The following is a 57,671-nucleotide window of genomic DNA, read 5'->3' as shown; positions in this document are numbered from 1 at the left end:
CCCGTCCCTCGACATGTCGAGCGCATCGCAGCCTCCGCGACTTGTGGCGATCTCCTGCGCTCGGGGCGCCGGTGGTGCGCCTGGAGCAGGCCGGGTCGCGGGCCCCGACGCACTCGCGACAGCGCGGTGGGAATCGAGCATGATCGGAGATGAAGGCGATCCTCGTAAATCGTTGCGAGCCAGCGAGGCAGTTCGCGAGGGAGTGCGCCTCGGCATCCGCGACGCCCTTGCCCGCGACGTCGATCGGACCAGCGGCCGCACCATCCGACGGCTGGCCGTCGCGGGCGCCCTGGGTCTCATCTCCGCCTCGATGGCCGTTGCGTTGTTCGCGCGCGGTTCGGACGATCGGGCGCAACCGCTCCAGCTGGCCCTCTGCGCCGCTGCGTGGTCCGGCGTTCTCGTGGTGGCGTATGCCTTCATCCTGTTGCGAGTGGGTTCACGCCGGTGGCCGGTCGCGCAGGCGTCCGCTGTAGCGCTCCTGGGACTCGCCGTGGCATCCGCGGTCGGGATCGCCTGCCCCCATCCCCAGATGCTGGATTGGTGGATCGGAAGCCCGGTCGGTTCGTTTGCCGAAGGGCGCTTGGGGTTCGAGGCCAGCACCCTCTGCCTGGGCCTGTGCTTCGCGATCATCGCGGGTGCAGGGGCGTCGCTCGTCGCCTCGCTAGCGAGCTGGGCTGTCCCGGGCGTGCTGCTCTCCTCCGCGCTGCTCTTCGTGCTGGTGTGGCCGGCCGTGGCCGTCCAGTCGCTGGGCTCCTCGTGGACCACGCTGATCTCTTGGACCACGGGTTTTGCGGTGGGCTGCTGGGTCGGGGTGGGGGCCGCCCGAGGCGTCCGGCGCGGACTCCAGATCCTTCATCGGGCGTGGTGAACGTCGTTCTGCCGGCCCCTGTCACCACGAGAGGACCGTGTGCGTATTCCGGTACAGGAAGCCGCGTGCCGGTCGGAAACCGCCGGAGGGCGCGGTCAAGGAGGTGTCGATGCGCTTCATTCGGCGACTCTCATTGGCCCTGATCGCATCCGCGGTGTTGTGGCCGCCGCTCGTCGCGTCGGCCGCATGGAGATTCGAGGAGAACGGCCCCTACCGGGTCGACAAGGACAGGGAGGTCGCGATCACGCCGAAGGACACCCGATCATTGGCGCCGAAGGCAGGGGTGGCGATGCCGTGGCCCGTGGCGCCCCGGGTCGCCGAGCCGCCCGTCGGAACTCGATCGTTGGCGCCCAAGGCGTGGGTGGCGATGCCGTGGCAGGTGCCCGCCCCTGGTGCGGTCGAGCCGTCGCGCGAGAGGCAGATCACTTCGGACTGAGGCCTCTGCGCGTCTCTCCTCGCAGGTCCTCACCTTGGTGAAGGCCGAGCAAGCACTCCGCTCGTCCTGACCGACAGCGTGGGCTTCCCGCCCCACGCGACCACGTCGAGCACGCAGTCGCGGTGGCTTGTCACCGTGATCGACCCGCGCCGTATTCCCATGAAGCGATGCTGCGTGGTGCAGCGTTGTGCATGCTCGTCCAAAGGAGATCACCGTGAAGAACTTCTCGATCGTGTCCTGGATCGTGGCCGGGACACTGCTGCTCGCGATGCCGCTGCTCGCGGCTGCTCAGGGAATGCACCACGGCACGGGAGGCCTCGAGGAGGTCCTTGCTGCTTCGGCGGACACCCCGGCCGAGCACCAGGCGCTCGCCGACCACTACAAGGCCAAGGCCGAGGAGGCGCGCAACGCTGCGAAGGTCCACCGATCGATGGCCGAACACTACTCCGGGACGCTCAAGCCCACCGTCGCCGACGTGCAGAAGAAGCACTGCAGCGACCTGGCGGCGACGAACGACCAGCAGGCGAAGATCTACGACGAGATGGCGAAAGCCCACGCGGACGCGGCAGCCCAGCAGTGAGAGTGCGGCGAGGCCGCTCGCAGGCGGCCTCGCCCCTCGTACGCCCCCGCGAGATCGTGTGCCGTCGGTTCCTGCCGAGACGAAAGGAGCGCGGGTGGTCAGCAACGAGTTCGTGATGGAATGCTACGCCCGGTCCACTCGGATCGCGCTACTCCTATCGGGCGCCATCCTGGTAGCGCTCCCGCTCGCGGTGTCGGCGCAGACCCGGTACGAGGACGAGGCAGCTCTCGAACGGGCGCTCGTCGAATCGGCCGACGAGCCCGCCGAGCACGAGGCTCTCGCCGAGCACTTCCGGGCGAAGGCGTCGGCGGCCAGACAGAAGGCCGATGGACACCGATGGATGTCGGAGCACTACTCGGGGTCGCTCGAGCCCGCGATCGCGGCGCAGCAGAAGAGGCACTGCACGCAGCTCGCGCGTCTCTACGACACGCAGGCGAAGCTCTTCGAAGAGCTCGCCCAGGCGCATCAATCCGCGGCTGCCACGCCGTAGCAGCGCGCATTCTCGGCAGTCATCTCACCCCCATACGCCGGTCGCGCTGGGAGGGCGAGCCTCGCGCGCACGAACCGTCCTCGGCAGGAGGTCTCGTCGATGAGCCGCCATCACCACCACGACCGCGCGGGGTCGAGCCGCCATGGCAGTGGGCACGGGGGCCACGACCGGCACGAGGGCCACAGTCCGGCGATGTTCCGCGACAAGTTCTGGCTCTCGCTCCTCCTGACCCTTCCGGTCGTCTTCTGGTCCCGGCACATCGAAGAGCTCTTGGGCTACCGGGCGCCGTCCTTTCCTGGCTCGGCATCGATTCCGCCCGTTCTCGGCACGGCCGTCTTCTTCTACGGCGGATGGGTCTTCCTCCAGGGGGCGTGGCGGGAGCTCCGCGACCGCCTGCCGGGGATGATGACCCTCATCTCGCTGGCGATCTCGGTCGCCTTCGTCTTCTCGTGGGTGGTGGAGGCGGGCCTGATCGAGGCCAACGCGCTCTGGTGGGAGCTAGCGACCCTGGTGACGATCATGCTCCTCGGCCACTGGATCGAGATGCGCTCGATCTCGCAGGCCCAGGGTGCGCTCCAGGAGCTCGCGCGACTGCTCCCGGACACGGCGACCCGCATCACCGAGGGAGGGGAGGAGACGGTGGCCGTGGACGCGTTGCGCATGGGCGACGTGGTGCTCGTGCGTCCGGGAGAGAGCGTGCCCGTGGACGGACTGGTCCGGAGCGGAACGAGCGAGGTCAGCGAAGCCATCATCACCGGCGAGTCCCGCCCGGTCGAGAAGAGCGAAGGAGACGAGGTCATCGCCGGGACGATCAACGGCGCAGGCTCCTTGCGCGTGGAGGTGACGTGCACCGGGGACGAGACCAAGCTGTCGGGGATCATGCGCCTCGTGGCCGATGCGCAGCAGTCCAAGTCGAGAGCTCAGCATCTCGCAGATCGCGCGGCGCAGCTCCTGACGGTCGCAGCCATCGTATCGGGGCTCGCCACCCTGGGTGGATGGCAGCTTCTCGGTGCAGCGATCGACTTCTCGATCGTGCGCACGGTGACAGTGCTCGTGATCGCCTGTCCCCATGCACTGGGCCTGGCCGTGCCCCTGGTCGTGGCCATCTCGACGACCCTCGGCGCCCGAGGTGGTCTGCTGGTGCGGGACCGGCGGGGTCTCGAGGAGGCCCGGCACCTCGACACCGTGATCTTCGACAAGACGGGGACGCTCACCCTGGGCGAGTTCCGAGTGGTCGACATGGCGGTAGCGGACGGGGTCTCCGAAGAGGAGGCGCTGCGCATCGCCGCGGGCGTGGAGTCAGAGTCCGAACATCCCATCGCTCGCGGCATCGTGACGACGGCCGAGGAGCGTGGAATCGAGACCCCGGCCGCCAGCGGGTTCCGTGCCCTCACCGGGAAGGGCGTCGCAGCGACGGTGGCGGGCGTCGAGTACCACATGGGTGGTCCCGCGCTCCTTCGCGAGGAAGAGGCCAAGCTCTCTGCCAGGCTCCAGGAGGCGGCACAAGCAGCAGCGCGGCGCGGACAGGCTGCCATCCACCTGCTCCGAGATGGCGAAGCTCTCGCCGTGTTCGCCGTTGCCGATGCCATACGGGAGGAGAGCCGCGCCGCCATCCAGGCGCTCCACGACCGCGGGATCGAGGTCGCCATGCTCACCGGCGACGCCCGGGCCGTGGCGGACGCGGTCGCGGAGGAGCTCGGCATCGACACGGTCTTCGCCGAGGTGCTGCCCGAGAACAAGGCGTCGAAGGTGCGAGAGCTCCAGGGTCGCGGGAAGCGCGTGGCCATGGTGGGCGACGGCGTGAACGACGCCCCCGCGCTCGCCACCGCCGACATCGGGATCGCGATCGGCGCAGGGACCGACGTCGCCGTCGAGGCGGGGCACATCGTGCTCGTCCGCTCGGATCCTCGTGACATTCCGAGGATCATCAGCCTCTCCAGAGCCACGTACCGGAAGATGGTGCAGAACCTGTGGTGGGCAGCCGGATACAACGTCTTCGCCATCCCGCTGGCGGCAGGAGTGCTGTCCCCTTGGGGCATTCTTCTCAGTCCGGCCGTGGGCGCCGTCCTCATGTCTGCCAGCACCGTGATCGTCGCGATCAACGCGCAGCTCCTGAAGCGGGCGGACATATGAGCTTCTGCCGCGTCGCGAGTCACGCATTCCAATCTGAGCCGTAGGACTCAGGAAGGAAGCGCGAGCTGCGTCTCGACTGACCAGACGGAAGCGTCGGCAGGATCGCCGCCGGCGAGCACGGCTGGCCGACTTTCGCTCACGGGACGTAGGGCCCGCCTGCATGCGATCTCGTGGAGGGTCTTCGACGATCTCGTGGAGCGCTTCGGGAAGCTTCGCGGCGGGCCCTTCCTTCCTTGGACCTCGAGGCGGTCTAAAGCCCGAGACTGGAGGCGGCGTTCTTCATGGCGGAACGAGAGCCGGAGTCGGGCGTTGGCTGTCGCGTCGACGCCGAAGCGCTGGAGAGCATCGGCGGGGCGCCCGACCCGCTGGGAGAGAAGGAGCGCCTCTCGCGCATCCTTCGCGAGCTCGAGGCCGGCTTCGACGCGCTTCGAGACGTCGAGCCCGCAGTGGCCTTCTTCGGCTCTGCGCGCTCGACACCGAAGTCGCCCGAGTACGAGCTGGCTCGTGCCGTCTCGCGCGCGGTGGCCCGCGAGGGCTTCAACGTCATCACGGGCGGCGGGCCAGGCGTGATGGAGGCGGCCAACCGAGGCTGCCGCGAGGGCGGCGGGCTCTCGGTGGGCCTCAACATCGCGCTGCCGCGCGAGCAGAGTGTGAACCGTTACGTCGAGAGGGCCTGCGCATTCCGGTACTTCTTCGTCCGCAAGCTCATGTTCGTGCGCTACTCGTGCGCTTTCCTCGTCTTTCCCGGCGGCTTCGGCACGCTCGACGAGACCTTCGAGGCGCTGACGCTCGTCCAGACCCACAAGATCCCCCACTTCCCGGTCCTGCTCTTCGGTGGCGACTTCTGGAAGGGCGTCATCGCGCAGCTAGACGAAATGGTGCGGAGCGCCCTCGTCACTCCAGAGGAGCGCCAGCACGTGCGGCTCGTATCGAAGGTGGACGAGGCCGTCGCGATCCTGAGACGCTGCCACGAAGGACTCTGCGCCGACCTGCACAAGCCTCCTCTGCAGCGCCGAGCTGGCTGATGAGCGCGAAGGAGACAGGCGTGCGAAGGCGTTCCGTCTCGAGAGTCCTTCGATTCTGGTCGCGGGCCCGTGCTGCAATCGAACAGCGCTCCCGGTCTCCGGACGAGGTGGACAAGCACCCCGGCGGCGACTGGCTTCGGGAAGCCGAGGCGCTCGTCGGCCTGGGCCGCCTCGACTGGGGCTACGCAGATCTGTATCTACGGAACGCCGAGCGGGCGCTCCGCCACGTGTTGACCGAGGAGGATTTCCGCGCCCTCGAGTCGCGACACAACGCGGTTCCACGGATGGTCGAGGACGCGCGACGGGCCGTGCAGCGGGGCGCCTGGCAGGAGGCTGAGCAGCTGGCCGAGGATGCGCTTCGGTCGCAGCGAGCGTTGCAGGGCGAGGGACGCCTTCTCGCTGCGGGAGCGGCCGTCTACGGAGCGCGGTCGCTCTCCCCCGAGCCCGCGGCGCTCGCGGTTGCCGGAGCCGTTTCCTTCTCGGTCTCGGGCCTTCGCTCCTGCGTCCGCGAGCTTACGAGCTTGCTTCGCGGGCTCGCGCAGAGTGACGGTGGATCGCGATCGTTCTACGAGAGGAGGGCGCAGCACTTCGAGCGGCTGGAGTTCGATGCGGAGGAAGTGGCGACGGCAGGGTCGGATCCCGCCGAGCTCCGCGAGGCCGCCCTGACCGCGGCCGACGCGGGCAACCTCCAGGAGATGATCCGCCTCGCCCGGCGAGCCGGCATGACGGGCCGGGACTCCTCCGGTCGGGCCCGCGCGCCTCGCCCGAGCTCGGGCTGGGTCGAGTTCCTCGGCTACGCCTTCCCGCCGGATGCCGTGGGCCGAGCCGCGAAGCTCGGCCTCGAGTCCGTCGCTGTGCCCGTGCGCCCCGAGCTGAACGCCTACCTGAGCTGCGCGTGCGCCGACCGCCCGACGCTGCCGGCCGCGCCGCTCGACGCCGGCCACCGCGAGCCCGAGCAATGCACCTGCGGGCATGCCTGCCCGCCGGGCGTATCCAGCAGCCTGAAGAGCAGTCTCGACGCCCTGATGGTGCACCCGTTCGTGACGTCCGGTGGGACACGTTACCTGCCGTGGTTCGGCGCGGAGACCGTGCTCGTGGAGACCTTCCGCGAGGAAGACAGCGAGCCGGTGACGGGGCTCCTCGAGAAGCTCGGGATCCCGCGGCGGAGGGGGCTTCCCCGACTTCGGATCGAGGACGCGCTGCTGCGGCACGGGAGGGCGCTGTGCGAGGAGCTCGGCGTCGACCCAGCCGATTACCGCCTGGTGTGCATACCCTTCGACGTGTATATGAGGATCGCCGGGGACTTCGGCTGGGGGCGAAGGGAGCAGTGGACGCACTTCGACGGCTATCAGGTGACCCGCGAGCTCCACCTCCAGGCGCTGGTCGGAGGCGACGTACGCTTCGGGGGCGCGGACGACCTGTGCGGCGTGGCACGCCACTACGACTCGGATCGGATCACCGCTCGCTTCGCCCTGGTGCGGCGGAAGCGCTTCGAGGCGCGCGAGCAGCAGCCGTGAAGAGAGGGGAAGTGGGAGCTGGCGCCGTCCCCGCTCGGACCGCCGTGCTGGAGCCAGACATGATGAGACGCCGGCGCCCGAGGCGGCGGAGAGCACGGCGAGCACGGGCTCGCCCGCGGCGCGCAGGTCGTGGGACGCGGATCGCGCTGATGCTCGGAGGAGTCGCGACTGCCTTGACCGCGCTCTACGCCCTGAACGTGGGTGGGCCTGGGCCGGCTACGGACGAGTTGGATCCGCGCGAGCGCGAGGCCGCGGAACGCGGCTCTGCGCTGTACCTCACTCACTGCGCCGAGTGCCACGGCAGTCGTCTGGAAGGGCAGCCCCACTGGAAGCACCGCAGACCCGACGGCACCTACCCGGCGCCGCCGCACGATGAAACGGGACACACCTGGCACCATCCGGACTGGCAGCTCCGGTCGATCATCAGGGAGGGAGGGCAGGCGCGAGCCACCGCGGGCTTCCGCAGCGGCATGCCCGCGTTCGGTGACAAGCTGAACGACGAGGAGATCGATGCGGTGCTGGCCTTCATCAAGAGCTACTGGCCCCCGGAGATCCGTCGGCGCCAGGAGGAGGCGAACCGAGGCCGGCACCCCTGAACTCATCGTCTTCTCCGGGATCGTTCGGGATCGGAGGCGGTCCGCGGTCACTTCCGCGCGCGCGGCCCGTATGAAGCGAGGGAGGCGCTTGCCGAGGCCCGGGTGCCTCCAGGGCCGCCGTTCGGGGAGGCGACATGAGAGAACTGCGAACCTTCTTCGCCGCGCCGATCACGAGCGCTGCTGCTCTTGCAATCATGCTCGCGTGGCCTTCCCCGTCCTCCCCACAGGACGAATCGCAGTGGGACCAGGCGAAGATGACCAGCCTGGCGGCCGATCTGCACGCGACGGTGAAGGATCTGCGCCAGGAGGTCGGGAGCGTGAGGCCGCACATCGCCTCGCTCGCAGCTTGGAGCCAATATCGCCTGCGCGACGATCTGCGCCTCATTGCCAGCGAGGCCGCCTACCTCCACCAGACTCTCGCCTCCGGCGCGACCCGGGACGAGACCCGGCCGGCCTTCGCGCGGCTCGCGGGTCTGCGGCGCGACTGTGCCGAAGAAATGCGCAAGCTCTATCTCGGCGAGCCGGTCCTGGAGAAGGTCGAGCGTGCGGGAACCATCGTGCGCGAGATGGCACCCGTCTACGGCTTCGATCCGGATCAGGACGAGCACCGGTGGATCCTGGAGCGGCAATGAGCTCGCTGGCGGCCGTGCCGACCGGAGCTCGCCTCGATCGTGACCAGCTGCAATCGCTTCCGCCGACGGGTCCGCGGAGACCCCTTCTTTCACGCAGGGCGACGCCTACGCTGGTCTGCGCACTCGGAATCCTGCACGTCGCCGCCGCGCCAGTGGGAGCCCAGCCGCGGTCGAGCCAGCCGGGTGCCGTGACGGAAGCCGATCTCCTCGCGCGTCCGTCGCTCGAGGTCGTCGTGCAGTATGCGATCGAGCACAACCCGCGCATTCGTGCGGTTCGCTTCGAATGGGAGGGAGCGAAGGAGCGGATCACGTCGCAGAGCTGGTACGAGAACCCCATGGTCATGTACATGCCGGACACGGGGGCCATGGCCGAGACCCGCGCCGGCCCGCAGATGCAGGGCGTCGAGGTGTCACAGGCCATCCCGTTCCCGGGGAAGCTCACGTTGCGCGGGCGGGTCGAGCAGGCACGAGCCGAGGCGACGTACCAGGTCCACGGGGCGACGATCCAGGAGATCTCGCGTCAGGTCCGCGCGCGCTATGCGGACTACTACCTCGCGGGACGAGCGCTCGTCATCAACGACGAGACCACCGCCCTGACGCGCCAGTTCGCCGACGTTGCGCAGGCGAAGTACCGGGTGGGGACCGCGGCCCAGCAGGACGTAATCCTCGCGCAGGAGCAGCTGAGCCGCCTCACGGCGGAGCGGGTGGTGGCCGAGGGAGACTTCGAGACCGCTATCGGAGCCCTGAACGCGCTGCTCGACCGCCCGCCGCGAGCTCCGCTGGGGCCTCCGGCGGATCTGGAGGCAGAGCCTCTCGCCGTTTCGCTCGAACGCCTGGTCGAGGTCGCAGGCCAGGAACGGCCGGAGCTGCGGGCCCAGGATCGCATCGTCGACGCGAGCCAGCACTCCCGACGGCTGGCGCGGATGGGCTACCTGCCCGACCTGACGATCGGGGCCCAGTGGATCGAGGTGCGGGGCGGAACGAACCCGACCTTCCCGGACGACGGCGACGACATCTGGGCCGTCAAGCTCGGGTTCTCGATCCCGCTGTGGCTGAACCGGATCGGCGCCGAGGTCGACGAGGCGGAGTTTCGCGTGCGGCGCGAGGAATCGCGCCGGCGAGACCTCACGAACCAAGTCGTCGACCAGGTGCAGCGGCACTACGAGCGCGTGCGGGTCGCCGCTCGCAGCGAGGAGATCTACCGGGCGACACTGATCCCGCAGACCACGGAGCGCATCGCGGCGGCGCGCGCCGGCTACCAGACGGGGGAGGTGGACTTCCTCACCCTGATCGACAGCCTCCGGTCCCTCGAGGACGTGCGTCTCCTGCGGGATCGTGCCGTGCGCGACTACCAGCGAGCCGTGGCGGACCTCGAGCGCGCTGTCGGACGACCCCTCTCGAGTCTCACGCCCTAGGTCTGGGTGTCACTGCCATGGGCAAGATCACCACTCTCCTCGCCTCCGCTCTGCTGCTGTCCCTGCTGCTGGCCTGCTCCGAAGACACGCGCGCCCCGGACTCCGGGACCGTGGAGGGCCGGCCCGCCGCCGAGCAGGGCGAGCAGCGCAAGGTCCTCTACTGGAAGTCGCCCATGGACCCGACCTTCATCTCCAAGAGCCCGGGGAAGGACTCCATGGGCATGGACCTCGTGCCCGTCTACGAGGGCGAGGAGCCCGAGGGACCGCCGGGGACGGTGCGCATCGATCCGGCCACGATCCAGAACATCGGCGTTACCACAGCCGTGGTCGAGCGCAAGCATCTGAGCCGCGAGATCCGCACCGTCGGCCGCATCGGCTACGACGAGACCAAGGTCCGCCGCATCGCGCCCCGGGTCGGCGGCTGGATCGAGGAGCAGCACGTGAACTTCCCGGGGCAGGTCGTGCGCCGCGGGGAGCCGCTCCTCGCGATCTACAGCCCGGAGCTCGTGGCGACCCAGGAGGAGTATCTGGTGGCGCTCCGCTACCAGAATCGACTCCACGAGAGCACGCTGCACGACGCCGTGGCGGGAGCCGGCGACCTCGTTCGCGCGGCGGAGGCCCGGCTCCGGTACTGGGACATCACCGACCACCAGATCGAGGCGCTGCGCCAGCGCGGCGAGATCACGCGCACCATGGTCCTGCACGCGCCGTTCCGCGGCATCGTCGTGGAGCGCATGATCCCGGAGGGCGGGTTCCTCCAGCCGGGGCAGACCGTGTACGCCCTCGCGGACATCTCGACCGTCTGGGTCTACGCGAACGTCTACGAGTACGAGGCGCCATGGCTGCGCGTCGGTCAGCAGGCCACGATGACCCTGGCCTACCAGCCGGGCGTCGAGCACCGCGGCAAGGTCACCTACGTGTACCCCTACCTCGACGAGAAGACCCGGACGATCGAGGTCCGCATGGAGTTCCCGAACACCCCGGAGTTCGATCTCAAGCCCGACATGTGGGCGAACGTCATGCTTCACAGCGAGGTGGTGCGCGGGGGTCTCGCCATTCCCCTCCAGGCGGTCATTCGCACCGGGCGGCGCGACCTGGCTCTCGTTGCGCTCGAAGGAGGCCGCTTCGAGCCGCGGGAGGTGAAGCTCGGCGCGGAGGCCGGTGACGAATTCGAGGTGCTCGACGGCCTGGCCGAGGGCGAGCGCGTCGTCACCTCCGCGCAGTTCCTGATCAACTCCGAGAGCAACCTCCAGTCGGCAGTCCGCAAGATGATGACCGCGACGGAGGCCGCAGCGAAGCCGATGGAGGGCGATGGAGCGATGGAGGGCGAGGAGGCTCCTCGCCCGCACGCCGATCAGGCTCCAGGCCCGGCCCACTCCGGACACGCCCCCGAGTAGCCGCCGTGCTCGAGAAGATCATCGACGCGTCCGTCCGCAATCAGCTCCTCGTGGTCCTGTTCACGACCGCGATCATCGGGGCCGGGATCTACGCACTCCGGAACATCCCCCTGGACGCGCTGCCCGACGTGAGCGACGTCCAGGTCATCGTCTTCACCGAGTGGCCGGGTCAGCCGCCTCAAATCGTCGAAGACCAGGTCACCTATCCGATCACGACCACGATGCTCGCCGTCGCGAACGCGAAGGTCGTGCGCGGCTACTCCTTCTTCGGCCTCTCCTTCGTCTACGTGATCTTCGACGATGGCACCGACATCTACTGGGCCCGCAGCCGCGTGCTCGAGTACCTGAGCTTCGTACAGAACCAGCTCCCGCAAGGCGTCACGCCCGTTCTCGGGCCGGACGCGACGCCGGTTGGCTGGGTCTTCCAGTACGCGTTGATCGACCGATCCGGCCGCCACGACCTCTCGCAGCTCCGCAGCATCCAGGACTGGTACGTGCGCTACCAGCTCCAGACCGTTCCGGGTGTCGCCAACGTCGCGTCGGCCGGCGGCTTCGTGAAGCAGTACCAGGTGACGATCGATCCGAACCGGCTGCTGGCCTACGACCTCCCCCTCGGCACCGTCGTACAGGCGATCCGGCGTAGCAACAACGACACCGGGGGGCGCGTCGTCGAGTACGCCGAAGCCGAATACATGGTGGAGGGCAAGGGCTACATCCAGAACGTCCGCGACGTCGAGCAGATCCCGGTCGGGGTGGACGGTCACGGCACGCCGATCCTGCTCCGCGACATCGGAGACGTGAGGCTCGGTCCCGACATCCGGCGGGGAGCGATGCAGCTCGATGCAGATGGGGAGGTGGTCACCGGTACGATCGAGATGCGCTACTGGAACAACGCCCTCGCGGTGATCGATCGGGTCAAGGCGAAGATCGAGTCCTTGAAGCCCGGCCTGCCGGAAGGCGTGGAGATCGTCCCCATCTACGACCGCTCGGCGCTGATCGGCCGCGCCCAGGCGATGCTCCGCAAGAAGCTCCTCGAGGAGAGCCTGATCGTCGCCGCCGTCTGCATGATCTTCCTGCTGCACCTGCGCTCGGCCTTCGTGGCGATCTTCACGCTGCCGGTGGGGATCCTGGTCGCCATGGCGATCATGTACTGGCAGGGACTGGTGGCCAACATCATGTCGCTCGGCGGGATCGCGATCGCAATCGGTGCGATGGTGGACGGCGCCATCGTGATGATCGAGAACGCGCACAAACACCTGGAGCGGGACCGAGGGAAGAAGCCGCACTGGGACATCATCGTCGACGCGACCAAGGAGGTGGGTCCCGCGCTCTTCTACTCGCTCGCCATCATCGCCGTCTCGTTCCTCCCGGTCTTCGCCCTGACGGGCCAGTCGGGGCGCATGTTCTCGCCGCTTGCCTTCACCAAGACCTACGCCATGGCGGCCGCCGCAGCCCTCTCGATCACCGTGGTGCCGGTGCTGATGGGATACCTGGTACGCGGGCGCATCCCTCCGGAGGCGCGGAACCCGATCAATCGCGCCCTGATCTGGGCCTATCGCCCCTTGCTGCGCGGGGCCCTGCGCTGGCGCTGGGCCGTCCTGGCCGCGGCGGTGGCGCTCCTCGCGCTGACCTGGCTTCCCTATTCCCGGCTGGGATCCGAGTTCATTCCGCCGCTCAACGAGGGAGACCTGCTCTACATGCCGTCGCTGCTGCCCGGCGTCTCGATCACGGAGGCGCAGGCGGTGGCGCAGCAGGCGAACAAGCTGATCATGACCGTGCCCGAGGTGAAGCACGCCCTCGCCAAGATCGGGCGGGCACGAACGCCTCTCGATCCGGCGCCGCTCGAGATGATGGAGACCACCGTCATCCTGAAGCCGGAGGACGAGTGGCGGCCGGGAATGACGATCGAGAAGCTCACGACGGAGCTCAACGACCTCATCCGGTTCCCCGGGGTCACGAATGCCTGGACGCTTCCCATCAAGACCCGCATCGACATGCTCTCGACGGGGATCAAGACACCGGTCGGAATCAAGCTGACGGGTCCCGATCTCACGGTTCTCGAGGAGCTGGGGAAGCAGGTCGAGCCTCTGGTCCGGGGGCTTGCCGGGACGCGGAGCGTGTACGCCGAACGCGTCGCCGGAGGCTATTACATGTCGTTCGTGGTCAATCGGATGGAGGCGGCCCGCTACGGGCTCACGGTCGAGGACGTCCTTGACGTGATCCAGTCGGCGATCGGCGGCACGAACGTGACGACCACGATCGAGGGGCTCGAGCGCTATCCGCTGAACGTGCGCTACGCGCGCGAGCTGCGCCAGAGCCCGGAGGCGTTGCGCCGCGTGTTGCTGGCGACACCGACCGGAGCGCAGGTGCCGCTCGGTCAGGTGGCGGACATCTTCCCGCGTATGGGGCCGCCGTCCATCAAGACGGAGGGAGCCCAGCCCCAAGCCTGGATCTACGTGGACATCGACCCGGACCAGGACGTGGGGAGCTACGTGGAGCGCGCGAAGCAGGTGGTGGCTTCGAACGTGAAGCTCCCCGCTGGATACACGGTGCAGTGGAGCGGCCAGTACCAGTACATCCAGGAAGCGAACGAGCGGCTCAAGGTGGTCATCCCGATCACTCTGCTGATCATCCTCCTGCTCCTCTACCTGAACTTCCGGAACATGACGGAGGTTCTGATCGTGATGCTGGCGCTGCCGTTCGCGGTCGTCGGCGGAATCTGGTTCATGTGGATCCTCGGGTACAACATGAGCGTGGCGGTAGTGGTCGGCTTCATCGCGCTGGCGGGCGTGGCGGCCGAGACCGGAGTGGTGATGATCATCTACCTCGACCACGCCTTCGAGGCCAGACGCGGACGGAGCCCCCGGATGACCGGACAGGAGCTCTACGACGCCATCATGGAGGGCGCGGTCGAGCGCGTTCGCCCGAAGATGATGACCGTGAGCGCGATCATCGCCGGCCTGCTCCCGATCATGTGGAGCAACGAAACCGGCGCACGCGTCATGAAGCGGATCGCAACGCCGATGGTCGGCGGGATGGTCACGTCGACCGTGCTCACGTTGATCATCATCCCGATCGTCTACGAGATCTGGCGCGCCTGGCAGCTCCGTCGGGAGTCGGCAGCGGACGATGCATCCTCCGCATCCTAGAGGCTGGGAAAGGCGCCGGGGGCGGGGGAGCGCGGTCATCGGATCGGACGAGCCGAGGACGTGCAGTGGGGCAGTTTGCCTCATTGAAGTCCACCTTTGCCCCAGGACCCAGCCGCGCCTCCTCGACAGACCCATACACGGCGCGTCTGGAGCGGCACGCCCCGTGCAGCCCGTTCATGCTATCTGAACCTCGAGGGAGGTACGCGCATGGCGGGAGGGGAAGGCAAGCCGAGGGCGAGAGAGCTTCCGGATGAGACCCTCATGGAGCGCTACGCGGCTGGCGACGAGGCGGCCTTCGAGGAGCTCTTCCGGCGCTACGAGGGCCGGGCCTACGCCTTCTTCGTCCGGAGGACCTCGTCCGCCGAGCGCGCGAAGGATCTCTATCAGGAGCTCTTCCTTCGCATCCACCGAGGCCGTGACGCCTACGATCCGACCCGGCCGTTCACGCCGTGGTTCTTCCAGATCGCCCATCGCATCCTCATCGACGAGTTCCGCCGCGCCCACCGCTCCCATGAGGTCGCGCTCGACGGGAGCGAGCCGCGAGCCGAGCAGCCGAGGAGCGACGATCGGCTGGCGGATCGTGAACAGCTCACGGAGGCGCTCGACGTGCTCTCGCCGGTGGAGCGCTACGTCCTCGTTTCCTCGAAGGTCGAGGGCATCGGCTATCCGCAGCTCGCGGTCGAGCTCGGGAAGTCGATCGATGCCGTCAAGAAGATGGCCTCGCGCGCGATGCAGCGGGTCCGCGCTACGCCGCGTCCTGGAATGGTCCCGATCGCACTCCGCTCCCGCTAGCCTGTCGGGAATCTCATGGATTCGGTAGGGGCCCAGATGCAGAACGGAGATACGCCGGGGGAGCTACGGGAGGGCGTACGCTCCGGGATCCTCGCGACCCTCAGACAGGACGTCGAGCTGCGGGGGGGGCGGACCGCGCGGCTCCTCCTGGCCGCTGGAGTGATCGGCGTCCTCGGCGCGCTGGGCATCACCCTGATGCTGTCGGGCCACCCATTTGGCCACCACCCGTCCTGGCACGTGGTCGTGTTCACCGCGGCATGGGCGGGCCTCCTCGTGGTCAGCCTCGCGCTCGTGTTCCTGCAAGTGCGGACGGCTTCACTTCCGCTCGCCCGTTCGGCCTGCGTGGGGATCCTGGGGCTCGGCATCGCCGGCATCTGCGGGGCCGTCTGTCCCGATCAACACTTCCTCGTGTGGTGGTCGGGGACCGGGCCCGGAAGCTCGCTCTCGCAGGTCGGTGGACTCGCGCTGAGCGCGCTCTGCTTCGGGCTCGCAACGACGCTCTTCGTGGGCATGGTTGCGTCGGTTCTCGTCCTCGGAGGCCGGTCCGCTGGCAGACCGCTGCTGCCGGCGGCGATGCTGGTCGTGCTTCTGTTGCCCGGCGTGGCGCTCCAATCCTTCGACACCTCGTGGGGCGTCTTCTCGAGCTGGCTCCTCGGCACCGCGGTGGGTGCCTACGCGGGTGTCGCGAGCGGGAGTTGGCTCCGCTCGTTCCTGGCACGCTGAGCGGAGCGCAGAGCAACGGCGTCCGCCGGAGCGAGGAGCCGAGAGCATCCGCCCACAGCGGAGGCGGCGGCCGGATCAGGCACAGCCCCGTGAGCTCGACTGCGGCGGCGACCACTTCCCCTGGCAAGTGGTTCTCGGACCGGTCCTACGAGCGCGGGGCGGCTCTGGATAGGATCTCGGCACAATGGGCCCGACCGGGAAAGCGGAGGCACGGCGATTGCATGGGGGAGAGAGAAATCGACGAGCTGGAGGAAGGACATGGGAATGCCGAGTCGAGGGATGGGCATGTCCTGGGGGCGGTTTACGTCGATGATCGCGGCGTCGACCTTCCTCATGTTCTTCTTGATGTACCAGCTGATCTACAGCCTCGATCATGCCAGCTTCAGCATGAACCGGCTCGTCGCCTCATTGGTCATGGGCTGTGTCATGACGATCATCATGCTCGGCTTCATGTGGTCGATGTATAGCGGCCTCGGCACGAAGCTCGCTGTTCTTGCTGTAGCGCTGGTGCTTGGCGTCTCCCTCCTGTGGATCAACCGCAGCCAGACCCTGATTGGCGACATCGCCTTCATGAGGTCCATGATCCCGCACCATTCGATCGCCATCAACAATGCGCGGAAGGCCGCGCTCAGCGATCCACGCGTGCGCAAGCTCGCCGATGAGATCATCGCGAGCCAGGTGCGCGAGATCGCAGAGATGAAACTGTTGATCGACGAGATTCAGCGGAACGGCGAGCGTGGTGACGCCGTCCTTCCCGCGCGTTCGGCCGAACTCAGCGCGGACACGATGCGCAACATCCAGGACGCCGTGAAGTAACCACGTCGAATCCGACGGGTGCATGCTTCTCGCTGGTCTCCATCTCTAGTCCGGACAGGCCCAGGATCGGGACGCGCCGCTCAGAAGGCGTACTGGAACCCCACCGTGCTCCGGATGGCCGGGGACTCGTCGCCGAAGCCAGCGCCCACCCCGCCCGTGATCACGAGCAGCGGCGTGAGCTGGTGCCGCAGGCCCGCCTCGACCAGGTTCTCCTCGTGGTCGCGCTTCAACGTGACCTCCCGCACCACGTCGAGCAGGCCGATCGTCTGGGGTCCGAGGCGCACGGAGTAGCCGGCGACCGCCCGCCACGCCTGCGTCCGCTCGTCGCTCCTGGTCTCGTGGTTGAAGCGCCCCTCGAAGTTCAGATGCACCTGTTGGAAGAGCTCGGTGAAGGGAATGGTCTTGGTGAGGATTGCCTTGACGGCGGGGTCGAAGCCGTGGGCGTCGTTGCCGACAGGGAAGTCGAGGGCGGCCGCGAACGCGAACGAGGGCAGGAGCGTCGTCTCCTGGTTCACGTTGTAGAGGAACTCGGCACGCACCGGCTGGAAGCCGTCGGGCTCCACCTCTCCGAAGAGATACGCACCCGAGATCGAGATCTGCCCATTGCGCGGGAAGCCGAGCTCGAGACGCAGCTCGGTGAGGAAGCTGTCCTCGTCCTCGTCCGTGTGCTCGTACCGGAACAGGCTCTGGATCTCGCGCCCGAGGTAGCCGATCGGCTTTGCATCCGTGACCGCGATCGGCAGGTCCTCCTCGAGATTCGTGTGATCCCCGGCGCGCCCTGCGGCGGGCGCGAGGAGCGCGAACATCACGGCGGCCGCCGCGAGTCGGTTCATTGCAGGCCCTCCGTCACGGTGGCGTGCTGGGACCCGACCGGCGGGAGCGCCGGGTCCTCCTCCATGGGCAGGGGCGCCACGTCCGGCTGCGATTCGTGTCGTCGCCGCCAGCCGTCCAGCATGGTCGCGACCATCTTGGGCGCGACCTCTCCCGGCTTCATGGACGCCGGGTCGTGGTGCATCCCGGGCGCCACTTCGCCGAGCGCCTGCATGAGCGAGCCGGCGTGCTCCCCCGGCTGCATGCCCGGCGTCATCTTCTTGCGGAACTGGTCCATCACCTTGGTCGGCGGGACGGAGGAGCCGTCCGGGCTCATCCCGGGCCACATCTCCTCGAGCATCTCCTCCATGATCCGGCTCATCGCGCCCTTCGCCGGCTTCATCCAATCCGCGTACACGCGCGGGTCCATTTCCGGGTACGGGAGCGCGAACTTGCGCGCCAGCGCCTCGTCGCCCGGCTGGTACGACATCGCCTCGATCACCCGCTCCAGCTCGCGGCGCTTCTCCTCCATCGACCAGCCTTCGTAGGCCAGGATGTCGTAGGCGATGCCATGCAGCATGTGCAGGTTGTCGAAGATGTTGGCCGACTCGGGCGAGAAGCGCGCGTAGCGCGGCATCACCTCGCGCGCGAGCAGCATGCGCTGGGGCCGGTCGCGGAGGACCTCCTCGGTGAGCGCGTGTGTCTCGCGGACGGCCTGTTCCTGCTCCTCGTCGTTGCCCGCGATCATCACGGCCTCGTAGATGACGGGATGCCACCAGTGCGCAACGAAGAAGTAGTTGTTCGAGAGCGGGTAGCGGTTGCGGAACAGGGTGAAATAGGGCTTCCCCATCACGGCGGCTCGTCGCATGGTGACGTCCAGCGGTGCCGGGCTGCGCGGCAGTGAAGCGCGGCGCGCGAGATAGCGATCGACGGAGCGGCGCGTCCAGCGCTCCTTCTCGCTCCACGGCACGTCTTGCGACATGAGACTGTCATAGGTCTGATCGTGATGCTGGTGGGTCCAGTCGATCGCCAGATAGAGCTTCCAGATCGCCTGTCCCACATGGGGGCCGTACGGCATCATGTGCGGCCCGATGCGCGGAGGATTGCGCGTGACGTCCAGGTACTCGGCGTCGGTCCTCTCATCGACTGCCGCGTGCCGATCGAGAGGCGTCAGCTCGAGGCGATCGTGCTGGACAGCGTGCGCGATGTGGACGGCGGCCTGGAACCGGTAGGGTTCGGGATGCCGCCAGAAGAACGCTGTGTTGTATGGCCCCCGCACGAACGACGCTTCGTTGCGTTGTTGCAGCAAGGGCCCCTCCGTACCGCAGGCGATCGCGCTCGCGCTGAGCGCGAGGATGGCGGAGACGGCGGAGACGACGGAGCCGCGCAATCCGGTGAGCACTGGCCGTGGCGGTGCAAGATGCTTGCCGGCACGTCAAGCTCTCGATCCCGGCGCGCGCAAAGCGCCTGGGCCCTCACGACATTTCCGCGTGTGCAAGCGGTGCTCTTCGACTGCAGGCACTCCATGCCCTTTTTGTAGAAGGCGCCCTGGGAAGGATCTGCTCTCGCTGTTCCGTGTCGTCTCTGAGACAGCGACATCGCGGCGATCGACGTGGCTCTTGACCCGGAGGAGCTCAAGGGTCTCACGGATCGCATCGCGGTCCTGGACTAGGCAGGGTGGTTCGAGTGGAACCGCTGGCCGACCGTCGCCATGCGCCGGCCACACCGCAGAGGGGCTCGACGCAGCGGCGATCGGAGAGGTCGCGGGCGCCGAGGCTCGGACGGGTCCAGATGCGTCGTCCGATCGCGTGGCCGCGCACCGACGAGCGGGTGGTCGTCGACGGTGCGCCGCTGGATCCCGCCGCCGGACCCGGTTCCTGGGCTGCATTCTGGCCGGCGGACGGCGCGGCCGTGGTGGTGGGCGACACGGTGGCCTTCGAGGACGAGATCACGCCTGCCCTAGACGCCGCTCTCGCGTCCGGTTTGGAAATGAGGGCGCTCCACGACTACTTCGTCTTCGATCGAACGCCCGTCTATTTCCTGCACATGGGTGGCTATGGAGACGCGAACGGGCTCGCAGCCGGCGTGAACTCGGTCTGGGATGCGATCCGCGCGGTGCGCAAGGCGCGCCCGCAGCCAGGCGACCGAACCCGGGGCGAGCCCCCTGCGTGCGGAACCCCAGAGGCGGGCGCAAGCACAGGAGCCGGGCGAGCGCTGAACCGCTCGCTCTCGAGCGGCCGTATGGTGCCGTCGGCCGTCGTCGGGGCACCTCGATGCCGGTCCTCGCATGCGCTCGCAAGGAGGGAGCAAGCCCGACATAGGGGACCGGGACGGAGCGTGCGGGAGGCGGCGAGACACGAGCACGCGCACACTGCTGTCCTGGTGGTGATTGGCTTCGACGACGCAGCCAACGGGGAGAGGAAAAAGGCGACCGGGCGATCGAGTGAAGCCTGAACGCTTCGGTGACCAACTCGCTGGAACTTGCACGATTCCACCAAGTTGAGAGGGACGGCAGCCGAGACCATCGCAGCCTTGAGTATGCGGCACGCCCCTTGCTCAGCGCCTTCCTCGCGATGAGCCCCTCCGCGATCGACCTCCGCGATCAGCGAGACCGCCGCCTGCGCGACAAGCTTCGTCGCGAACTTGGCGGTGACGTCCTATCTGCGCTCTCCGACGCATCCGTCGTCGAAGTGATGCTGAACGCCGATGGTGAGCTGTGGGTCGAGCGGCTCGGCTCGGGGGTAGCTCCGCTCGGCGGGACGATGAGCCGGTCCCAGGCCGAGAACCTCCTGGGCACGGTGGCGGCGCTCGCGGAGACCGAGATCAATGAGGGTCGGCCGCTGCTCGAGGTGGAGCTGCCGTTCGATGGCAGCCGCTTCCACGGAGTCGTCTCTCCAGTTTCGAGCGCACCCGTGTTCGCGATCCGCAAGAGAGCGGTGCGGGTCCACACGCTCGACGACTACGTCGATGGCGGAATCCTCGCTCCTGGCGGACGCGATGCCCTTCGGGCCGCGCTTGGCCGCCGCGAGAACATCGTCATCTGTGGAGGCACCGGCTCCGGGAAGACGACGCTCGCCAACGCGCTGCTGCGAGAGGCTGTGGAGCTGGCGGGTCCGTGCGAGCGCTTCGTGATCCTCGAGGACACGGTCGAGCTGCAGTGCACGGCGGCGAATCACATCCAGCTGCGCACCACCGACGAGATCGATCTCACGCGACTGGTTCGGGCGACGATGCGGTTGCGCCCGGATCGGATCGTGATCGGTGAGATACGGGGGAGGGAGGCTCTTGCGCTCTTGAAGGCGTGGAACACCGGCCATCCAGGGGGGGTGACGACCGTCCATGCCAACAGCGCCGGGGCAGCCCTCTCCCGTATCGACCAGTTGATCCAGGAAGCCGGCGTTCCGTCGCAGCCGCAGCTGATCGCCGAGTCCGTGGATCTGATCGTGTCCATCGCCCGCTGCAATGGCGGGCGGCGGGTGGAGGAACTCCTCCAGGTGGAGGGGTACGAGCAGGGTCGGGGATACCAGCTGTCCCGCATCGAGGTGGGATGCTGAGGAGAGAGGCGTGAACGCAGGAATCGCGCTCGGGTCGGGGTCGAGCAAGCGTTGGAATAGCGTTCTCATCAAGTCAGTCGTGCTGGGAGCCATGCTCGCGCTCACGATACCCGACACGGCATTCGCGACGACCTCCGGGCCGTCGATGCCCTGGGACGCCCCCCTGCAGACGCTTCTCGACAACCTCCAGGGCACCGTCGCGCGGATTCTGGTGACGGTCGCGGTCGTGATTACCGGGTTGTTGTTCGCATTCGGCGAGTCGGGAGGCGCCTTCCGGCGCGTCTTCGGAATCGCCTTCGGCGCCGCGATCGCGCTCGGCGCTCTCACGGTGCTCACGAGCCTCGGGTTCGTGGGAGCGACCTTCTGATGGAAGGGCGCACCCAGCACAGCGCCGCCCTCGAGCGCCCGAGAACTGTTCCCGTCCACCGCGCCCTCACTCGCCCGCTGCTGCTGGCTGGCGCCGATCGCGAGCTCGCTCTGGCGAACGGGGTCGTCGTCGCCGCGCTCCTCTTCGGGATCGGCCTCTCCTGGTACACGGCGTCGGTCTCCGCCGCGCTCCTGGTGATCGGCCATTGGGGCCTGGTGCTGCTCGCGAAGCACGATCCCGAGCTCCGACGCGTCTATGTCCGCCACGTCGGTCTGGCGGCGTACTACCCGGCGACGCCGCGCGAGCTTCGGAGGGCGCCGCTCGTGCATCCCTCCGTGACGGTCTCGGAGTAGGGCGGTGCTCCGCGAGTACCGCGCGAGCGCACTCGGCCTGCCCGATCTCCTGAACTTCGCGGCCCTGGTCGAGGAGGGCGTGGTCCTGAACAAGGACGGCGCTCTGCTCGCGGGCTGGTGGTACGCCGGCCCGGACATGGAGGCCGCGAGCCACGAGGAGTTGGCGATCCTCTCCTCGCACGTGAACGCGGCCCTGGTCCGGCTGGGCAACGGCTGGATGCTCCAGGCCGACGCAGTGCGCAGGCCTGCCGGCGGCTATGCGCCGCCGGGCGCCTTCCCCGACCCGACGACGGTCCTGATCGATGAAGAGCGCCGGCGGCAGTACGTCGGGGGCCGGAGCACCTACGAGAGCGTGTACGCGCTCACGGTCACCTTCCTGCCGCCGCGCGATGTCCAGGCACGCCTCGGCGGTTGGTTCGTCGAGGGCGAGACGCAGGATCGCGCCGGCTACGAAGCGGTCCTGCGCTTCTTCCAGCGGCACATCGTGGAGCTCGAGGACGCGTTGAGCGATCGGCTCTCCGTGAGCCGCATGGGCTCCGAAGATCTTCTCAGCTTCCTCCACCTTTGCGTTACGGGCATCTCGCAGCCGGTAAGCGTTGGGGCGGCGCCCATGTACCTGGATGCGCTGATCGGCAGCCAAGCCCTGGTCGGCGGCTTCCGACCGCGAGTCGGCCGCCACCACATCCGGCCGATCGCTGTCGTCGGTTTCCCCGCTGAAAGCTTCCCCGGAACGTTGGACTTCCTGAACCGCCTCGCGGTCGACTACCGCTGGTCAAACCGCCTTATCCCCCTCGATCCCAACACTGCCGAGGCGCGTCTCAAGCTGTTGCGGCGCAACTGGTTCCAGAAGCGGCAAGGGCTCTCTGGCCTGATCAAGCAGGCGCTAAACATGGGTGAGGCGACCTTCGGCAACCGCGACGCCGTGGCGATGGCCGAGGACGCCGATGATGCGGTCGAGGAAGCGGCGTCGGGCACCGTCCGCTTCGGCTACTACACGAGCGTCATCCTGCTCCTCGATGAGGACCCCGAGGCGCTCGAAGCCGCCTCGCGCCAGGTCTGCCGGAGCCTTCAACACCACGGCTTCGCTGCTCGCGTCGAAGACGTGAATGCGCTCGAGGCCTATCTCGGCTCGATCCCGGGCCACGGCTATCGAAACGTCCGCCGCCCGCTGGTCCACACGCTCAACTTCGCGGACCTGATCCCGACGACGAGCGTCTGGCCGGGGCTCGAAGAGAATCCGTGCCCGTACTACCCGCCGGGCAGCCCCGCGGTCCTCTACGCGAACACCTCCGGCTCGACGCCGTTCCGCCTCAACCTCCACGTCGCGGACGTCGGCCACACGTTGGTGCTCGGCCCGACCGGTTCGGGCAAGTCGACGCTGATCGGCCTCATCATGGCCCAGTTCTTCCGGTACCCCGGCGCCCAGGTCTTCGCCTTCGACAAGGGCTACAGCAGCTTCGTCCTGACCGAGGCCGCTGGCGGCGACCACTACGACATCGCGAGCAGCGACGCGGACGAGCTTTCCTTCTGCCCGCTCGCTGCGGTCGACCGGCCTGAGGAACGACTCTGGGCCGAGGGCTGGATCGAGATACTGCTCGGACTCCAGGGCGTGACGGTGACGCCTGCCCATCGGCAGGCGGTCCACGTGGCGCTCGAGCGACTCGGCGCGAGCGAGAGCCGCACGCTCACGGATTTCCTCAACACCGTGCAGGACCGGGAGATCCGCGACGGCCTGCGCCACTACACGCTTCAGGGCGCGATGGGGCGGCTCCTCGACGCGGAAGAGGACGGCCTGCGCGAGGGCAGCTTCCAGGTCTTCGAGATGGAGCAAGTGATGAACAAGGGCGACGTCAACGCCGCCCCCGTCCTCACGTACCTGTTCCACCGGATCGAGCAGCGCCTCACGGGCCGGCCCACGCTGATCGTGATCGAGGAAGCATGGCTCATGCTGACCCACGGCCTCTTCGCAGAAAAGCTCGAGGAGTGGCTGCGGGTCTTGCGCAAGGCGAACGCCGCCGTCGTCTTCGTGACCCAGAGCCTGGCGGAGGTCTATCGCTCGCCGCGCCGCGACCTCCTTCTGGAGTCGTGCCCGACACGGCTCTTCCTTCCCAATCCAGCGGCGCGCACCGACCAGACCGGCGAGCTGTACCAGCGAATCGGTCTCAGCCGGCGCGAGATCGAGATCCTCGCCGGGGCGATTCCCAAGCGCCACTACTACTACGCATCGCCGCTCGGGCGCCGGCTCATCGACCTCGGCCTCGGTCCCGTAGCGCTGAGCTTCGTCGGAGCCTCGGGCCGCGAAGAGCTGCAGCACGCGCGGGCCCTCATCGCATCGCACGGCAGCGACTGGCCCGCCGAGTGGCTGGCGAGCCGCGGCCTGCCGGAAGGGGCCGCGCAATGGCGGGCCCACAAGGAGAAGAGAGATGTCTCGGAGTAGGGGAATTCGGGTATGCCACGCCGTCGTCGCTATCGGCCTGGTCGGAACCGCGCTCTTCCCTCCGCGCACGGCGCGCAGCCTCGACATCGTGTTCGACCCGCGGAACATGGTCCACAACATCATCACGGCCGTGCAGCAGACGCTGAGCGTCGCGCAGGAAGTCCAGATGGTGGCCAACCAGGGCACCCAGATCGCGCAGCAGGTCCAGCAGCTGCAGCACGAGCTCGAGATGCTCCAGAACATGGCCGTGAACACGCTGGCGGCGCCGACGGTTGCCTGGGGCGAGACGCAGGCGGCTCTCGACGCGCTCGGCCAGGCGGTGCAGGTCGGTCTCTCGATCCCGTACACGCTCTCGAACGTGGCGGACGTCTTCGAGGGCCGCTTCCCAGGCTACGTCGCTTCGACGGACTGGCCGACCGCCTACGACTCGTGGTCCACGAGCGCCCTCGACACGCTTCGCGGCACGCTCGCTTCTGCCGGTCGCAACGTGGCCGACGCCCCGAGCGTGCAGGCCGCTCTCGACGCGCTGCGAAGCGCCAACGACAGCACCCAGGGCCGGCTCGAGGCGCTCCAGATCGGCAACCAGATCGCGAGTCTCCAGGTCGGAGAGATGACCAAGCTCCGCCAGCTCTTCGCCGCGCAGATCAATGCTCAGAACGCGTACCTCGGAGCCCAGGAGGCGAAGGCCGCGGGTTCCGCTGCAGCGTTCGACGCGTGGGTCGGGAATGCGCCGCAGGCGATCCCCGTGTCGCGAGCGAGCGAGGGCCTCGGCACGGTCCCGCGGCCGTAGCGCAGGGCGAGCCGGCCGATGACCACGATCCTCACCGACCTCGTCAATGCCTTCCAGGCTGCCACGGCCGGCTGGTTCGGCGCGCTCTTCCCGATCGCGCGGAACCTGTTCTTCACGTTGGCGGCGATCGAGATCGTCTGGGCGGCTTCGTGGTGGGTGGTCGAGCGCGATGATCCGACGCAGATCCTGGTCCAGCTCCTCAAGCGGATCATCGCGATCGGCTTCTTTCTCGCCGTCCTGATCTTCGCCGATGTCTGGGTGCCCGCGATCATCGACGGCTTCGCGACCGCGGGTCGCACGGCCGGCGGGCTTCCGGAGCTCAACCCGAGCACCGTGATCGACCAGGGCATCGCGGTCGCCTCGACGCTGATCGCCAGCATCAGCGTCGCCGGCTGGTTCACGTCGCCGGGTGGCAACCTCGTCGCGGCGATCGCATCGCTCCTGACGTTCCTGGCTTTCGTGATCATCGCCGGCCAGCTCGCCCTCTCCCTGATCGAGATGTACATCGTGATCGGCGGCGGCGTGCTGCTCCTGGGCTTCGCGGGCTCCCGTTGGACGATGCCATTCGCCGAGCGGTACCTCAGCTACGCCGTCGCGATCGGGATCAAGCTCTTCGTCCTCTACCTGATCATCGGGGTGGGCACCGCGCTGGCGGCCTCGTGGGCGCCGACGCTCGCCAACGCCGGCACCTCGCCCTCCGATCTCTTCGCGATCCTCGGCGCTTCGCTCGTCTACATGATCGTTTCCTGGCAGATCCCGTCCTTCGCCTCCTCGCTGATCGCTGGCTCGGTGAACCTCACCCTCGGGAGCGCCCTCTACACGGGCGGCTCCATGGCCGCGATGGCCCTCGGTGTGAAGGGCATCGCGGTGCGGGCCGCCGCGGCGGGCGTGCGCGGCTCCACGGCGGTCCTCGAGGCCGGCCGCTACGCGCGCGCTGCGCGCGCCGCCGGAAGTGCGGGGATGATCGGATCCGTCGCCGGCGGCTTCACCGCGCTCGCCACCGAAGCGGTAGCTGCTCGCGCCCGGCGCGTTGCCGGCATTCCGGCGGCGCGCACGACAGAGAGCTTGCGCCAGCGGCGGATCGCTCGCTTCGGAGATTCGCGGCGCCAGGTCGGTGGCGGCGGTCCGCCGGACGCCGGCGTGGTCTCTCGCGCGCCGATCGCGCGTGCGCGCGTCCCCTCGCGCGCCGAGCGCTCCCGCGAGACCGCTCCCATGGCAACGACGACCACGCAGCCCCCGAGCGACGACGACCGCGACACTCGATGAGGTGAACGATCATGAAGGCACCCGAGAATCCCTACCTGGCCGCCCGCCTCGAATGGAACGAGCGCTACCACGGCTTCATTCGCGCCAAGCGCAACTGGCAGGTCATCGCGCTCGTAGCACTGGTCGTGAACGCCATGCTCGGCCTGGGCATCCTCTGGCAGGCCTCGCAGAGCCGCGTCACGCCCTACGTCATCGAGGTGGACGAGCTCGCACAGACGCTCGTGATCGGTCCGGCCGATAAGGCCCGGAGCACCGATCCGCGCCTCGTCCGCTACCAGGTCGCCGAGTTCATCCGCAAGGTGCGCTCGATCGTCGCCGACGGCGCCGCCGAGAAGCAGATCCTCGACTCGGCCTACGCCCACGCGGCGGGCGCGGCCATGCAGTTCCTGAACGACCACTTCCAGGAACACAACCCGTTTGTTCGCATGCAGGAGCGGACGGTCAGCGTCGACGTGACGAGCGTCCTGCCGCTCCCCGCCAGCGAGTCATGGCAGATCCAGTGGACCGAGACGCACCGCGGACTCGACGGTGCCGTCCTCGTCCGCGAGCGCTGGCAAGCGCTCCTCGCCGTCGAGGTCCGGCCGAGCAACACGCCGGAGCAGATCGAGCAGAACCCCCTCGGACTCTACGTGACCAATATCCAGTGGACCAAGCAACTGTGAGGAGGGGATCGATGGACCGCTCGCATTGGACGCAGCTCGTGATCGCCGGTGGGATGGCGGTGGCGGCCGGGTGCGCAACGACTCCGGAGCTCGGGCCCGAGGACTTCGCCGAGGCCAACCGAGTGACGGAAGAGATCGCGGTGCCCGAGCCCGGCGCGCTTCCGGCCGACAAGACGGCTCTGCTCGGCGAAGACGACGCGGAGCTGGCCGAGGCAGTTCGCCAGTTCCAGCAGACGGGAAAGGCCCCGATCGTGCGCAAGCCCGGCTTCGTGGTCTTCCCGTACGGCGAGCGCCAACCGATCCTCTATTGCAAACCGCTTCGCGTCTGCGACATCCAGCTCGAGGCAGGGGAGGGCGTCCTCAACATCGCGCTCGGTGACTCGGAGCGCTGGATCGCCTCCAAGATGGAGAGCGGGCCCGAGGACGCTCGGCAGGCCCACGTCGTCGTGAAGCCCACCGAGTTTGAACTCAGCACCAACCTCGTCATCACGACGGACCGCCGTGTCTACCACCTCGGGCTCATCAGCTCGCAGGAGGAGACGGGCGGCTACTTCCGGAGCGTCCGCTTCTACTACCCGCAGGACACCGTCCAGCGCTGGACCGACGCGGCTGCGGCTGCCCGCGAGGGCGCGCGCAAAGAGCGGGAGCGCGAGGTCGCGCGGCTCCCGCTCGTGAGCCCCGAGGGCCTGAACTTCGGCTACCGCATCGCGGGCGATCGCGTGCCGTGGCGCCCGATCCAGGCCTTCGACGACGGCACCCGCGTCTTCATCCAGATGCCGGGCGCCATGAGCGCGACCGAGGCACCGGCGCTCTTCGTCCAGGCCGGTGGCGGCAAGGATCGGGCCCTTGTCAACTACCGGCTGCGCGGCCGCTACTTCGTCGTCGACAAGCTCTTCTCGGAGGCCGTCCTCGTGCTCGGCGTCGGGGGAAAGCAGCAGCGCGTCACCGTGAGCCGCCTCTCCCGCCAGAGCCGCAAATGAGCGACCAACCGACGCTTCCGGATCCCGACGGCGAACCGGTCGAGCTCGAGCCCAAGCCTCGAGTCGTGCGCCTCAACCGCCGTGCGATCTTCGTCGCCGGCGGCCTCGCGACGGCCGTCATCCTCGCATCGGTCTTCACTCTCTCGGACCGCAGCAGGCGAGTCGCCGAGCGGAGGGAGTCGACCGGTGCCAGCGCGGCCGCGGATCGCTTCTGGGAGAACCAGCCGGACGGCGTTCCGCGTCTCCCCATGTCGCCGGCGCTTCCCGAGCCCGCGCCCGTCGCCGCGGAGACCCCCGAGGTCCCTGTGCTCGACGCGGCCGGCTCGCCGCAGCTCCTCGAGCCGGCTTCCGACGCTGCCGACCAGACGCTTCGCCGCGCGTTGGCATCGCGCCCCGTCGTCTACGAGGGTCGCGTCGAACCCCGCGCGGCGCCGACTCGCGCCGAACGGCCCGGTGCCCCGCCTTCGGCCGATCCCGCGAACGTATTCCAGGCTGCCAGGGACATCGTCGAGGGGCAACGCGAGGAAGACCCCACGGTCTCGCAGAACCTCCAGCGCGAGAAGGCCGAGTTCCTGCGCAATGCGAAGCTCGGCGCGCAGGACGAGGTCCTCGAGCACCTCGTCCGGCCGTCCATCACGCCCTACGAGGTGAAGGCCGGCTCGCTAGTGCCCGCCGTCCTGATCACCCAGGCCAACTCCGACCTCCCAGGCCAGCTCATCGCCCAGGTACGCGAGAACGTCTTCGACACGGCCACGGGCGCCCACCTCCTGATTCCGCAGGGCACCCGCGCGATCGGCGTCTACGACAGCGTCGTCGCCTTCGGCCAGGAGCGCGTCCTCGTCGCCTGGCAGCGGCTCATCTTCCCCAACGGCTCCAGCCTCAACCTCGAATCCATGCCCGGGACCGATGTCGCCGGCGCCGCCGGCTTCCACGATCGCGTCCAGCGCGACTACCTCCGCATCTTCGGTAGCGCCGTCCTGCTGAGCGCCATCAGCGCCGGCCTCCAGATCTCACAGGGCACGTTCTCGGCGGGCAACCAGGCAACCGACACGCACGATCTGCGGGAAATCCTCGCCGCCGCGCTCGGTCAGAACCTCGGCGACCTCGGCATCGAGATGGCACGCCGCAACCTGAACGTCCAACCGACGCTCGAGATCCGCTCCGGCTACCGCTTCAACATCGCCGTGATGAAAGACCTGGTCCTGCCCGGTCCGTACCCGGCGCATTGATTCCACCGACGAGCACGAGGAAGCACCCATGAAGCTGCAGCGCCGGCGGCCCGACGAGCCGCCCATCGAGATCCGCGTCACCGTGCCGGCAGAGACCGTCTCGCAGCTCAAGGCCTACTGCCGCTACTACGAGGTGACCTATGGCGAGCCCATCGACGTGTCCGCGGTCACCATCGCCATCCTCCAGCACTTCCTCGAGGTCGATCGCGACTTCCGTAGCTGGCGCCGCCAGCAGCCGCCGCCTGACGCTCGTGGCAAGTGATCGCCTGTGGGCTGGAAGCGCTCCCGCACGGTCCTGGGCGCACGCTGTGCTCACCCCGACTGACTCCGCCGCTCCATGCCCCCGCGCAGCGCGTCGTGCAACACTATGGTCGACTGCCGTGTGATCTCCTTCGGTGTCATTCGCCGTCGGCCTGGCTCCACTCGGCCCTTCGGACAAGTTGGCGCGCCCTCACTCCGAGGACTCTGCTCGTTCACGCCCCTTGCCTCGCACCACGGCGCGGCTCACCCCCCAATCGCCGCGCCTCTCGCTCCACTGGCGCCCTCCGGCTCCCGGCCCCGTCTGGCCAGGTCTCCGGGGTGGGCGAGAGACCTGGCCCAAAGGGGCCTCAAACCCAACGAAGGAGACACATCATGGCAGTCAACACCCAGGCACTCTTCGGCGTCGTGCAGCGCGAGGGCATGGAGAAGGGCTTCTGGACCCGCATCGGCACCGCCTTCCAGAACCAGGACGGCAGCTGGAATCTGCGCTTCGACTATCTCCCCACGGACCGGGCCGTGACGATCCAGATGCGGCCGGTCAGGAGCGCAGACGAAGCCGGGGAGGGCGTGCGCAGCACGCCGGGGACCTCGACCAGCTGACAGCGCCGGCGGAGCTGCGGAGTCGCGGCTCCGCCGGTCGAGCTCCCACCATGTTGCCGCAAGCGACTGGCGCCCGTGTTTAGTTCCAGTAGAAAAGTCCAACTTCCGCTCGATTTCGCTCGAGTTCAGCAGATGAACAAATCGCTCGGCGAACGCCACCTCCAGGCAAACTGCGGGCTCAGCGCGCGTACGGCGCAGCGCCCCTTCGTCTAGCTTTCAGCAGTTGAGCTGTCGGTAGAAGGGCACTTGCACAAGTGGGGCGGTGAAGTCGTTGTCATCCAGGTCGGGTAGCAGCTCGAAATGGCGCTCTCATTTGGCTCGTAGCCCCGCAGCACGCCGCAAAGTCGCTCTGGGTGGCGAGGTGCTCGAGACGTCTTCCCGCCGAGAACACAGACCGATCTCCCGAGTCTACGATCCGCGCCCGCTGGCGACTAGTGAACTACATCCGGCACTCCAAGGCGCGGCGGAAAGCCGGATGGATAACGAAGAAGCCTGCCTCGCGTGTTAGTGGTGCCAGTAGCTTCTTCATGTCGTATCTGACATCGAAAGCGTAACGAGAATCCTCCATGCGGCCGCGCGCTACGCCCAAAAAACCAAACCATACCAGCAGCTCAATCGCTCGATCGACGTCTGCCTCTCCGCAGAGCGGACGGATCCGCTCCTGAACTTGGCGCTGCGAGATCCGTACCTCGCTATCGAGAAACGCGTACACCCAATCAGTAGATCCGGCCTGAACGTCTCGAAGCTCGAACGTCACTGACTGGAGCATGTCGTTCGAATAGCTCTCTTCTGCGTGGCGGATGTCCTCAGCGGTCACCTTCTCGTGGCCTCGGTTCGTGGCAACCTCGATGGCCCTGCGTATAAACATGAGAAGATCTCTAGGCCTCATTAGGGTGCGGTCGACCATGTAGTGAAACGACTGCTGTGCTCCGATTGTCGATTCAAAAAGCGCTCCCCAGATCGCATCAAACGTTCCGTCGAGGCCGGTCGTTGCAATGATCCGTCTTCGCACCATTTCCTTAAGGACCTCGCGATCATCCCAATCAAGAACGATCGCGGTCTCCTTGCCTCGATCTGGAGTCTGGTCCACTAGATGCTCGTAAACGTCGTTCCGGAGGAAGACCATGGCGCGAAAATCCACGCCCTTGCGGTCCAACTGACGCTGCAGCTTTCTCGTAGCCTCTAGGAGTGTGCGAACGATGAGAATATCAATCGCCGTGACACCTAGCGTCGGCCAGCCTTTGTCGAGGTTGTCGACAAGCATCCAGGTTTCTTCCTTCAGCGAGAGGAAGTCTCCTACTGCATCAGTTAGTTCGCGGAGATCGACACGAAAGAGATGTTCGGTGATCTCGCCGACTTCAACGGAGTCACGAGTTGAGAAGACCGCGATTACTCGATTTATTTGGTGCAGTAGCCTTTGAGAGAAATCACCTTCTTCCGCCATTCCGAACTGTTCATGAAGCAACGCGACCCGCTCATAAGGTCGCCGTCTTGCCTCATCTCGGTGCGCCCAGCTGATTTCATCCTCGGTAATCTTCCGTGCGAGCTCAGCCAAAAGGATCGAGTTCCAAAATGCCGTCAGCAAATACTCGCGCACACCGGGAGTAAGTTGCTCGAGAACCGATTCGCGGAGACGGCTCAACTGATGCCCCTCCGGCTTTAAGGCGAGAACTACGTGGGACGTCCGCGATTCGAAGGCGGCATTCAGAGCGTAGAAGATTGCCGTCTTGCCGGATCCCTTGCGGCCGACGACAAGACGAGCGTGGCCTCGCTTGGCCTCCTCGTATTGGCCCGTTGGAACGAAATACGATTGTAGAGGCCGAACCTCATTCTCGGCCGCCACGTCGCCAATGTCGAGCTTCTGCAATAGCCCTCGAGGCGACTCAACGGTGGTCAGTGACCGGTCAAAAAATCGCTGCATTACCTGGCGCAGCGGCTTCTCAATGAGGCGCTCGATCTGATCTGGCCGCGAATACCAAGAAACAACGTCACGGTAGTCGATCGGCTGTACCCGCTCGCCCTCTTGAAGAAGGACAACTGTCTTACCTTGGCTCATCGCAAGCCCAGCAACTAGCGCACAGCGAGCGTTGTGGACGGTCGCGCCTTCGCGTGCAGCATCCAGGAGGTGGGCAATCACGCCCACCGACGTGGCAACTTGCTTTCTAGCCTCGTGAAGTGAAAGTCGCGGCGTCTCGTCGGCATCGAACGTTCGGAACTCCAGAAACGACCGACGCAGAATAGACGCAAGCACGACTTCCCCCTCGGTTTCGTGCCGGCTTCGCAGTACGTAGAGAGCAGAATCCGGGCTGGATGACACCAGTGGTGGCAAAGGTTCGGGTCGAAGTTCGCCGATCTTTTGGACCAGATCCTCAGCATTCCGGAAATCTGTGTAGCCGAGGGTGTCGAGTAAGCCGAGATCGTTGAATGCATCCTTATCACGAAGGTAAGATGCATCGCGAATGGGAATCACTGGAAGGCCAAGGCCGATGCCGAACCCTATTTCGAACAGTAGGTTGAAGTTGAGCGTGGTAACGTCAGCAGCGACGAAATCTGCGAAACGCATTCTCTTGCAGATCGCGCAGAAGATCACTTGGCCGGCGATCGCGAACTTCCTCCAAGTGAGCCAGTTGCCTCCGCGCGACAGCTCTAGATCCTCCGCTGCGCTTTCAATCGCAGCAGCGATCTGTTGGGGCTCTGACGGATAAAGAAATATGCCGACGGAGGGCTTGATCCCCTCGAAGGCCTGGTCGCAAGCGCCGCCAGCGTACTGGCAGTACTTCGGAGGCGTGCGGATCATTGGGTTCCCCCATATCGATTTCCTTGCGAGGCGACAATAGCGATTGGCTGCCCCTCCGAGCCGGTAGGTATCCCGCAGCGACGCATCTCGCTTGTTTCATTGTGGTCGCATCTCGACCGGAACCGCAAGATGTGTCGATAGGGCGAGATCGGTAGGCGAGTGAAGGTCGAGATTAGTGAGGCGCCCCCGCGAAGGCGGTTGGTGGAAAGGGGGGCGGGTGCGCGCGCAGGACGCAGCCTCGATCCGTCGATAGCCGTAGCGATGTGGCCGAGCAACGGCGCGAGATGCCCGAAGTGGAACCCTCCTTGGATTGCCGGAGGCTCCAATCGTCCGGGGGATAGTCATGCGCAGCGATCGTGGGTTGATTCCGCGAGAGCCGCTGAGCCGCCGTAGGGCGGCTTCTCTCAGAGGTTTCGGGCACCGGACCATGTTCGGCCCGCTTCTCCACCGGTGGGCAGGTTGCCGCGCCTCCGGAGCGGCATCCGGCCCGAGCTTGCTGATAGACTGCCCGCCGGCCGCCCCGCGGCCGCCTGAAGCCGTGTCACATCGCTTGCCCGTCCGAGGTCCCGCATGCGCACGATCTTCGATCTCTGCTCGCCCCGAGACGACGTTCTAAGAGGGAGCCTCCAGGAGTCCGACTTCGCCGCGGACCTAGCCCAGGTCCTGCGCGGCCAGGCTCCCCCGGAATACCAGAACCCGGCGGTCTTCTTCGCGAACACGCACCCGACCACGGGACTCAAGCGCCTCATCGACAACGTCTGCCGCCGGCTAGGGGCCCTCGGGGGGGCGCCGGCGATCTTCCGGCTGGATACCCAGTATGGGGGCGGGAAGACCCATGCCCTGATCGCCCTTTCGCACGTGGCCGGCGGCATGCCTGGCGTCACCAACGCTGGGGAGTTCGTGGATCCGGCTCTCGTGCCGAAGGCTCGGACCCGCGTCGCCGCCTTCGACGGCGAGAATGCCGACCCTGCCAACGGCCGGGTGATGGGGCCGGGTATCCGGGCCTTCACACCCTGGGGCGAGCTGGCCTGGGCGCTCGCCGGTGAAGAGGGCTTCCGTGCGGTCGAGCAGAGCGATCGCGAGCGGCGCGCGCCGGGCGCCGAAACGATCCGGAACATTTTCGGCAACGACCCAACCCTGATACTCCTCGACGAGCTCTCAATCTACCTGCGCAAGGTGCGCGGCCTTCCGGACGCGGACCAGCTCACGCCGTTCCTCACCAGCCTCTTCACCGCGGTCGAGAGCGCACCCCGCGCGGCGATCGTGTTTACGCTCGCGATCGGTAAGGGAGGAAAGGCCGTAGATGCCTACGGTGCTGAGAACGAGGCAATCGAGCAACGGCTGGAGGAGGCGAAGTCCGTCGCCGCGCGCAAGGCGACGCTCGTCGATCCCACCGAGCCGCAGGAGACGGCGCAGGTCCTCCGCCGTCGGCTCTTCGCCCGCATCGATGGGGCCGGAGCCGAAGAGGTGATCGCCGCCTTCCAGCAGCTCTGGATCGAGCACGCCGGCATCCTACCCTCCGAACGGGCCAACGAGAGCCGCGTCGAGGAGTTGCGCCGCGGCTATCCCTTCCATCCGGCGCTGATGTCGGTCCTGACGGACAAGCTGTCGACGCTCGCCAACTTCCAACGCGTGCGTGGCATGCTGCGCCTCCTCACCCAAACCGTCGCCCAGCTCTGGGCCGAGCGTCCTCCGCGCACGCACGCGATTCAGGTCCACCATGTGAACCCGGGCTACGGCCCGACGCGCAACGAGGTCCTGACTCGCCTCGAGCTCGGTCGCTTCGAGCCCGCGATCCGCAACGACGTGGCTGCCGGGCCGGACGAGGCGCTCTCGCTGGCCCAGCAGATCGATGCCAAGAAGTACGCCGGGATGGCGACCTATGCGTCGTTCGTCGCGCGCACCGCGCTCTGGAACACCTTCGCCTTCAACGACGACCTCCAGGGAGTCACACCTGATCAGCTGCGCTTCTCGATCCTCGCCCCCGGCCTCGACGCGGACTTCGTGAACGACGCGCGCACACAATTCGTCGCAGATTCCGCCTACCTGGACGATCGAGCCGGCGCCCCCCTGCGCTTCCTCGCCGAAGCGAACCTGAACCAGATGGTTCGCCAGCAGGAGACGCGAGTGGATCCGGCGGAGGCCCGCGCGCAGCTCCAGGACCGCATTCGCTCGATCTTCGGCGGAGCGACGCTCGAGCTGGTGCCGTTCGTGTCGGACGCCGCGGACGTGCCGGACGACGCCGGGAGCGGGCGGCCCTATCTCGTTCTCCTTCACCACGACGCCGAGGCCGTGCAGGCGGAGAAGCTCGCGGTGCCACCGCTTGTGGACCGGATCTTCCGCACCAAAGGAAGCACGGGCGATTTCCGCCAGCACCAGAACAACCTGGTTTTCGTGCTCGCCGATGCCGCCCAGCGTGAGGCGATGAAGCAGCGCATGCTTCGGCGCCTCGCGCTCGAGGCGCTGCGTTCCCCGGACCGCAAGGCGCAGCTCTCGCCGCACCAGCAGGATCAGGTGGACGAGCGCTTCCGCCGCTCCGAACAGGAGCTGGCGGTCGCGATCCAGCAGGCGTACCGACACGTCTTCTTTCCGTCGCGCGAGAACCGCGTCGAGGGTGCGGGCATCGATCTCGCGCACGTCGCCGTAGACGCCGGCAGCGCCTCCGAGCGGCCGGGCCAAGGCCAGCAGCAGGTGCTGCGGGCGCTCAGCGACAACCAGAAACTCCGCCACGCGGACGACCATCCGCTCGCTCCGAGCTATGTGCGTGACCGCACGCCGCTCAAGAAGGGCTCGATCACGACCGCCGACCTACGCGCCGAGTTCCGTAAGGATCCGCGGCTTCCGATCCTGATCGGCGACGAGAACTTTTTCGCGCTGCTGCGCAAGGGCATCGAGGAAGGGCTCTACGTCTACCAGAGCGGGGATCTCGTGGCCGGCAAGGGTGACCCGCCCTGCCAGTTCAAGATCGAGCAGCAGTCCTTCGTCTTTACGACGGCCTACGCGGAGTCCCAAGGGATCTGGCCGCACAAGAAGCCCGAGCCCGCAGCACCCTCCGGGCCCAGTGGGAGCGGCACGCTTCCGCTTCCCGGCCTCAGTCCGCAGCCGGGCAGTGCGGTCGCGCCCGAGCCGGCGCCCGGCGTACGCACGTTCCGCCACGAGGCGCCGCTTCGCGAGGCGGTGACCCGCATCGTCGAGGATGCGCGCGCGGCAGGAGTGACGAAGCTCACGAGTTTGCGCCTGCGTGTCGCTGAGTGGAGCGATGCCTTCAAACTGATGAGCGGCATCGGCGTCGTGCAAGGCGCCGAGAAGCGGATCGAGCTTGAGGGTGCCTATGAAACATCTGGCGGGAGCGAGGCGCAGCTCGTTTTCCGCGGTGTGCCGGCCGATGTCGCCCCGGTCCGCGAGTTCCTCTCCGCTCAGTTTAATGCGGCCAGCGACAAGGACCTGACGGCGTGGTTCGCGCTGGCCTTCCCGGACGGCCTTGCGCTGGCCGGTGACGAGCCCGACAAGCTCGTACAGCAGCTCGCCCGTTTCGCCACTGGCGCCGCTTTCGTCGAGGCGATCGCGGAGGCAGCACCTTGAGCCGGCGTGCCCCGTCTCGATCGCTCCGCGGAACCGCCCGCCCGCGCTACGAGGTGCGCGTCGCGCGCCGGCGCGCCGGCGAAGGCCACCTCGAGATCTGGCAGCTGCCGTCCCCCGCGACGCCCCACCTGCGCGCGCCGCGTCGCGTCGCCGGGCTCGGCGGACGCAACCTCGCGCTCGTCGAGCACCGCGTGCTGCGCCATCTCAAGCACGAGCACGTGGACCCGACCAGCCTTGGCCCGCGCGAGGATGGCCGCTTCCCGATCTCCGAGGACCTGGCACTCCGCCTCGGCCTGGCCTTCCGCACGCTCGCCCCTATGCGCAACCGCGCCTTCATGCGCGCATGCATCGAGGGCATCGAGGTGATGGGCAAGGAAGAGGCCGCCTATTGGCTCGGGATGGCGATGCACCGACGCTACCCCCGGCGCGTCCTCGGCGCGCTTCGCTATCTGCTCGTCGATCCCCGCGAGCTGCGCCCGGCCGCACGGTGACGACGCGGCTCATCGAGCGCTGGCTTCCGATCGCGGCCGTTAGCGAAGAGAGTGTGCGCGAGAGGCGCTCAATTAGTGCTCTTCCGGCGCCTTACTATTTGCACGCGTGGTGGGCCCGCCGACCTCTGGTCGCTTCGCGCACAGCGATCCTAGCGTCGCTGCTTCCGGCAGCCGCTGACCGCGAAAAATTTCTTCACATGATCGGTATCCACGGCGATCCGACGGAGGCGCGATTCGCGATGGACGCGGCGCGGCGACGTGGGGAACGCATCGACAACCCTTACACCTACGGGCGAGCCTTCGGATACCTGCCGACCGAAACTGAGAAGCGCTGGTTGGCCGAGGAGATCGCCAAGCTCGGGCTCAACAATCCAGTTTTACTCGATCCGACAGCCGGCGGTGGCAGCATCCCGTTCGAGTCAGTACGTCTGGGGATCCCGACAATCGCGAACGACCTGAACCCCGTCGCTGCACTCGTCCTCCGAGCGACAATCGAGTGGCCCGCTCAGTTAGGCTCCGCGCTCATCGCGCGTTTCGAGACGCTTGCTCGAAAGTTTCGATTGGGCCTGATGGATCGGCTCGCGAACCTGTTCCCCCCAAACCCAGATCCCCAACGCATCGACACAACGTACCTTTGGGCTCGCACGATCACCTGCCCCTACTGCGAGGGCCTGGTTCCGCTTTCACCAAACTGGCGGCTCGCGCCGGATGGGACGGGGATACAGCTGCACCCAAATCCGCGCACCAAACGCGTCAGCTTCGCGATCGTTGCGAAGCCTGCCGACCACTCTGCTGGCACCGTTCGGGGCGGTGACGCGCAGTGTCCGTATCCGGAATGCGGTCGGGTTGTCGATGGCGACGAGGTGAAGGCCCAGGCGCAGGCCGGTCGGATGGGTGAGCAGCTATTCGCCGTTGTTTACAAGGAGCGGATTCAACGGAGAACCAAGGGAGGGAAGCTCCGCGACGCGTGGCAGCGCGGATACCGCGCTCCTCTTCCCACGGACATGGACAGCGACTCTCTTGCTGCGCACCTGGCGGAGAAGTGTGCGCAGTGGGAGGCCCTGGACGTACTCCCGTCAGAGTCAATCCCGGATCTCTCTAACTACGAGCGCGGTCATAAGATGTACGGGATGACACGGTGGCGGGATCTTTTCTCTCCGCGCCAACTGCTGTGCCACGGGTCGAGCGTTGAGGTATTCCGCGACCTTCTAGAGGGATCCGTGGCATCAGGGCAATTGGATGACACCACTCGCGCGGCGTTCGCCTATCTCGCGATCGCGGTCGACAAGATGCTCAATTACAACTCTCGTATGTCAATTTGGATGTCAACGCGTGAGGTCATCGCGAACACCTTCAACCGTCACAACTTCGCTTTCTCGTGGTCGTACGCGGAGATGATGCCGCTCGTGGAAGGGCTTGGATACGATTGGGCGCTCCGCTCCATGGATGAATGCATAGGCGAGATACAGAAGCTGGTCAGCCCAAAGTTTGCGTTAAGTGATCGAACAAAGTCTGGATCGCTACAGCTCGCGCTAGGTCATTCGATAATGGCGGCACCACCAACGGAAGTTACATGCCGCTCGGCTGACCAGCTCGAGGGCGTCGCCAGTGCCAGCGTTGATTGCATCGTTATGGACCCACCGTACTACGACAACGTGATGTACGCCGAGCTTTCTGACTTCTTCTACGTGTGGCTTAAGCGTACAGTCGGCCTTGTCTTCCCAGAGCTGTTTCGCACCCGGCTCACGGACAAGGACCAGGAGGCGGTCGCCAATCCGGCGAAGTTCAAGGGACAGGACCACCCGAAGGAGCGCGCAGATCGCGACTATCGCCAGCGCATGGCGGCGATCTTTGCAGAGTGTCATCGCGTACTGAAGGCCGACGGCGTCCTCACCTTGATGTTCACGCACAAGGCTACCGGCGCTTGGGATGCGCTCGCCGCAGGCCTGATCGAAGCGGGCTTCACTGTGACGGCGTCGTGGCCCATCAATACCGAGGCTGAAAGCAGCCTGCACATCAAGGAAAAGTCGGCCGCGAACAGCACGATCTTTCTGGTGTGCCGCCCGCGCGCAGCGCAGCAGGCTGGCGAAAACACCTACTGGGAGGACGTCGAGCCTCGCGTAGCGCAGGCGGTGCGGGCGCGGATCGGTGAGTTTCAAGAGGCTGGGATCCGGGGTGTGGACCTCTATCTCTCCTGCTTCGGGCCGGCACTCGAGGAGTTTGCGAAGCACTGGCCGCTCCGACGCGGGACGCCGAGGGTTGTTCCCGAGCACAAGAAGCCGCGCCAGAGGGGGCTCTTCCTCGACGAGAGCGATCCCTACGCCGTGACCCCGGAGGACGCGCTCGACGCGGCCCGTCGGGAGGTAAAGAAGTGGCGGCTCGACCGGCTGCTGCGCACGACCCGCCACGCCGATCTGGACCCGCTCACCGAGTGGTTCGTGCTCGCGTGGGACGCCTTCAAGGCCCCCGAGTTCCCCTACGACGAAGCGCTGCGTCTCGCCCGTGTGGTGGGGCTCGACCTTGATCGCGACGTGATTCGAGTCCTCGCCGAGAAGAAGGGGAGCGACGTCCTCCTCTGGGACAGCGCCAAGCGCGCCGCGAAGGGGGCTCTGGGTTCGTCGGACGGCAGTCGCGCACTCCTCGACGCGCTCCACCACGCCGCCTACCGGGCGCGCAAGGACGGCCTCGAGGCGGCCCGGCGTCTGCTCGAGGAGGGTGGAGCGGCGCGGCTTCCGTCATTCCCGCTGGGACTCCAGGCGCTGCTCGAGGTGCTGCCGGTATCGAGCACCTTCACGAAGGTGGCGGACGAGAAGGGAGCGGTGGCGGAGGCCGCGGGCGACTTCGACGCGCTCGAGCACTTGCGGCGGCTGGCTTTCAGCGATCGTGTGCCCGAGCCCGAGCAGCTCGGATTGTGGACCGGGAGCCAGAGCGGTTGAGTCTCCTCCAGGATCGGCGCTGGAAGGCGAAATACGACTCGGACGGGCGTGCGCTCGTCACGGAGTTCTTCGTGCCGGCCCTGGAGTGTGCGACGCGCTATGACCGGACAACAGGCTACTTCAGCGCTGGTGTCCTCACGCTCGCGGCGCGGGGCATCGAGGGCCTCGTTCGCAACGATGGGCGGATGCGCCTCGTCGTCGGCTGCACGCTCGAGCAGGCAGAGGCCGAAGCAATCGAGCGTGGCGAGGAAGCCCGCGCGGTCCTCGAGGCGCAGGCGAAAGGCTTGCCGCTCGCTGCGGCAAACGAGGGCGAGCGCCAAGCGCTCGAGCTGCTCTCCTGGATGGTGGCGCGTGGCTTCCTCGAGGTTCGCATCGCGATCCCCTGTACCAAGGACCGTAAGCCCTGCGCCGGCACCGCCATCTTCCACCAGAAGACTGGTCTGATAGAGGACAAGACCGGCGACCGAATCGCCTTCTCCGGGAGCCTCAACGAGACGCCCTCCGGATGGATCCACAATTGGGAGAGCTTCCACGTCTTCAAGAGCTGGGACGGGGGTCTCCCGCACCTCGTCGAGGAGGAGGAGAGCTTCGCGCGACTCTGGGCCGACAAGACCGAGCGCTGTCGCGTGCTCGACGTGCCGCAGGCGATGCGCGAGGATCTCCTGCGCTTCCTGCCCGGCGATGAGCGCCTGCCGGAGCGCCTGCGCGAAGCCGCGACCGTTGCCGTCCCCGACGCGCCAACGAATCCGAAGCCGGAGCCGCCGCCGGCGCTCGCGATCGAGGACCTGCGCAGCCTCGTGTGGTCGATCGTGCGCGATGGTCCAGCGCTCCCCGGCCTCGGAGACCGGGTCGGCGAGGCCACCTCGATCGTCACGCCGTGGCCGCATCAGGTTCGCGCGTTCCAGCGACTCTACGGGAGCTGGCCTCCGCGACTCCTCATCGCAGACGAGGTGGGCCTCGGCAAGACGATCGAGGCGGGGCTGCTCCTGCGCCAGGCGTGGCTCGCCGGCCGGGCGAGGCGGATCCTCGTCCTCGCTCCCAAGGCCGTCCTGCGCCAGTGGCAGATCGAGCTTCGCGAGAAGTTCAACCTCAACTGGCCGATCTACGACGGACAGTTCCTGCGCTGGTATGCCTGCCATGCGAACGTCGGCAGTGATGAGCGGAAGGTCTCGAAGGACGAGTGGCACCGCGAACCGTATGTCCTCGCGTCGAGCCAGCTCATGCGTCGCGCGGACCGTGCCCGCACGCTCATTGAGGACGCCGAGCCTTGGGATCTCGTGATCCTCGATGAGGCTCACCACGCGCGCCGCAAGGGAGGCGGCGCCACGAAGGACCGCGCGCCGAACCAGCTCCTCGGCCTCATGCAGCGCCTGAGGGCCAAGACCCAGGGTCTCGTCCTCCTCACTGCGACGCCGATGCAGGTGGATCCCGTCGAGGTCTGGGACCTCCTCGACCTGCTTGGGCTGCCGCCGGCCTGGAGCGAGGGCGCCTTCCTGCGCTTCTTCGAGCGCGCGAGCCATCCGAACCCGTCGAATGATGATCTCGACGCGATGGCGAATCTCTTCCGTGCATCCGAGACAGCCTACGGCGAGCCCGCATCCGACGTGATCGAGCGCTGTGCAAGCGCACTCGGGGGGCTTTCGCGCCGAAAGATACTGAAGGCGTTGCGTAGCGGTGCGATGATGGACCTCAAACAGCTCGGCCACGAGCAACGACGAGCGGCCATCCGCCTGATGATTGCGAACACGCCAGTGTCTCGGCTTGTCTCGCGCCACACTCGAGAGCTTCTCCGCCGATACTACGAGGCCGGCAAGATATCGACCCGCATCGCCCAGCGGAAGGTGGACGATGCCTTCATCGACCTGAGTCCCGCGGAGCGCCAGGTCTACGAGCGCGTCGAGCACTACATCGCGCACACCTACGACGCCGCCAGCGCTGCTGAGCGAAACGCGGTGGGCTTCGTGATGACCGTCTATCGGCGCCGATTGGCGAGCAGCTTCGCAGCGCTGGCCGCAACGCTCGAGCGGCGGTTGCAGGGAATGACCGCGTCCGAGACGAGCGTCGAGGAAGACGTCGCGGACGACGACCTCGACGAGGCGATGGACGAAGAGGACGCGCTCGAGATCGAGGCTCAGGTCCTCGCGCTCGAGGAGAAGGACGAGATCCGCGCTCTCCTCGCCAACGTCAAGAAGCTGCCGCGCGTGGACACCAAGGCTCGCGAACTCGTGAAGATCGTGGCTGCTCTGCGTGAGGCCAGCTACGAGAAATTGCTCGTCTTCACCCAGTTCACGGACACTCTCGACTTCCTCCGCGAGCACCTGGTCGCGGAGGGTTTCGAGGTGCTCTGCTTCTCAGGACGTGGCGGCGAGCTGCGCGAGAAGGCGGGCGGCTGGAAGCGGATCGAGCGCGACGAGGTGAAGCGCCTGTTCCGCGATGGGTCTGCCCAGATCCTGCTCTGCACCGATGCCGCTGCAGAGGGATTGAACTTTCAGTTCTGCGGGGCGCTCGTGAACTACGACATGCCGTGGAACCCGATGCGGGTCGAGCAGCGCATTGGCCGTATCGACCGCCTCGGCCAGCGCAACGAGACGATCGCCATCACCAACCTCCACTACGCAGACACGGTCGAGACGGATGTCTACATGGCGCTGCGGCAGCGCATCGGTCTGTTCACCAGGTTTGTCGGGAAGCTCCAGCCGATCCTGGCTGCTCTTCCGCGCAACATCAGCGAGGCCGTGCTCGGCGCGAGAGACGAGACCCAGCGCCAGGAGATGGTCCGGGATCTGGAGGAGCGGATCCGCAAGCAAGAGGAAGAAGGCTTCGACCTCGACGCCGCTACCGAGGCTGATCTCGATGAGCCCCCTCGTCCCCCTGCGCTCTATGACCTCCCTGCACTCGACAGGCTGATCCGGAGGCCCGACCTCCTGCCGGCTGGCTGCTCGGCCGAACAGCTGGGTCCGGGCGAGTACAAACTTTCCATGCCCGGAATGCGCCAGGGACTCCGCGTCACGACGAGCGCCTCCTTCTTCGAGGATCATCCAGGGAGCGCCGAGCTCTGGTCGCCTGGGAGCCCGCTATTCCCGAGTCCGGAGGATGGAGGGGCCGGGGATTCGCCCCCTACCGAGCGAATCCGGTTGCTATCCGAGGTTCTGCAATCCGGGTGAGAGCACTCTCGCGCGGCTGTCCGGTTGACCACCATTCGACGCTATGGCCCTCTTAGGACTCTCTCGCCCTGAGTTCTCCTTCCCCTCGTTGATCGCAGCTCGGCGCACTGCACGAACGCGCTTTCCTCTTCGGCTCGTGAGCTGAAAGTCTCCCCTCACTCCGACGGCCACACCCTCCGTGTCTCCCAGCCGTTGGCCGGGCTCCGCTGCGGGGTTTGCGGACACAGGCCCGCGCCCTCCGCTGCGCTGTGGTCACGGCCCTTGCCTCGACCCCTTGCTCCGCTTCCGCCCTCCGGCCAGCCCGCCGCGGCCGGCTCTCCAGTGCTGGCGAGAGAGCCGGCCCACAGCGGGCCCAGAACGACACGGAGGGTTTATGGCCAGCGTCGAGCACGAGAACATCCACTTCATCCGCGAGGTCGCGGTCCGCTACGTCGGGCGCTCCGCCCGCATCGCCACCTCGATCCGGCGACCGCTCGAAGTCGTCGAGTTCCTGCGCCGGGTCGTGCGCGACGACGCGCGTGAGCACTTCGTGGCGCTCTACCTGGACGGTCGCCATCGGCCGATCGCGCACCAAGTCGTCTCGATTGGGACCGCGTCGGCGTCGCTCGTCCACCCGCGCGAGGTCTTCCAGCCGGCGATCCTCGTCGGTGCCTGCGCGGTGATCGTGGCGCACAACCACCCCTCGGGCGATCCCAGTCCGAGCCGCGAGGACCGCGAGATCACCCAGCGACTCGCCCAGGCGGGTGCGCTCCTCGGCATCTCGTTGCTCGACTCGGTGGTGTTCACGCGCACGGGCGAGTTCGTGGCGCTCCGCGAGCGCGACGCGACGCTCTTCAAGCACGGCGCGGATCTCTAGTCCGCGCGTCGCGCGCATCGCATCGAGCCGTTGCCGCGGTCGGTGGCGGGCGCCAGCTGGGGCCGGCTGGCTCCATTCGCGTACCCGGTCAGCGTCGCCGTCGCCCCTTGCTCCCACCCCGTGACGGCCCTCGAATCACGCTCCTTTTTCCTCGTCCGCCTTCCGCTGCCCTCCCTCCGACGCCCTCCCGGCGGACTCCGCTCCGGCCTTTGTCACAGCCCCGCGCCCTCCGCTGCGCTGCGGTCACGGGCCTTGCCTCGGCCGCGCGCTGCGCCTCGCCGGTCGGGCGCTGCCCGCCTCGCCCGGCTCTCCGGGTCCGGTGAGGGAGCCGGCTCTCGGACGGGCCGGAGCAACAGGGAGGACAGCTCTAATGAAGGCGTACGAAGTCGTGATCGATCGCATCCTCGACCTTCTCGAGGCCGGGACCGTGCCGTGGCAGCGGCCGTGGAACCCTGCTGTTGGGCTCCCGCGAAACATCCGCGGCACGGCCTATCGGGGCATCAACCTCCTCGTCCTCGGCTGCCAGGGCTACGAGTCGCCGCTCTGGCTCACCTTCCGCCAGGTGAACCAGGTCGGTGGTCGCGTGCGTGCCGGCGAGCGCGGGACGCCGGTGCTGCTCTGGAAGTGGCCCGAACGCATCGCCGACACCGAGGACGCCCGCGAGCCGCGCCGGTCGGCTCCCTTGGTGCGGTACTACCGCGTCTGGAACCTGCTCCAGATCGAGGGCGTCGAGGCGCCCGCGTTGGTGGCTTCGCCGATCGTGACCGTGCGCACCAGCGCCGACTCCGTCGTCTCGGTGATGCCGGCCCCGCCGGAGATCCGGCACGACGGTGGCGCGCGCGCCTTCTACCGGCCCTCCACGGACTCGATCCACCTGCCGCCCCGGGAGGCCTTCCGTGACGCTGCCGGCTACCAGGCGACGCTCTTCCACGAACTCGTCCACTCGACGGGCCACCCGACCCGCCTGGCGCGCCCCGCGGTGACCGACGGTGCCCTCTTCGGTGACCACGCCTACAGCGAGGAGGAGCTCGTGGCGGAGATCGGCGCCGCGTACCTCTGTGCCCACGTCGGGATCGCCGAGCGTACCCTCGAGAACAGCGCCGCCTACGTGGCGTCGTGGCTGCGGGTGCTTCGCGACGACCGACGGCTTCTCCTTCGCGCTGCCCAGCACGCGCAGCGGGCCGTCGATCATGTGCTCGGGATGGCCCCCGCCGATGGTCCCCGCGAGGGATCGTGAGTCGCCCGTGGGCGGTCGCCCGATGCCGGGCTCGCCTCCGCTGCGGGCCCGGCTTCGTCGGGTATCCTCGCCGTGTCCTGGCAGCGAGTTCCTTGCTCGGCCGGGTCCGGAGCGGTGCCATGGTCGTCGCCGAGTTCTTCCTGATCGCCTTCGTCGTGGGCATCATGACGAAGACCTGGCTCGGCTTCCTCGGCACCTTCGTCGGCCTCTACGTGCTCTACCGCTTCACCCGTCTCTCTGCATCGCTCGTGCTCGCTTTGAGCCTCTACTGGGGCCTGGTCGGCTTCCACTTGGGCGCTGCCCTGGGCGGTGTCGCTGCCGGGGCGATGCTCGCGATCGCCGGGTTTGTGGTCGGTCTCGGCGTCCATCGAGGCGGAGTCTTCGCCGCTCCTTTGCAGCAGCGACCGGTCGATCGAAATCCCTCCGCCGACGGCGCCGAAGAGGCTCGCATGTCGCCTTACTCGGCTCGACCGCTGCACGGCACGCCCCACGGCGAGGTCATCGACGCTGAGTATCGCGTCGTCTCCTGACCTCCGAAGAGCACCAGCGCCGTGCGGTCCGCTTGCGTTCGAGCGCACGTTCTCGGGGCACTGTTCTGCTCGGCGGCTGCAGCGGCTTGGTAGTTCGCCGGTAGCTGCGCGGTAGCTGACCCGGCAGTCGGCTTGCAGAGCCGCGGTAGATCGAGTGCGTCTGGAGTCGCTGTGCGGTGTGGGGCGTGAGAAGGATCGGGAAAGAGGACTGCGAATGCAAGATAAATGACGGAGAGATCCGCGGAAGTGTCGGTTTCCGTTCGGGTTTCCGAGGGAGAACCCGAACGCGACGGAGAGATTCTCCTCCACCTTCGATCGAAGAGACGGCGACCAAATCGACTCGGATGATGCGGTGCAGGTGGCGCCGGACGGCAATATTGGCCCCGCGACGAGACGCCGAAATCGGGCCAGCCCGGTGGGACTACTCGCCCTGCGGGCGCACGTCCGCCGCCCGAGTCGGCGCCACTTCCCCGCCGTCGGCGACGCCCGAGGTGTCGCCGGATTGCAGACCGGTGGTTGCGCTCCCGATCCGGTCCACGACCTCGCGCCACGCTCGGTGGCGTTCTGCCGCCCGCTTGAGTCGCGCCGGGCGGACATGATCCGGGACGTCTTCGAGGTGCAGCATCACGCCGAGATAGAAGCGGTCGATCATCGCTTCCAGGCGCGACTGATCGCTGATAAGGCGGTCGATACGTTGCAGCTGAACACCGAAGTTACCTACCAGGCGGGCCTCGAGCCCCTTGAGCGCTGCCTCGAGCAACCCGCGCGCCGGCCCTCCCTCGTCACCTGCGATGCGCAAAGCATCGGCGAGCGCGTCGCGATACGCATAGAGGTCCTCGAGCTCCCGCCGGACGCATTCGGACACCGTCATTCCGCGGGCTGCCGCCTCCCGCACGATTCGCCCGTAGAGATCGGCGCCCGCGTAGGAGCGGATCTCGTAGCGGGCACGGTTGGACTTCATCGGCCAGCCTCCGGAGCGGGCCCAGCGTTGCCCGCGAGAAGAGCCTCGGCGTCGGGCGGCGGAGCATCGGCGGAGACACTTTCGGTGGGCGGTTTGGGCGTCGCGGGCGTCGGCTCTGTCGGCGTGCTCACGGTCGCGAATTCGTCGGCTGTTGCTTCCCAAGGGCAGGCCCGCTGGGTCAAACGATCGGACATCGGGGGCGCCGGAACCCGCGCTCTCCCTGCAAAGTCCGGGTCGCGGTAGTAGCGGAGCTTCTGCCCGAGGATCGGCCGAGCGTTGGACACGAAGACCAGGGCAGCGTCCTCCGGAAGGCGCATCACCTCGTCCGGGGTGAGCAGCAGCCGGTGCGACTCCTGCTCCGAGGCGAGTACGTGCATGAGCACGGGGTTGAGCCGGTTGCCGGTGTAGGTCCGGGTCTCCTTGTGGACGGTCATCGCTCCGGCCATGTCCGAGAGGAGGCGCGCCGTCTCGACCTTGTTGGGTGCGTACGCGACGCGGACGTGGCAGTTGGAGACGATGCTCTCCTCGCGCCCGTAGGCTGCATAGAGCTGCGAGAGGTCCTGCACGATGAGGAACGCTTTGACGCCGTAGCCGGGCAGGTACGAGAGCTGGGTCTGGAAGAAGTCCAGGCGCCCAAGCGTCGCGAACTCGTCCAGCATGAGCAGGAGCCGATGCCGGTAGCGGGGAGCGTGCCGGCCATCCTCGAAGTCCATCCGCTCGGTCAGTCGGCGGCCGATCTGGTTGATGAGGAGGCGGAGGAGCGGACGGACCCGGCTCAGGTCGGAGGGCGGTACGGTGAGGTAGAGGCTCACCGGCCGATCGTGGTGCATGAGGTCGGCGATCGAGAAATCGCAGGCCGCGGTGTTCGCCGCTACGACATCGTCGTGGTAGAGGCTCAGGAACTTCGTGGCCGAGGAGAGCACACTCGATCGCTCGTTCTCGGACTTGTTCAGCAGCGACCGCGCCGCACGGGCCACCGCGGGATGGGTCGTGGTGGGCTTCCCGGTCTGGGCGTCGCACCAGTTGCGCTCGCCGGCCGGGTCGTGCTGCGTGTCGATCATCTCCTGGAGCACCTCCTCGATGGGACGGTGTGGATTGGTGAGGAAGTCCAGACACCCGCGAAGCGACTTGTCGCGTCCGGCGTAGAGCACGTGCAGGATCGTCCCGGCGAGGATCTCCTGCGCCGTCAGGTCCCAGTGATCCTTCGAGCCGTTGCCGTCGGGATCGACCAGGATGTCCGCGATGTTCTGGACGTCGCGGATCTCTTTCGGCCCCTTCCGGACCTCGAGCAGCGGGTTGTAGCGGGCGGCCGATCCGTCATCGCAGGTGGGGTCGAACTTGAGGCAGACGCTGCCGAGCCCGCGCTGCCGCCAGCCGGCGGTGAGCGCCCAGTTCTCACCCTTGATGTCGTTCACGACGACGGAGTCCGGCCAGGCGAGGAGACTCGGGATGACCCAGCCGACTCCCTTCCCCGACCGCGCCGGTGCGAATCCGAGGACGTGCTGCGGTCCGTCGTGGCGCAGAGGGACCGTTCGGCCGTCTTGCAGCCATCCACCCACGTAGACGCCGCCGGCGTCGAGGAGGCCGGTTCCCGCGACATCCTTGTCGTCCGCCCAGCGCGCCGAGCCGTGGCTATCCGTTCGGCCGCCGAGCTTGCGCGCCCTCCGTACGGCCAGGACCAGGCCGACGAGGAAGACGAAGTGCGCGGGAGCGCCAATCAGCCAATGGCCGGTGCGCCATATCGCCTCTGCCTCCGGCACGCTGCCGTAGCGCAGTTCCCAGAGCAAGAAGTCCCACGGCGCGTAGATCGGTCCCCACCAACAGGCGCCGGCCGCCAGAGCGGCGGCGAACAGGGCAGGGGACCAGCCGCGACTAGGCGCGTGCAGCAGGGCGGTAAGGCCGAGCGCGATGGCTACGGCGGCTGCAGCGAACAGCAAACGGCGTTCGTCCGGTTCGGGTGCGTAGAGGGGCGTGCCGAGCGCGGGCTGGTAGGCGAGCTTCCAGGCGGCCCACTGCGTCCCGGTCCAGATGATCAGGACGAGGCAGCCAAGCGTGCTGGCGATCGAGCCGAGGAAGATGCCGGCGGCAGTGTTGCGCTCACCGGAGGAGGGAAGGCGATAGAGACGAGTCGCGGCCACGAGCCGGCTCCCAAGAGCGGGAATACCGGCCATCCAGAGGGTGCGCTCAGTATACCGCGGGGCCTGGCTCAGCAGCCGAGCCATCAATCCATCAACTGCTCACCTCCGCGGGGGCAACGCCGAAGGCGCGATAAACCGCCATTCGAAGCTCTTCGCCCTGCGGGAGCCCCCGATGGCTATAGGCGCACGCCCGGTGGCGGTCGACTAGCTCGATAATTCGGTCCACCTGTTCGCGGCTTTGGGAAGGAAGCGCGCGGACCTCCTCGAGCTGTGCCGGCGTGAGGTACCGATGCAGGTATTTGTACGGGTCGAGATTCCGCTTGAGCACAAAATTCTGAATCACGACGTTCCAATTGCTCCACGAGGCCAGCTGGTCAACCACGTCCTTGTAGTGCCGGTACTGAGCCAGCTCCGGCCGCGCGATCGATTCAACTAGATCCCGGAGCCACCCCTGGAAGTGCGCCACTCTGTCGCGATACCCCCGGAAGAGGCTCTCGAGATCGATCACATTCTTCGGTGCGCTGCGGATGTACTCGCGCGCTGACGAGTCCCACGCGTCCCAGGCGAGCAGCTCGTCAGCGCGGAGCACGAAGCTGGTCTCGCGTTTTCCGGCAGGGCCGTAGGTAATCACCTCCCGCCATGTCGATGACGAAGGCCGGAAGTGCGACACGTAGTTGCGAAGCCCCTGCACGAAACGATGCTCTGGGTTCTCGGCGAACTCCGCGTTGATCCTCTCCCGGTAGCCCGGCAGCTGCCAGCGGTCGCGCGCTCTTCTGCTGTGATCGACAAGCGCAAGCGCGCTCGCAGCGGCGCAGAATGTTCCTCTTCGCACGGCCAGAATCGCGCGCTCTCGCGCACCTTCGTTCACGCGATCGAAAAACCGCGGGTCAGAAAGGCCCGCGCGATACGCCTCACATGCCGCGAGAAGGTCGTCGACAGCCGCACCGAAGATTTCGAAAGAGAGGCGGAGATCATCGAGGATCTCCTGTGCGCGACCGCCAAGCGAAGCTTGGATCGCCGCACGCGTTTCCGAGAATGAACGCCAATACGCTGCGCGAAGAGCTTCGTCATCCCACGGGTGCGCGCCAAGTCCCAGGTTCATATTCTCACAGCGCGTCTCGGGTTCCAGAACGGGTCCGTGAGACGCGTGACGGTGAGGCTCTGCGCCGAAGAGGCATCCGGGCTCTCGCTTAGTTGAACTCTTAGACGCGCCAGTATACCGCCGGGCCTGGCTCAGCGTCCCCGGCCGCGGTCACGCTCATGCTCGATGTCGTCGAGGACCCAGGCGAGGCGGCGTCGCTCCCGGCTCTCTTCGTCGGTCACGGCCTGCGCACGCGCGCGCACCGCGTGGCCGACCTCGAGGTCCCGCCGGTCGGTCGGCACTGCCGCGAGTCGTCGTCCCGTGTCCAGAACCGCGTAGGAGGTGCCGTCGTCGCTCGTGGCATACGCGACGAGCTCGCCACGGTAGGCAAGGCCTGCTCGCGCCCGAGCAAGCTCGATCTCCTTCCCGTGACTGCGCTCGAGCTCGCGAAGGTTCGTCGGTATGCGCCCGCGATCGTCCATCCTGGCTTCGACCATCCGCTCTGCTCCTTCCGAGATCTCGTAGGTTCGTCCGAGCGCTCCGGTCTCGATGGGCCGGATCAGTCCCTCGCGCTCGAGGACACGGCCACGGGCCAGCACAGCCGAACGCCATTGACGAAAAAAGCCGCGTCCGCCGGTTGCGATCGCCGGCGGGAGCGAGCCGGTCTGCCGGATGGAACGAAGTGCATCGCGATCCAGGGCCGTGCTGCCGGTCTCGGTCCGCCGCAGATCCCGGAGGCGTCCGTGCTCGATGATTTCCGTACGCTGGGGGCCCCGGCCGCGACCGGAAGCGCGAGCACGAAGGGTCACGACCGAGCCAGGTCGCAGCCGGCCTTGCTCCCGCACGCGAAGGATCTCGGCGCTCTGGGGCACCAGGTGGCGGTTGCCGTCAGTCCCCTCCAGGATCAGGAACGGCTCGTCGCGAGCCTCGTCCAGGCCGGCGCCAGCGATCCGCCCCGTCACCTCGACGCCAGCCTCCATGCGCGTGAACACGAGTGGCGCGTGACGATCGGTGACGAGCGCGTACGAGCGGGCCAGGCTCTTCTGGATGTCGCCAGCGACCTGGATCTGCCGGAGGGCGGGCATGATGTCAGGAGAAAGCTGCCAGCGCTTGGAGTCGATCCTCTCGGCGAGGCCAAGTCTTTCGAGATAGTGAAGTCGTCGTAGATCGTGGAGGCGACGCTCTTGACTGGCCGCGGAGGCGGACGGCGGGTCCTCGAACGAGATGACCCCGTCGGGACCGGCTCTGCCGAGCAGAGAGCGGTCTATCTCCGTGACCCTCTGAGCGTGGATCGCCTGCTCCCGCTCGCGTTTCCGATCGAGTTCGTGACGGTGGCCCAGGGTTCGAGTCAAGAGCTCTTGGCTACGCACCCGGATCCCTGAACGCACATAATCGCGAGAGATGAGGAGGGGCTTGCCCTTCTCGTCGACGCCACGGACGACGATGTGTACGTGGGGATGATCCGTGTCGTGGTGGTCGATCGCAGCCCACTGCAGCTTGGTTCCGAGGTCGGCCTCCACCTGCATCACGAGACGGCGCGCGTGCTCGCGGAGATCGACGCGGTCACCCGCCTCCGGCGACACCACCATCTTCCAGAGGCGTTGATCCCTTGCCTTCTGCCAGGCATCGAGTCGGTCGGGAAGCTCGACGTCGTCTCGCATGGCGTCGAAGCCGAGTCCCTTCCCGCCTTCCCGCTGTGCGCCCGTCCGGCTGAGGTACCGACCCTGGGCTCTCCACGACCCTCGTCCCTTGTTTCGCGCGTAGGAAACCTTGACGAGACTTCGCTGCTGGAGCGCGGACGGCGATGAAAGGAAGGCTGGCGCGGACCCGCGCCGCCCGCGCGCGCGGCGCCCCCCGAGTTGCGCTGACACGCGGCGCAGGGCGCGCGCGGGGTGGCCGCTCTCCTCACGCGCGATCCGCGACGGCCGAAGCCGCATTTTGAGGCCGTCGGGCGCCGGAATGGGCGGCCCCTCGCGCGTTTGCCCAAGGGTCAGCGACGAAAGCTCGGCGCTCCGCTTGTGCCCTCGGAGGTGCGCGTGATCGGGAGCGCGCGAGGCGTCCGGCTGAACGGTCCCCGGGCGAGTAGACCGAGGACCTCGCGGCGCCATTCAGTCGCTCCGTCCAAAGACGAGGAGCGGTTCGACGCGTACGACGATGCTCTCGATCGGAATGGGGCCGAAGTAGCGACTGTCCCAGCTGCGATCTCGGTGGATCCCGAGAACCCATGCCTCGCCGTCCGGCACCTTGCGATGTCCGAGCGGAACGTGCGCGAGCGGTCGCCCGAGACTGTCCACTTCGCGAAGCTCTGAGCGGTCGAGCATCCGACCGTTCACGGCGAAGAAGTTCTGCTGTACCTCCACCTCATCGCCCGGCAGTGCGACGACCTGCTTGAGGACCGGGCTGCTTCCGCGTCCACAGTTGCCCGCCGAGAGGTAGCGGCGCGCGCGCCCCAAGCTTTCTAGATCGGACGGCAAGCACAGAAGCGCGAGGTCGCCGCACCGGGACGGGCCGGGGATTTCGCGGTAGATACCAACCGGCGCGGAGAAGGTCCAGTTGAAGCGAAGGCCCAACGACGAGGTTCCGTGCATGGCCGCGGTCGTCAGCAAGGTTGCGTAGGCAGCTGCAGTACGGCGGAGTCGACGCGAGAACCGAGCACGGTGAGCCACCTGCATCCCTCAGGCCCGCTGGTGGAGAGTTTGACCGTCGCCTTGGCCCGATCCAGCGTCGGAAGTCGAGCGCCGTCGCGCACTGTCGATGTAGTGCTCGAGCTCAGCCGGGTCGTAGCGGACAGCGTGGCCGAGCTTCACGAACCGCGGCCCGTTGCCCTGAAGCCTCCATTTCTGGAGCGTCCGCACGCTGAGGCCCAAGATCACCGAGGCCTCGTGCTCTGTGACCAGTCCCGGCATAGGCATGCTGCTGAGAGCAAAGGACGTGCCGAGTCGGAGGTCACGCTCTCCAGCTCAACGAGCTCTCACTCGCCGAATAGGAGTTCGCAGAAGGGTGAAACGCTCGGCCTACGCATTTCCGACCCGGGTCTGGTTGCCGATGGCGATCAATCGACCGCCAACCCGATTGGTTCTGCATGGCTCTCTCGCCGGCCAACCGGCCTGCAGGTCGATTGGGGCGGTGCCAGCCATCTCGAGGAGCTCACGGCGCAGAACACAGCAGGGCTCCGCCGCCTCGCATGTCGTAAGGATGACGTGGTGATGTACCACCCTTGCCGGCAGACTGTGCGCCACGGAGGTGAGCCCATGTCGACACCGGCTGGCGAGCGAATCCGCTTTCAAAGGGAGCGGCGTGGCTGGAGCCAGGAACACTTAGCCGCAACGAGCGGCGTCAGCTTGCGCCAGATACAGCGGATCGAGACCGCAGAGTCGAGCCCTCAGAAGCAAACCCTCCTCGCCCTGGCGAGCGCGTTCGGGCTCCACGTGAGCGAGCTTTCACGTGGCTTGTCTACAGAAGACCTCGCCGCAATCGAAGAGCAGTTCATGTGCCCACACTGCGGCGCACTCTTGGTCCAGCGAACCTTCGTGCCGCATGAGTATGGCGATTGCGAACTCGAGGAGTTCGAATGCGGCTACACGCGAGGGTGGTCTGATCGACCTTGCCCGACCGAACCCCGGTTTCCGACAATCGATGACTACGACCTGATTTCGGTGCAGGAGAGTTACGGTCTCTGGTACTGCTCTGCCAGGGGTAAGACAAGAGAGGCTCGGCAGATCAGCCTCTGGCCTGCTTCGGGGAAGACTCAGCAGGAAGCTGAGGCGCGGGTGCGAGCATCTCTTATTCGTTCGCGAGGTGGGAGCGCTGCGGCCGAGGCGTTCCTAGAGAACGAGATTGGTTCACCGCTGTAGTGGTGCCTCGCGTCGCGACCGCGGACCTAGGGCAGCTTGTCGAGTTCGTGGAGTGCCCAGTTGACAACACCAATCGCCGCGTCCGTTTCAGCGAACGTCGGCGCTACGTGCTGGTGAGAGAACCGGTTTCGAAAGAGTACGTAGACACCGGCGAAGAGATTTCGCAGGGCTACGCGCGTTGGTTCCGGCAGCGAAGGTGACGCCTGCTTGCCGAACGCGTGGTTCACGAGATCCTCGCCGTCCACTGTGGCAGGAGCGCCAAACTGCGCTCGCATCCGCTCGGTCAGTATGAGGAACGCCTTGCGAATGGCTGAGTCGTACTCTCGCCGCAGAAGCAGATTCGCGATCGCGCCCACGAGCTCCTTATCGTAGTTTTCTGGCTGCCGGGCCCACTGAAGGAGGTCGCTTCGCAGTTGAACCAGCGCCACCTCCACCGACCAAACATGCCCGTGCTGGGGATCGGAGGTGGGCTGAGAGCAAAGTTTGCCCAGAATCCAAACGCACCTATTCAGCTCTTCATAGTGCTTGAGCCCGGTTGGCAGAGTATCTCTGAGGTTCGCCAGACGTTGGCGGAGGTTCGATAGCTCCTCCCTCCGCGGTGTTTGGCTCTGTCCAAAGCCAGAGGCTACGGATCGGGTCAGGTCGGTTACAGAGTCGAGTTCTTCAAGAAGCTGCACGAAATACAAGAACACGTTTCAGCCCCCGGATATATCCGTCTCGTCTTCAGGATCAGCAAACAAATCGTCATCACCTGGCGCAAGAGCTCGTTCGGCTCGGATGCGCGTGCCGGGCTCAACAACCATCCATCCAAGGTCAGGGAGATCGTTGAATATTCGGGGCTGTGCCTCAGGGCCTCCGATGCCGCCGATGGTCCGCAGGCTCTTATTCCATTCGAGTGCCCAGAACCATTCTCCACTCCCTGCCCCGTCTCGGGCTAGAAGCGCACGAAAGTAGCCCTCGGCTGACACAATGTTGACATGGCGGGACCAGCCTCGGACTCGCCGCGCGAGCTCAACAAGCCAGGTATTGCCCCAGTCGGCGTGAAGAAAGTATTGACCGAACCACCAATGCTCGGTGGGCAGCAGTCGAGTTCCCTCGGCCCGAAGTGGATCTGTGCTTGTCACCAGCGAGAAGAATGCTTGTGTCTGGCGATACGCCAACAGTTTGACGGCTATGGGATCAAGCGGGGGCGGCCCGACGAGCCCGACAGTGCCTGAGAGGCCGTTACTCCCGAACGAGAAGGACGTCTCGCTGCGCACATCAGACACGAGCCTGCCGCGTTCGACGGGATGGAAGTCGTGCGATGCTTTGCGGCGCGCGATTTGGTCGATCGACGGATCCGAGCGAGCCGGCGAGACCCACAATGTAACGCTTGAAACGTGTCGTTCGGCGTTTGCCTTCTCGGCGTTGCACTTCACACATGCGCGGAAGATGAAGTTGAAAGCCTTGCCATCGCCGAATGATCCATCGGGCACGAAGGAACGGCCGATCACGTGCTCGCGGTCCGAGGTGATGGTGCCGTCACCCAGTGGACGAGCACAGTAGAGGCAGAACTGATTCGACTTCGACAGCGATCGATGAAACCAGACAACCGGCTGATTGTCTCGAAGTCGATAGACTCGCGGCGTCTGCTCACGGGTCATTGCACCTCCTTGGCCTTTGATCGGAGCCACTCGCCCGTGTCTTCTGGAGACATCGGCCCTTCCCCTAACTCACGAGCATAGATGCGGCTTCGGTCATACAGGAACCAGGCGGATCGCCGTTTCTGTTGCAGATCTGTGTACGAAATCTCGAACCAACCCATACCTGCTTCCTGCACGGCGATCTGGAGTGAGCTTCCCTTTTGAAGGACCTGGCGTGATGCGTCCGCAAGCTTCAGGCTGCCCGTGACGCCGCCAAGGGTCACGTGTGTTACTTCGGCACCTTGGTTGGTGAGTTGAAACTCGAAGATCGGGCCATCGCCCTTGCGTCGTGCTTGACCCATCACAAATATCGGTTGGGCTAGGAGGTCATCGCGCTTGTCGCGCGCGAGTGCTGAGGCTGCCATTTGTTGAGTCGCAGCGACCTGAAGGCGAAGCTCCTCGACTTGCAATCGGAGCTCGCTCGATTGCTGCAAGTAGCCGACGACGAGCCAGAGAAAGGCAAGCGGCGCGAACCAACCGGCTAGGAAATCGCCGGTCTCGTTCGGCTCCATGGTCGGAATTGCGGCGTGCTGCCAACTCGCGTAGGCGAGGAAGAACAGCAACCAGATCCCCGAGCCGATGACGCCAACGCGAATCGGCCAGGGACTGACCGAGCCTTGCATATCGTTCGTAGCCCTTGGCCGGAGCAGGAGGGGAACCGGCCCTCACGGGCTTGTGCGAAGGAGGGCGCGGCGAAGGCTAGGCCTAGTTGATTGATGCGCAACCCGGCCGCCCCCTTGGGGGGAGGGCCGCGAACCAACTTTCCTCCAGGTGCAGCCCTTCTAGTAGGACCTGCTCACGAGTAGCCAGATCGAAATGCCGATCAAGAGCGAGAGCGTTAGCCGGCGCCACACACTAACCGGCGTCCTAGCTTGGGCGCTTGTTTGTCGAACGCCGCGGGCGAATCCGGCGATCTGCTGTCCGAGCCAAAGTGCGATCGCTCCCAGCGCTATCGAAACCGGTACGACGAGAACCAGGCTACCTACAGCCTTGCCGATTGAACCGGCAACGATCGAATACGCGACAGCAAGCAAGAGCACCGCTAAGAAGAAGATCGCGCGCTCACTCATGGCACAGCCGCTCCTCGCAGGATCCAAGCGCCGACGTCGTACGCGAATCGCGCGACTGTCGACAGGACAACTGCGTGGAAGAGGAGTCGGGTTTTCATGCCTGGGATTCGCGATCCCTCCAACTCAATGTACGGGTACAGCCATCGCGCGACGCTGAACAGCAGGCGGAACGTGAGAAGAGCCAAGAGGAAGAAGTAGACGCGCATTAGTCCCGGCAGTGGCTGCGCGTGCTGGGCAAAGGAGTCAAAGAGCGCGCCGAGCCGCGCGCTTGCCCAGAGCGACATCGGAAGGCCGAGAACGACGAGCAAAGCGTCGTACGCATGGCGCCTGTAGATCATTGAACGCAGCGGCGATTGCCGGCGCGAGATGATCTTTAGGATTGCTTCGTGAACCGCTGAAACCCAGGTCGAGTTCGCGCCGATCACGAAATACGAGCTGTTGTTGGGCGGTGGAGTTCCCGAGACGTTACTCAGGTCGATGAGCGGAGGCCGGCGGAAGTCGAAAAAGATAGCGGCACGGTCCAGCGGATCGCGCTGAACGGCCATTTTGTGCATGACTGAGGTATCGAAGTGAATCGACTCGATGGGTTCAGGAAGTGTTTCGAGGTCCAGGGCATCCGCTGAAAAATACATTGCCTGCTCTCCCCGTCCGCCGTTCACGGCGAACGTTACGGCGAAGAGCTGGCGAACCCAGTTCTGATATCCCTGGAACTGTTCCTCCGATTGGTCCGGCGGACGCTTCAGCCCATTGGCCGTCTTCTCGCCGATCTCCTGCGCCTTCGCTTGTAGCTCGGAGAACAAACGGCGGAGGTCGGCGATGCTCACCACGCCGGCCGGGAGCGGACCCTCGTGCTTGCTGCCTTGGTAGATCACCCCTGCCATACGCGGGGAAGTGGTAGCAGCGCTGGCCCAATGCCCCCAGCCCAGCGTGCCGCCACCTAGCCGAGACGTCGCTCGACTACGTCTAAGGTCTGGCGGCGCTGCCTAGTTCCCGCGCCACAGCTTCACCAAGCTCAGGCCGTAGCTTTGACCAACAGCATATGGTGTAGTCTGCGAAGCGCGCCCGATGTTCACGCATTCTCATGCGCGACGACGTCAGGAATTCCACTGGACGATCTAGTCGAGCCTTTAGTGAACCGTCGCGAGCTCTCGCCTACGAGATGAGGCGGGCTGGCCTGATCTCGTTCCACTCGCGGTCCTTCGGTCCCCCTCGTCTGTTTGGCGCCGAGTGCTTACCTGAAGCTTACCTGGCGGCGTTGAGGCTTATCATCGCCGCCGTAAGTCTGCGAAACAATGGAGCCGACGACCGGATTCGAACCGGTGACCTGCTGATTACGAATCAGCTGCTCTACCAGCTGAGCTACGTCGGCTGAGGTCGCCGCGGGGGCGGCGGGGCGGGGAGGGCGGCAAGGTAG

General features: G+C 66.8%; 48 protein-coding genes and 1 tRNA gene. 34 read left to right on the top strand and 15 right to left on the bottom strand.

Going from position 1 to position 57,671, the window contains the following annotated elements; translation table 11 throughout:
* The first annotated feature begins 139 nt into the window (after positions 1 to 139).
* The 15 genes from OZ948_15340 to OZ948_15270 all read left to right on the top strand — a co-directional run bounded on the left by OZ948_15340 (position 140) and on the right by OZ948_15270 (position 16,569).
* Positions 140 to 868: a hypothetical protein gene (locus OZ948_15340; protein MEB2346102.1), complete on the top strand. Its 729-nt coding sequence runs from the start codon at positions 140 to 142 to the stop codon at positions 866 to 868.
* Between the two features lie 103 nt (positions 869 to 971).
* Entirely contained in the window at positions 972 to 1,304 is a 333-nt protein-coding gene (locus OZ948_15335; protein MEB2346101.1) for a hypothetical protein, read from the top strand.
* 214 nt (positions 1,305 to 1,518) lie between these two features.
* Entirely contained in the window at positions 1,519 to 1,884 is a 366-nt protein-coding gene (locus OZ948_15330; protein ID MEB2346100.1) for a hypothetical protein, read from the top strand.
* Between the two features lie 94 nt (positions 1,885 to 1,978).
* Positions 1,979 to 2,374, top strand: a complete 396-nt coding sequence (locus OZ948_15325) for a hypothetical protein (protein ID MEB2346099.1) — start codon at positions 1,979 to 1,981, stop codon at positions 2,372 to 2,374.
* 192 nt (positions 2,375 to 2,566) lie between these two features.
* A complete protein-coding gene (locus OZ948_15320; GenBank protein ID MEB2346098.1) occupies positions 2,567 to 4,507 on the top strand; it encodes a heavy metal translocating P-type ATPase in 1,941 nt (646 codons plus the stop codon).
* Between the two features lie 281 nt (positions 4,508 to 4,788).
* Positions 4,789 to 5,532, top strand: a complete 744-nt coding sequence (locus OZ948_15315; protein MEB2346097.1) for a TIGR00730 family Rossman fold protein — start codon at positions 4,789 to 4,791, stop codon at positions 5,530 to 5,532.
* A gap of 617 nt (positions 5,533 to 6,149) precedes the next feature.
* The gene (locus OZ948_15310) at positions 6,150 to 7,049 is read left to right on the top strand and encodes a hypothetical protein (GenBank protein ID MEB2346096.1); all 900 of its coding nucleotides are present in this window, start codon (positions 6,150 to 6,152) and stop codon (positions 7,047 to 7,049) included.
* A gap of 173 nt (positions 7,050 to 7,222) precedes the next feature.
* The gene (locus tag OZ948_15305) at positions 7,223 to 7,645 is read left to right on the top strand and encodes a cytochrome c (protein MEB2346095.1); all 423 of its coding nucleotides are present in this window, start codon (positions 7,223 to 7,225) and stop codon (positions 7,643 to 7,645) included.
* Positions 7,646 to 7,779: 134 nt separating this feature from the next.
* Entirely contained in the window at positions 7,780 to 8,277 is a 498-nt protein-coding gene (locus tag OZ948_15300; protein MEB2346094.1) for a hypothetical protein, read from the top strand.
* Positions 8,274 to 9,692: a TolC family protein gene (locus tag OZ948_15295; GenBank protein MEB2346093.1), complete on the top strand. Its 1,419-nt coding sequence runs from the start codon at positions 8,274 to 8,276 to the stop codon at positions 9,690 to 9,692. Before OZ948_15300 ends, OZ948_15295 begins: the two co-directional genes overlap by 4 nt.
* Before the next feature lie 17 nt (positions 9,693 to 9,709).
* Positions 9,710 to 11,089, top strand: a complete 1,380-nt coding sequence (locus tag OZ948_15290; protein MEB2346092.1) for an efflux RND transporter periplasmic adaptor subunit — start codon at positions 9,710 to 9,712, stop codon at positions 11,087 to 11,089.
* 5 nt (positions 11,090 to 11,094) lie between these two features.
* Entirely contained in the window at positions 11,095 to 14,238 is a 3,144-nt protein-coding gene (locus OZ948_15285) for a CusA/CzcA family heavy metal efflux RND transporter (protein MEB2346091.1), read from the top strand.
* Positions 14,239 to 14,499: 261 nt separating this feature from the next.
* Entirely contained in the window at positions 14,500 to 15,030 is a 531-nt protein-coding gene (locus tag OZ948_15280; GenBank protein ID MEB2346090.1) for a sigma-70 family RNA polymerase sigma factor, read from the top strand.
* Between the two features lie 36 nt (positions 15,031 to 15,066).
* Positions 15,067 to 15,753, top strand: a complete 687-nt coding sequence (locus OZ948_15275) for a hypothetical protein (protein ID MEB2346089.1) — start codon at positions 15,067 to 15,069, stop codon at positions 15,751 to 15,753.
* 285 nt (positions 15,754 to 16,038) lie between these two features.
* Positions 16,039 to 16,569, top strand: a complete 531-nt coding sequence (locus tag OZ948_15270) for a DUF305 domain-containing protein (GenBank protein MEB2346088.1) — start codon at positions 16,039 to 16,041, stop codon at positions 16,567 to 16,569.
* Positions 16,570 to 16,649: 80 nt separating this feature from the next.
* Here OZ948_15270 and OZ948_15265 read toward each other — a convergent pair whose 3' ends face one another.
* The gene (locus OZ948_15265) at positions 16,650 to 17,402 is read right to left on the bottom strand and encodes a hypothetical protein (GenBank protein MEB2346087.1); all 753 of its coding nucleotides are present in this window, start codon (positions 17,400 to 17,402) and stop codon (positions 16,650 to 16,652) included.
* Positions 17,399 to 18,769 carry a hypothetical protein gene (locus OZ948_15260; GenBank protein ID MEB2346086.1) on the bottom strand — a complete coding sequence of 457 codons (1,371 nt, stop codon included), beginning with the start codon at positions 18,767 to 18,769 and terminating at the stop codon, positions 17,399 to 17,401. Before OZ948_15260 ends, OZ948_15265 begins: the two co-directional genes overlap by 4 nt.
* Positions 18,770 to 19,170: 401 nt before the next feature.
* Between OZ948_15260 and OZ948_15255 the strand changes: the two genes are divergently transcribed.
* The 12 genes from OZ948_15255 to OZ948_15200 all read left to right on the top strand — a co-directional run bounded on the left by OZ948_15255 (position 19,171) and on the right by OZ948_15200 (position 29,878).
* A complete protein-coding gene (locus OZ948_15255; protein ID MEB2346085.1) occupies positions 19,171 to 19,833 on the top strand; it encodes a DUF1259 domain-containing protein in 663 nt (220 codons plus the stop codon).
* 8 nt (positions 19,834 to 19,841) lie between these two features.
* On the top strand, positions 19,842 to 20,933 hold the full coding sequence (gene trbB, locus OZ948_15250; GenBank protein ID MEB2346084.1) for a P-type conjugative transfer ATPase TrbB: 1,092 nt from the start codon (positions 19,842 to 19,844) through the stop codon (positions 20,931 to 20,933).
* 10 nt (positions 20,934 to 20,943) lie between these two features.
* The gene (locus OZ948_15245) at positions 20,944 to 21,300 is read left to right on the top strand and encodes a TrbC/VirB2 family protein (protein MEB2346083.1); all 357 of its coding nucleotides are present in this window, start codon (positions 20,944 to 20,946) and stop codon (positions 21,298 to 21,300) included.
* A complete protein-coding gene (gene trbD, locus OZ948_15240; GenBank protein MEB2346082.1) occupies positions 21,300 to 21,653 on the top strand; it encodes a conjugal transfer protein TrbD in 354 nt (117 codons plus the stop codon). Before OZ948_15245 ends, trbD begins: the two co-directional genes overlap by 1 nt.
* A 4-nt stretch (positions 21,654 to 21,657) precedes the next feature.
* Positions 21,658 to 24,090: a DUF87 domain-containing protein gene (locus tag OZ948_15235; GenBank protein ID MEB2346081.1), complete on the top strand. Its 2,433-nt coding sequence runs from the start codon at positions 21,658 to 21,660 to the stop codon at positions 24,088 to 24,090.
* 88 nt (positions 24,091 to 24,178) lie between these two features.
* Positions 24,179 to 24,880 carry a P-type conjugative transfer protein TrbJ gene (gene trbJ, locus OZ948_15230; protein ID MEB2346080.1) on the top strand — a complete coding sequence of 234 codons (702 nt, stop codon included), beginning with the start codon at positions 24,179 to 24,181 and terminating at the stop codon, positions 24,878 to 24,880.
* An 18-nt stretch (positions 24,881 to 24,898) separates the two neighbouring features.
* A complete protein-coding gene (trbL, locus tag OZ948_15225; GenBank protein MEB2346079.1) occupies positions 24,899 to 26,146 on the top strand; it encodes a P-type conjugative transfer protein TrbL in 1,248 nt (415 codons plus the stop codon).
* Between the two features lie 11 nt (positions 26,147 to 26,157).
* Positions 26,158 to 26,808: a conjugal transfer protein TrbF gene (gene trbF / locus OZ948_15220; protein MEB2346078.1), complete on the top strand. Its 651-nt coding sequence runs from the start codon at positions 26,158 to 26,160 to the stop codon at positions 26,806 to 26,808.
* Positions 26,809 to 26,819: 11 nt separating this feature from the next.
* Entirely contained in the window at positions 26,820 to 27,788 is a 969-nt protein-coding gene (gene trbG / locus OZ948_15215) for a P-type conjugative transfer protein TrbG (protein ID MEB2346077.1), read from the top strand.
* A gap of 65 nt (positions 27,789 to 27,853) precedes the next feature.
* Entirely contained in the window at positions 27,854 to 29,017 is a 1,164-nt protein-coding gene (locus tag OZ948_15210) for a hypothetical protein (GenBank protein ID MEB2346076.1), read from the top strand.
* 28 nt (positions 29,018 to 29,045) lie between these two features.
* Positions 29,046 to 29,279: a DUF2274 domain-containing protein gene (locus tag OZ948_15205; GenBank protein ID MEB2346075.1), complete on the top strand. Its 234-nt coding sequence runs from the start codon at positions 29,046 to 29,048 to the stop codon at positions 29,277 to 29,279.
* Between the two features lie 371 nt (positions 29,280 to 29,650).
* On the top strand, positions 29,651 to 29,878 hold the full coding sequence (locus OZ948_15200) for a hypothetical protein (protein ID MEB2346074.1): 228 nt from the start codon (positions 29,651 to 29,653) through the stop codon (positions 29,876 to 29,878).
* Between the two features lie 439 nt (positions 29,879 to 30,317).
* Here OZ948_15200 and OZ948_15195 read toward each other — a convergent pair whose 3' ends face one another.
* Positions 30,318 to 32,675: a hypothetical protein gene (locus OZ948_15195; protein ID MEB2346073.1), complete on the bottom strand. Its 2,358-nt coding sequence runs from the start codon at positions 32,673 to 32,675 to the stop codon at positions 30,318 to 30,320.
* Positions 32,676 to 33,245: 570 nt separating this feature from the next.
* Here OZ948_15195 and OZ948_15190 point away from each other — a divergent pair.
* The 7 genes from OZ948_15190 (at position 33,246) to OZ948_15160 (ending at position 45,471) form a co-directional block, all read left to right on the top strand.
* A complete protein-coding gene (locus tag OZ948_15190) occupies positions 33,246 to 36,257 on the top strand; it encodes a DUF499 domain-containing protein (protein MEB2346072.1) in 3,012 nt (1,003 codons plus the stop codon).
* Positions 36,254 to 36,748, top strand: a complete 495-nt coding sequence (locus OZ948_15185) for a hypothetical protein (GenBank protein ID MEB2346071.1) — start codon at positions 36,254 to 36,256, stop codon at positions 36,746 to 36,748. The genes OZ948_15190 and OZ948_15185 overlap by 4 nt, the downstream gene beginning before the upstream one ends.
* Positions 36,745 to 39,684: a DUF1156 domain-containing protein gene (locus OZ948_15180; GenBank protein ID MEB2346070.1), complete on the top strand. Its 2,940-nt coding sequence runs from the start codon at positions 36,745 to 36,747 to the stop codon at positions 39,682 to 39,684. Before OZ948_15185 ends, OZ948_15180 begins: the two co-directional genes overlap by 4 nt.
* Entirely contained in the window at positions 39,681 to 42,848 is a 3,168-nt protein-coding gene (locus tag OZ948_15175) for an SNF2-related protein (protein ID MEB2346069.1), read from the top strand. The genes OZ948_15180 and OZ948_15175 overlap by 4 nt, the downstream gene beginning before the upstream one ends.
* A gap of 373 nt (positions 42,849 to 43,221) precedes the next feature.
* Entirely contained in the window at positions 43,222 to 43,704 is a 483-nt protein-coding gene (gene radC / locus OZ948_15170) for a DNA repair protein RadC (GenBank protein MEB2346068.1), read from the top strand.
* Between the two features lie 370 nt (positions 43,705 to 44,074).
* Positions 44,075 to 44,941 carry a zincin-like metallopeptidase domain-containing protein gene (locus tag OZ948_15165; GenBank protein ID MEB2346067.1) on the top strand — a complete coding sequence of 289 codons (867 nt, stop codon included), beginning with the start codon at positions 44,075 to 44,077 and terminating at the stop codon, positions 44,939 to 44,941.
* Positions 44,942 to 45,060: 119 nt separating this feature from the next.
* A complete protein-coding gene (locus tag OZ948_15160) occupies positions 45,061 to 45,471 on the top strand; it encodes a hypothetical protein (protein ID MEB2346066.1) in 411 nt (136 codons plus the stop codon).
* 421 nt (positions 45,472 to 45,892) lie between these two features.
* On the opposite strand, the gene OZ948_15155 is transcribed toward OZ948_15160, so the two are convergent.
* The 12 genes from OZ948_15155 to OZ948_15100 all read right to left on the bottom strand — a co-directional run bounded on the left by OZ948_15155 (position 45,893) and on the right by OZ948_15100 (position 57,626).
* The gene (locus OZ948_15155; protein ID MEB2346065.1) at positions 45,893 to 46,432 is read right to left on the bottom strand and encodes a hypothetical protein; all 540 of its coding nucleotides are present in this window, start codon (positions 46,430 to 46,432) and stop codon (positions 45,893 to 45,895) included.
* Complete coding sequence (locus OZ948_15150) at positions 46,429 to 48,654, bottom strand: type IV secretory system conjugative DNA transfer family protein (GenBank protein ID MEB2346064.1); 2,226 nt, start codon at positions 48,652 to 48,654, stop codon at positions 46,429 to 46,431. Before OZ948_15150 ends, OZ948_15155 begins: the two co-directional genes overlap by 4 nt.
* A gap of 7 nt (positions 48,655 to 48,661) precedes the next feature.
* The gene (locus tag OZ948_15145) at positions 48,662 to 49,672 is read right to left on the bottom strand and encodes a hypothetical protein (GenBank protein ID MEB2346063.1); all 1,011 of its coding nucleotides are present in this window, start codon (positions 49,670 to 49,672) and stop codon (positions 48,662 to 48,664) included.
* A 131-nt stretch (positions 49,673 to 49,803) separates the two neighbouring features.
* Positions 49,804 to 51,312: a DUF3363 domain-containing protein gene (locus tag OZ948_15140; protein ID MEB2346062.1), complete on the bottom strand. Its 1,509-nt coding sequence runs from the start codon at positions 51,310 to 51,312 to the stop codon at positions 49,804 to 49,806.
* Positions 51,313 to 51,759: 447 nt separating this feature from the next.
* Positions 51,760 to 52,257, bottom strand: coding sequence for a conjugative transfer signal peptidase TraF (gene traF, locus OZ948_15135; GenBank protein ID MEB2346061.1), 498 nt, complete (start codon positions 52,255 to 52,257; stop codon positions 51,760 to 51,762).
* A 69-nt stretch (positions 52,258 to 52,326) separates the two neighbouring features.
* The gene (locus tag OZ948_15130) at positions 52,327 to 52,563 is read right to left on the bottom strand and encodes a helix-turn-helix domain-containing protein (protein ID MEB2346060.1); all 237 of its coding nucleotides are present in this window, start codon (positions 52,561 to 52,563) and stop codon (positions 52,327 to 52,329) included.
* Positions 52,564 to 53,531: 968 nt separating this feature from the next.
* The gene (locus tag OZ948_15125; protein ID MEB2346059.1) at positions 53,532 to 53,939 is read right to left on the bottom strand and encodes a hypothetical protein; all 408 of its coding nucleotides are present in this window, start codon (positions 53,937 to 53,939) and stop codon (positions 53,532 to 53,534) included.
* Positions 53,940 to 54,200: 261 nt separating this feature from the next.
* A complete protein-coding gene (locus OZ948_15120) occupies positions 54,201 to 55,148 on the bottom strand; it encodes a hypothetical protein (protein ID MEB2346058.1) in 948 nt (315 codons plus the stop codon).
* Positions 55,145 to 55,810 (bottom strand): hypothetical protein, encoded by a 666-nt coding sequence (locus tag OZ948_15115; GenBank protein ID MEB2346057.1) that lies wholly within the window; start codon positions 55,808 to 55,810, stop codon positions 55,145 to 55,147. The genes OZ948_15120 and OZ948_15115 overlap by 4 nt, the downstream gene beginning before the upstream one ends.
* 159 nt (positions 55,811 to 55,969) lie before the next feature.
* Positions 55,970 to 56,257, bottom strand: coding sequence for a hypothetical protein (locus tag OZ948_15110; GenBank protein MEB2346056.1), 288 nt, complete (start codon positions 56,255 to 56,257; stop codon positions 55,970 to 55,972).
* The gene (locus OZ948_15105) at positions 56,254 to 57,129 is read right to left on the bottom strand and encodes a hypothetical protein (GenBank protein ID MEB2346055.1); all 876 of its coding nucleotides are present in this window, start codon (positions 57,127 to 57,129) and stop codon (positions 56,254 to 56,256) included. Before OZ948_15105 ends, OZ948_15110 begins: the two co-directional genes overlap by 4 nt.
* Before the next feature lie 421 nt (positions 57,130 to 57,550).
* A tRNA-Thr gene (locus OZ948_15100) sits at positions 57,551 to 57,626 on the bottom strand.
* Positions 57,627 to 57,671 lie beyond the last annotated feature (45 nt).

Source organism: Deltaproteobacteria bacterium (assembly GCA_035063765.1).
Classification (GTDB): Bacteria; Myxococcota_A; UBA9160; order UBA9160; family PR03; genus CAADGG01.
This window is presented reverse-complemented; position numbering and strand designations above follow the sequence as displayed.

What these genes read in the sequence shown, in the direction of transcription:
- OZ948_15340 (MEB2346102.1), top strand. Translation starts at nt 140, where the DNA reads ATGATCGGAGATGAAGGCGATCCTCGTAAATCGTTGCGAGCCAGCGAG.
- OZ948_15320 (MEB2346098.1), top strand. Translation starts at nt 2,567, where the DNA reads ATGTTCCGCGACAAGTTCTGGCTCTCGCTCCTCCTGACCCTTCCGGTC.
- OZ948_15315 (MEB2346097.1), top strand. Translation starts at nt 4,789, where the DNA reads ATGGCGGAACGAGAGCCGGAGTCGGGCGTTGGCTGTCGCGTCGACGCC.
- OZ948_15300 (MEB2346094.1), top strand. Translation starts at nt 7,780, where the DNA reads ATGAGAGAACTGCGAACCTTCTTCGCCGCGCCGATCACGAGCGCTGCT.
- OZ948_15295 (MEB2346093.1), top strand. Translation starts at nt 8,274, where the DNA reads ATGAGCTCGCTGGCGGCCGTGCCGACCGGAGCTCGCCTCGATCGTGAC.
- OZ948_15290 (MEB2346092.1), top strand. Translation starts at nt 9,710, where the DNA reads ATGGGCAAGATCACCACTCTCCTCGCCTCCGCTCTGCTGCTGTCCCTG.
- OZ948_15280 (MEB2346090.1), top strand. Translation starts at nt 14,500, where the DNA reads ATGGAGCGCTACGCGGCTGGCGACGAGGCGGCCTTCGAGGAGCTCTTC.
- OZ948_15275 (MEB2346089.1), top strand. Translation starts at nt 15,067, where the DNA reads ATGCAGAACGGAGATACGCCGGGGGAGCTACGGGAGGGCGTACGCTCC.
- OZ948_15270 (MEB2346088.1), top strand. Translation starts at nt 16,039, where the DNA reads ATGTCCTGGGGGCGGTTTACGTCGATGATCGCGGCGTCGACCTTCCTC.
- OZ948_15265 (MEB2346087.1), bottom strand. Translation starts at nt 17,402, where the DNA reads ATGAACCGACTCGCGGCGGCCGCCGTGATGTTCGCGCTCCTCGCGCCC.
- OZ948_15255 (MEB2346085.1), top strand. Translation starts at nt 19,171, where the DNA reads ATGCGTCGTCCGATCGCGTGGCCGCGCACCGACGAGCGGGTGGTCGTC.
- trbD (MEB2346082.1), top strand. Translation starts at nt 21,300, where the DNA reads ATGGAAGGGCGCACCCAGCACAGCGCCGCCCTCGAGCGCCCGAGAACT.
- trbL (MEB2346079.1), top strand. Translation starts at nt 24,899, where the DNA reads ATGACCACGATCCTCACCGACCTCGTCAATGCCTTCCAGGCTGCCACG.
- trbF (MEB2346078.1), top strand. Translation starts at nt 26,158, where the DNA reads ATGAAGGCACCCGAGAATCCCTACCTGGCCGCCCGCCTCGAATGGAAC.
- trbG (MEB2346077.1), top strand. Translation starts at nt 26,820, where the DNA reads ATGGACCGCTCGCATTGGACGCAGCTCGTGATCGCCGGTGGGATGGCG.
- OZ948_15205 (MEB2346075.1), top strand. Translation starts at nt 29,046, where the DNA reads ATGAAGCTGCAGCGCCGGCGGCCCGACGAGCCGCCCATCGAGATCCGC.
- OZ948_15200 (MEB2346074.1), top strand. Translation starts at nt 29,651, where the DNA reads ATGGCAGTCAACACCCAGGCACTCTTCGGCGTCGTGCAGCGCGAGGGC.
- OZ948_15195 (MEB2346073.1), bottom strand. Translation starts at nt 32,675, where the DNA reads ATGATCCGCACGCCTCCGAAGTACTGCCAGTACGCTGGCGGCGCTTGC.
- OZ948_15190 (MEB2346072.1), top strand. Translation starts at nt 33,246, where the DNA reads ATGCGCACGATCTTCGATCTCTGCTCGCCCCGAGACGACGTTCTAAGA.
- radC (MEB2346068.1), top strand. Translation starts at nt 43,222, where the DNA reads ATGGCCAGCGTCGAGCACGAGAACATCCACTTCATCCGCGAGGTCGCG.
- OZ948_15165 (MEB2346067.1), top strand. Translation starts at nt 44,075, where the DNA reads ATGAAGGCGTACGAAGTCGTGATCGATCGCATCCTCGACCTTCTCGAG.
- OZ948_15160 (MEB2346066.1), top strand. Translation starts at nt 45,061, where the DNA reads ATGGTCGTCGCCGAGTTCTTCCTGATCGCCTTCGTCGTGGGCATCATG.
- OZ948_15155 (MEB2346065.1), bottom strand. Translation starts at nt 46,432, where the DNA reads ATGAAGTCCAACCGTGCCCGCTACGAGATCCGCTCCTACGCGGGCGCC.
- OZ948_15150 (MEB2346064.1), bottom strand. Translation starts at nt 48,654, where the DNA reads ATGGCTCGGCTGCTGAGCCAGGCCCCGCGGTATACTGAGCGCACCCTC.
- OZ948_15145 (MEB2346063.1), bottom strand. Translation starts at nt 49,672, where the DNA reads ATGAACCTGGGACTTGGCGCGCACCCGTGGGATGACGAAGCTCTTCGC.
- OZ948_15140 (MEB2346062.1), bottom strand. Translation starts at nt 51,312, where the DNA reads ATGCGAGACGACGTCGAGCTTCCCGACCGACTCGATGCCTGGCAGAAG.
- OZ948_15130 (MEB2346060.1), bottom strand. Translation starts at nt 52,563, where the DNA reads ATGCCTATGCCGGGACTGGTCACAGAGCACGAGGCCTCGGTGATCTTG.
- OZ948_15120 (MEB2346058.1), bottom strand. Translation starts at nt 55,148, where the DNA reads ATGACCCGTGAGCAGACGCCGCGAGTCTATCGACTTCGAGACAATCAG.
- OZ948_15115 (MEB2346057.1), bottom strand. Translation starts at nt 55,810, where the DNA reads ATGCAAGGCTCGGTCAGTCCCTGGCCGATTCGCGTTGGCGTCATCGGC.
- OZ948_15110 (MEB2346056.1), bottom strand. Translation starts at nt 56,257, where the DNA reads ATGAGTGAGCGCGCGATCTTCTTCTTAGCGGTGCTCTTGCTTGCTGTC.